Here is a 42686-nt window from a genome sequence, read left to right as displayed (position 1 = left end):
AAAACGTCCTCATAAACTTTTTGTCTAGTGTCCTATTTGCTATTGCAATCAACCACAAAAAAGGATATTGTAGACAGTGTCGACCAAGTAGAAGCGGAAGGAAAGTGATTTTATGGGAACCATTCGTCTGGGCAAACACCTCAGCCTCGATCAATTTATGGACATTGTTCGCCGCCATGCCAAGGTGGAATTCTCAGCGGCTTATCGAAACAGGGTCAATGCATCCCGGGCCTTGGTGGAAAAATGGGTTGATGAAGAAAAAGTCATGTACGGAGTGACAACCGGCTTTGGTGCCCTTTGCACCAAAGCCATCGATAAGAAAGAGACGGCCCAGCTCCAGACCAATATCATCCTTTCCCATTCGACATCTGTGGGGGCGCCTCTTTCAGAAGAAGTGGTGCGGGGTACGCTGCTCATGATGCTCCAGAACTTGGGTCAGGGCTATAGCGGTGTGCGCCTGTGCGTCTTGGAGCAGGTCCGGCAGTGTCTCAATCTCGGAGTGGTCCCTTGGGCCCCGGGGGAAGGAAGTGTCGGCTATTTAAGCCCTGAGGCCCATATGGCCCTTGTCCTTACAGGGAGAGGGAAGGCGTGGGCAGACGGTGAGCTTTTATCTGGTGCGGATGCACTTAAGAAAGTCGGACTTGCTCCTGTTGAGCTATCAAGCAAGGAAGGTCTTGCACTCGTGTCGGGAACGACGTCACCGACCGCAATGGCAGCCATCGCTCTTTACGATTTTCTTAAGGCGGCCCGAACGGCCGATGTGATTGGCGCCATGAGTGTAGAAGCTCTTGAGGGCGTCATGAATGCTTTTGATGAGCGGGTCATGTCTGTGCGCCCCCACAAGGATCAGGGAAAAACAGCGGAAAACGTCAGGAATTTCCTTGCTGATTCTGATATCATCAAGAACGCGGCAGGAAAAAGGGTGCAGGATGCCCTTTCTCTGCGCTGCATTCCCCAGCTTCACGGAGCGGTCAAAAAAACATTGAATGATGCCCTTATAAGTATTGAAACGGAAATCAATTCCTGTTGTGACAATCCTATCATTTGGCCTGGGAAGAAGGACGCTGACGTCATTTCAGCCTGCAATCCGGATTCTTCCTACGTCGGGCTCGCTATGGATTCATCCGTCATTGCCGCTACCATGCTGGCAAAGATGTCGGAGCGGCGAAACAATCGTCTGATTGATGGCAGCCTTTCAGGTCATCCATGGTTCCTGATCAAAAATCCGGGCCTTAATTCCGGCCTTATGATTCCCCAATATACCCAGGCCGGTCTCCTCAACGAAATGCGTATCCTGTCAACACCGGCAAGCATTGACAATACGCCGACCTGCGGCAATCAAGAAGATTACGTGGCTATGGGGTATAACGCAACCAAAAAAGCGCTTATTGCAGCAGAAAAACTCGAATATATCCTTGCCATTGAACTCCTTTCCGTTTATGAGGCCCAGTCCTTTGTTCAGCCTGGTGTCAAACGGGGGAAAGCGTCTGCTGCGATTTTGACGGAAATTGGCAAGAAAGTACCCGTTATGGAAAATGATATGTTTCTTTATCCCCATATCGAGTGGCTGCGGGAGATGATCCACGAAGGCCGGATCATCGACTGGGCAGAAAAAAGGATGGGAAAGAAACTGAACTGAGACAGGGGGCACCTGTTGATACGGGACCGCAAAGAAATGATGCATTCGTTTCTTTGCGGTCCTATTTTTGTGTGACTTTCCAGGAACATATAAAAAGCAGGGAGAAAGAGAAAGTTTGCATTCTTTTTATTCGTTTATTGGTAAAATTTTTCATCTAGATGGAAAAAGAGCATCATTACTCATGACACGCATGAGCAGTCAGAGAGGGAACCGCTAAATAAGGGAATAAAAATAGACTTAAAAAAAATAAAAGAAAATAAACCTGGAAATGAAATAATAAATGGCTTCTTTATTATTCGATATGGTACAAATAAAAATATGTTTTATAATTTTTAAATTCGAATTTTGACGCATTAAAAAAAGCAACTAATCCAAAATGAAAAACTGTATACAGAATGCATATATAAAAGTAAAAATGGCTCTGTGAGCCTTTTTCAACAGCAAAAGCGCTTTAGCATAGTATATCGTTGTCTTTCGTCAAAAAAATTCGGGTTTTTACGGAAAAGAAAAATAACTGACAATAAAATTTTTTTTGACGTTTTTTTGTCAGGTCCTGACTAGAATGAAAATGTAAATTAAAAGGAAGTTGAGCAGGCAGCTTCCCGATGATTTGATTGGTACGGAAAACCCAAAATGAAAAGGAGTTGAGGATTACATGGATATTTTGACCAACCCAATTGTCATATCTGTTGTTGTCATGTCGGCCCTCTGCTTGATGAAAATGAACGTGCTGCTGGCCATCCTGATTTCTGGTGTCGTTGCCGGATTGACGGGCGGCATGGATCTTCCCAAGACATTCAGCACCCTCATTGCTGGGATGGGTGGGAACTCGGAAACGGCCTTGAGCTACATCCTGCTGGGAATCTTGGCTGTTGCCATTGGCCGCTCCGGTTTGGCTGATATTGCAGCCCGCAAGATTGCAAAGGCTGTCGGCACAAAGAAGATCCTGTTCTGCTTCACCATTGCGTTCTTTGCCTGCTTCTCACAGAACCTGATCCCTGTTCATATTGCTTTCATCCCTATTTTGATTCCGCCCCTGCTGCACGTTATGAACAAAATGAAACTGGACCGCCGTGCCGTTGCCTGTGCACTGACCTTCGGCCTGAAAGCTCCGTATGTTTCCCTGCCTGTTGGGTTTGGCCTGCTTTTCATGACCATCATCAAGGATCAGATGGTAGCCAATAAAGTGGATGTAGGGATTGGGGATATTTCTTCCGTCATGTGGATCGGCGGTGCTTCCATGCTCGTAGGTCTTATCTTGGCCGTTATGCTCTATGGTACGAGAGACCGTGAATATGAAGACCTGCCTATTGCTGGTGCCAATGAAATTTCCGACGAAGAGGTCAAGATGACGGCTGATTGCTGGAAGGCCCTTGCTGCTGCCGTCGTTGCCTTTGTTGCCCAGCTTCATTTCGAATCCCTGCCGATTGGTGCTTCCTGCGGTCTTCTTGTCATGATCCTTACGGGTGCCATCAAATGGAAAGAAATCGACAAGTACGTTGATGGCGGCGTTGCCATGATGGGCTTCATCGCTTTCGTTATGCTCGTAGCTGCTGGCTATGCCCAGGTCCTTCGTGAAACCCACTCTGTGGAATCCCTTGTCAATGCGACGACGGCTATTATCAACACCAAGCTGAGCGGTGCCATCGTCATGCTCCTTGTTGGCCTGCTTATCACCATGGGAATTGGGACTTCCTTTGGGACCATCCCGGTTGTCGCCTCCATTTACATTCCTATGGGCTACAAACTTGGTTTCTCGACTGGTTCCATCATCCTGCTCATCGGTATTGCTGCCGCTTTGGGTGATGCTGGTTCCCCGGCTTCTGACTCTACCTTGGGTCCGACGTCAGGTCTGAATGCAGATGGTCAGCACAACCATATTTGGGACACCTGTGTACCTACCTTTATCTTCTACGATGTTACCCTGCTGATTGGCGGCGTCATCGGCGCCATGATTCTCGGGTAAGGCTTTATCTGGTCGGCTGCCCCCTTCCCTGCAAAGAGGCAGCCGATTCCTTTGGAAATTCCATCTTTTGTAATGCTGGATTCATACATTCCATAAACCATGTGCTTATTTTATAAGGAGGATGACGAACAATGCTGTTGAAAGATGTAAAGAACATTAAAGAAGTAGTCCTGACCGGAAATGACCTTTCCCTCGAAGAATTGGTGGCCGTCAGCCGCTACGACGCCAAGATCAAGGTCGATCCCGACGCCATTGACCGCATCAAGGCCTCCCGTGCCCTTATCGATGATATCGTAGATAATGAAAGGGTTGTTTACGGGGTAACGACCGGCTTTGGTTCCCTTTGCCGCGTTTCCATTTCCAAGGAAGACTGCAGCCAACTCCAGGAAAACCTTATCCGCACCCATTCCTGCGGTTATGGTAATCCTCTGTCCCGCGAAGTGACCCGCGCTGCCATGCTGATTCGCGCCAATGCCTTGGTCAAAGGGTATTCCGGTATCCGTTTGGAAACCCTGAATGTCCTTGTCGATATGATCAACAAGGGTGTTCATCCCTATATTCCTGAAAAAGGTTCCCTTGGGGCTTCCGGTGACCTTGCACCGCTGGCTCACATGGTTCTCCCGATGCTTGGACTGGGTGATGCTGAATATCAGGGCAAACTGATGAGCGGCAAGGAAGCCATGGACCGTGCTGGGATCCCGACCATCCGCCTTGTTGCCAAGGAAGGCCTGGCCCTCATCAATGGGACTCCAATCCTGACTGCCATGGGGACCTTCGCCCTTTGGGATGGGATGCTCCTTCTCAAACAGAGCGATATCGCCGCTGCCCTTACGATGGAAGCCAACCGCGGCATCATTGATGCCTTTGACGAACGGCTCCATACAATCCGTCCACATCGCGGCCAGCTTGATACGGCCTACAATATCCGCAGCCTCCTGAAGAATTCCACTTACGTTACCCACCAGGGTGAACTGAAGGTCCAGGATCCGTACTCCCTCCGCTGCGTACCGCAGATTCACGGCGCCAGCAAGGATGCCCTGGGTTTTGTCAAAGAAAAGGTTGATATCGAAATCAACTCCGCTACGGATAACCCCATTGTCCTGCCTGATGGCGCAGTCATCTCCGGTGGCAACTTCCATGGCGAACCGATGGCTCTGCCCTTTGACTTCCTCGGTATTGGTCTTTCGGAAATTGCCAACGTTTCGGAACGTCGTTTGGAACGGACCATCAACAACTCCCTCAGTGGGTTCCCGTCCTTCCTTGTTGCTCATCCGGGCCTGAACTCCGGCTTCATGATCACCCAATATGCAGCCGCTGCTCTTGTCAGTGAAAACAAGGTCCTCGCTCATCCGGCATCGGTCGACTCCATTCCGAGCTGCGAAAACCAGGAAGATCTTGTTTCCATGGGCGCTGCGGCAGCCCGCAAAGCGGGAGAAATCTGCTTCAACGTCCGCCGCGTCATTGCAACGGAAATCCTCGCCGCCTGCCAGGCTATTGACCTGCGTGCTGGTGAAGGCTTCAAACTGGGAGATGGTACGCAGGCTGCCTACGATACGGTTCGTAAGACCAATGCCTTCATCGCTTATGATAAGGATATTGAAATGTTCAAGGAACTCGAAAAGATTACGGACGTCGTCAAACGCGGCGACATCCTTGAAGCCGTTGAAGATAAGGCAGATCTCAAGTTCTTCTGATCCATACTTTGATCCGGAGTTACCGGTTACACAAGAGCAGCGGCCTCGGGCGGCTGCTCTTGTTCATAAGATGGGAAAGGGCTTGCTTTTTGGACGGTTTTTCTGACGGTGAAGCGTTTTTCCGTCAAAAAACAGTCGGAAAAATTTTTAAAATGATTTCTCCTGTGCGCCCAAATTCGACGTTTTTTAGATGATAAATCGATAGAATAAGGGCGTAATCGAGATGGGGGAAAGCCCCGTTTATCAGGATATCGTGTGAAAGAAGGAGTGGTTACGACATGAAAAATGCTGATATCGCAAAGGCTATGACAATCAAACTGGAATTCCCGAATGGACTTCCTCCGAAGAAACCTTTCCAAGAAGGTATCCGCAGAGCCCCTGACCGCGGCTTCCGCCTCAGCCCTGCCCAGACCGAACTGGCACTGAAAAATGCCCTGCGCTACATTCCTGAAGAATATCACGATGAACTCATTCCTGAGTTCCTCGAAGAACTGACGACCCGCGGCCGTATCTATGGCTATCGTTTCCGCCCGGAAGGCCGCATCTACGGCAAGCCCATTGATGAATACAAAGGAAAATGCACGGAAGGCAAAGCTTTTCAGGTCATGATTGATAACAACTTGGACTTTGAAGTTGCCCTCTATCCGTACGAACTGGTCACCTATGGAGAAACGGGTTCCGTCTGCCATGACTGGATGCAGTATCTTCTGATCAAACGCTATTTGGAAGAAATGACACAGGATCAGACCCTTGTCATGGAATCCGGTCATCCCCTGGGCCTCTTCCGCTCCAAACCGGAAGCTCCGCGTGTCATCATTTCCAACGGTATCATGGTTGGCGAGTATGATAACCTCCATGATTGGGAAATCGCTGAAGAAATGGGCGTTGCCAACTATGGCCAGATGACTGCTGGCGGCTGGATGTATATTGGACCTCAAGGGATTGTCCATGGGACCTTCAATACGATCCTCAACGCAGGCCGTATGAAACTGGGAATCCCTGAAGATGGGGACCTGGGCGGCAAACTTTTTGTTACGAGCGGCTTGGGCGGTATGAGTGGCGCTCAGGGCAAAGCGGCTATCATCGCTAACTGTGCAGCCATCATTGCTGAAGTTGATGCATCCCGTATCAAGACCCGTCTTGATCAGGGTTGGATTACGGGAGTTTCTGACTCCATTCCGGAAGTCATCAAATTGGCTCAGGATGCAATGGCCAAAAAGGAAGGCAAAGCCTATGCTTATCATGGGAACATCGTCGATCTTCTCGAATATATCGCTGACCATGATGTCCATGTTGACCTTGTGTCCGATCAGACCAGCTGCCACAACGTATATGACGGCGGGTACTGCCCGCAGGGCCTGACTTTTGAAGAACGTACGAAGATGCTTGCCGAAGATCCCAAGCATTTCCGTGAACTTGTTGATAAGACCCTCCATGCCCATTACAATGCACTGAAACGCATCACCAGCAAGGGAATCTATTTCTTTGACTATGGCAACTCCTTCATGAAAGCTGTCTTTGATTCCGGTGTAACGGAAATCTCCAAGAACGGCGTTGATGATAAGGACGGCTTCATTTGGCCGAGCTATGTCGAAGATATCATGGGACCGCAGCTCTTTGACTACGGTTATGGCCCGTTCCGTTGGGTCTGCCTAAGCGGCAAGCCGGAAGACCTGCATAAGACCGATATGGCTGCCATGAGCTGCATCGATCCGAACCGTCGCTATCAGGATCGCGACAACTACATCTGGATCCGTGACGCTGAAAAGAACAAGATGGTCGTTGGTACCCAGGCCCGTATCCTTTATCAGGATGAAATCGGCCGTGTCAATATTGCCCTCAAGTTCAACGAACTGGTCCGCAAAGGTGAAATCGGCCCTGTCATGATGGGTCGTGACCATCATGACGTATCCGGTACGGACTCCCCGTTCCGTGAAACGAGCAACATCAAAGATGGCTCCAACGTCATGGCTGATATGGCCGTCCAAACCTATGCTGGTAACGCGGCCCGCGGCATGAGCCTTGTTGCCCTTCACAATGGCGGCGGCGTCGGGATCGGCAAAGCCATCAATGGCGGCTTCGGCCTTGTTCTTGACGGCAGCCACAGAGTTGATGAAATCATTCGCAGCGCACTGAGCTGGGATGTTATGAGTGGGGTTGCCCGTCGCAGCTGGGCCCGCAACGAACATGCCATGGAAACAGCTGTTGAATTCAACGGTACCCGCGCTGGAATTGGGCATCTGACGATTCCTTACTTGGCCGATGATAAAAAAGTCAAGGAGGCTGTTGCCAAGGTATATCCGACGGCCCATGTAATCAAAGATTAAGTTTTCCCTCAATTCCTCTTCAACTTCATTATTTTGGTCGGGAGATTGCCGCCTTAAGACGGCAATCTCTTTGACGATATGATGGGGGAATCTTCTCCCCCTGAAAAAGGAGCCCACTATGACGAAAAAAGTATTGATTCGCAATGCCTCCCAAATTGTGACGCCCCAAGGCCACTCGGCCCGCTTTGGCAAGGCGATGGGTGATGTCAAGGTCTATGAAAATGTTTCCATCTTTATCGAGGATGGAATCATCAAAGGAATTGGTGATCCCGCTCAATGGGAAAAGGAAGTTCCCCAGGAAAACCAGATCGATGCTGCCCATAAAGCGGTTCTGCCGGGATTTGTTGATTCTCATACCCACCTTGTCTTTGGTGGATACCGTCCCGATGAATTTCTCTGGCGTATGGGCGGCATGAGCTACATGGACATCATGAACCGCGGCGGCGGAATCATTAACACCATGAAGGCAACTCGGGAAGCGTCGGAAGCGGAACTTGCCGACCATGCCATGGATCATCTCAAGAAGATGCTGGCCATGGGAGTGACGACGGTCGAAGCCAAAAGCGGTTATGGGCAGGACTACGACACAGAAATCAAGCAGCTTCATGTGACGCAGAAGCTGAATGCCTCCCAGCCGATTGAGTTGGTTTCCACCTTCCTTGGGGCCCATGCAGTCCCGCCTGAATATAAAGGGCGCAGCGAAGCTTTTCTGGATTTCCTTTTAAAGGAAGTCATGCCCGTTGTCAAAAAGGAAAATCTTGCCGAATTTTGTGATATTTTCTGTGAAGAAGGGGTTTTCTCCGTTGAGGAAAGCCGTCAGTACCTTAAGAAAGCGCGGGAAATGGGCTTCAAGCTCAAGATTCACGCAGATGAGATTGTATCCCTTGGTGGTTCGGAACTTGCTGGTGAACTTAAGGCCACGAGTGCGGACCATCTCCTTCATGCGTCCGATGCTGGCATCAAGGCCATGGCCGAAAATGGTGTCGTTTCGACTCTTTTGCCGACGACCGCGTTCTGCCTGCGTGAACCTTTTGCCCGGGCTCGGGAGATGATTGATGCGGGGTGTGCCGTGGCACTTGCAACGGATTTCAACCCGGGAAGCGGCTTCACCTTCTCCGTGCCGCTCATGATTGGCCTGGCTGTGATCTATATGCATATGACGGCCGAGGAAGCCATTACGGCCCTTACTTTGAACGGGGCTGCTGCCGTAGGGCGGGCTGACCGGATTGGGTCCATTGAAATCGGTAAACAGGCAGATCTGACGATTCTTCAATATCCTTCCTACAAGTTTCTCCCCTATCATACCGGCGTCAACATTGTAGAAAAAGTCATCAAGAAAGGTGAGCTGGTTCATACAGCTTCCGTATAATCAAAGAAGGCTCCTGCTTTTGAGTGGGAGCCTCCTTTTTGTTTTTTTTGCGCAGTGCAATGATTTTGCATGCTATTTTCTAAAATGTAAGGAAAAGCCCCGATCATTCGTTCTGTTAATTGCGGAAACGGTAGGAAATAAGCCAACATTACGGCTGGATTTCTTTGTCATATCGGCGTTTTTATATTATAATGGAGGAGACTTTTAGTAGTGACATCTGATGCGGATACGTGCCAGATGATTGGAGGGAAAGGGATCATGGCGCATACTCTTGAGGCGCGTTTTTTAGGCGCACCAGTAATCAAAAAAGATGGGCAGGAAGTCTTTTTTCCGTACAATAAAGTGAATGCCCTCGTATATTATATCCTCGTCAAAGGAACGGTCATGCGTGATGAACTGAGTGGGATCCTCTGGGGGGATAAATCCGATGCCATTGCTAGGAAAAATCTTCGCAATGCCATTTATGAAACCAAGAAGCTCTTGGGACCCAATGTCTTTGTCTCTCCACGGAAGGCGATTATCAAGGTTAATCCGGACATTGATTTCAAGGTGGATGTTACGGAATTTGAAAGGGATCCGGGCAATCAGCTGGACCTTTATCAAGGAAGTTTCCTCCAAGGCTTTTATGTGAAGGATTCCCCGGAATATGAATCCTGGTATCTTACGGAACGGGACCGTCTTGAAGGCCTTTATCTGGACGTCCTTTTTCAAAAGCTCAAGGAAGCTGTTGCCATTGGCAACATGGCCAAAGTTACGCGTTACGGCCGGCAGCTTATTACCCACAATCCTTATGATGAAAGCATCTATATTCTCCTGCTGCGTACCTATTGTGAACAGGGCAATATGCGGCAGGCGTTGGAGCTTTACGATGAGATGAAAAAACTCTTCCGTGAAGAACTCCAGAGCAGCGTACCGCCGGAAATCGAAACCATGATGAAGGAGGCTTCTGCAAAGGAAGCCAAGGGACATTCTGCCTTGAGCAGCTTGGGCCCGAATGTTTTGGGGCGGGAAAAGGAAACCCAGCTGCTCCGGAACCAACTGGACCGCTTCGTGAGGGTGGGGGAAAACACGGCCATATTCCTTTATGGCAATGCGGGCAGCGGCAAGACACTTGTGAAAGATGCGTCCTTGGATCAGCTGCCTCCGGAATTTGCCGTCGTCCAGACCAATTGCTTCCAACCGGAACGCAATATTCTCCTGCGCCCGTGGATAAGCATCCTTGACGCGCTGCGCAGCCTGATCCAAAAGGAACATATCCGGGTTTCCACAATCGATCCCAACCGGGTCTACAAACTTTTCCCACAGTTTGACGTGATGGATGGACATGAATCAGGTCTTGGCGAAATCAAGGAAATGCTGAAATTTGATGCCATCTTCCATACCCTTTATTCCCTTTTGGAAGAAGTGGCGGCGGCAAGACCGTTCGTGATTGTTTTTGAGGACCTGCAGTGGATGGATCCTTTCAGTCTGTCGCTCCTGACCAGCCTGATCCTCCATCAAAAATCCCATCGCTTCCTCTTTTTCCTCACGGCTCGCAGCAGTGAAGACAAGGACTTTCAGCAATTCGTGTCAACGGTTTCCATGTATGAAAAAGTGCACCGTGTAGAGCTTTTGCCCTTGACAAAGGACACGGTCAAGGCTGTCAGTGAAGCCTACCAACCGGGTGTTCCTCTCACGGACGAGATCATCAGCCAGCTCCTTGCAGATTCAGAAGGTAATCTTTTTCTTCTCAAGGAATACCTCATGGCCTTGAAAACGACGGGGAGCCTAGACAATCTGACGGAAAATGTTCGGACCATTTTCCGCAATGGCTGTGCTGCCCTGTCTGATGAAGAACGCAAGATTCTTGACTTCATCGCTCTTTTCTACGACGGCGCGCCGCTGGCCATGATTTCGGAATATATGCACCTTAACAATCTCCAGGTCCTGGAAAGTTTGGAAGTCCTTGAAAAAACGGGCTTCATCAAAGCCATTCCCCAACAGCCAGAAGTGCTCTACGAAATCATTCAGCAGAAACTGGCAAGCTATGTCAAACAGCAGATTTCACCGGAAAAATGGCGCATCCTGCATAGCTACGTGGCCGGCCTTTGGGAAAAACGACTCACTCATTCCACACAGGATATCCGGATCTATCGCCATCTGGAATATCATTACAAGGAGTCGGGGAATTGGTGGAACATGGGGCGCTATAAACTCAAGACCCTTATGTATTACCTCAATTTCAGCAATGAACTGTTTCCCGTCCTTGACCTGACTGGCGGTGTGGAAGAAAGCCGGAATGAAAGTTTCTTTTTGGAACTGCACCTGGATGAACTGGTGAGTGAGGTCGATGAGATGATGCACACCATCCATCGGACCTATGGGGAAACAGGTGAGGTCAAGGACCTTGATATGACCTACCTGCACCTTATGGGCCGTCATTATATCCGGACCGGTGAATATGAAAAGGGGGTCCGGAACATCCTGAGCCTTGTGGAGATTGCTTCCGAGGTGCGAAACCTTGATTATCTCCTTATGGGCTACAAGCAGATGATTTATTACGACATCCAGATTGGCAATACGGAAGAGATGAAGAACTATCTGGAACTTGCCCTCAATGTAGCCGATGAGTGCAACTATCATAAGGAAATGGGCATCCTCCTTCGTCTCAAAGGTCTTAACATGATCATGCAGGGGAATTTCTCTGAGGCGGAACGGCTTCTCAAGGAATCCATTTCCACTTTCATGGTGACCCAGAGCGTCCAGCGGCGGTATGCCCTGAACATTGCCGGTGCCTATAATTATTTGGGGGAAATCCGGCGCGGCATGGGCCGTTATCAAGAAGCCCTCGACTATTATGACAAGGCCATGGAATACGCGAGGGACCAGGATGCCTACAGCTCTTGGGTTGTCTTTTCCTGCAATGCCGGTGTGGTTTGTTATGCTATGGGCCGTTATGAGCAGGCTGAAAAGTATTTTCGAAAGGCCTATGAACTCTTCCCCCGTTATAATTTCTGCTGGCGCCATTCCATTGTGGAATCCTACTTGGCACTGCTTGCCATGCGCAAGGAGCAGGAAAAGGAGGCTATGGGCTTCCTTGATGATGCCGTGCAGAAACTCAGTAAGATGAATAATCCCCGGGAGGCGGGCTATGTCTATATGGCGATTGCCCTGATCAAACATCAACACCCCCAACGTTCCATCAGTATCCATTACCCGGGAAGTATGTCCAGTTATGCGACCAAAGCGCTGCAGGCCCTTGACCCCCATCGGGACGCTTGGGAACGGCAGCAGCTGGAAAGCCTGTTTTGTATTACCCGACGTTCCTAACGCGAGTTGATTGATCACCAAGAGGAGGAAAAAACATGATTACTTTGAAACAAGCAGTGGAAGTCCTGGATGCCCAAGTGGCCTGTGGGGAAAATCTCCTGAACCGGGAAGTGAAGATGGCCTGCGGCAGTGATATGATGAGTGATGTCCTGGCCTATGCCAAGAACAAGGCTGTACTCTTGACGGGACTGCTCAATATCCAAGTTGTCCGTACGGCTGATGTCAGTGATATTGCCGCCATAATCTTCGTTCGTGACAAGCATCCTGAAAGTGATGTCCTCATGGCCGCCAAGAGAAAGGATATTCCCGTCCTTTACACGAAGTGCACCATGTTCGAGGCCTGCGGACGCCTCTACAGTCTGGGGCTGCGGGGCTGCACTGCGAAGGATGCGGAGAGCCGCTGACGTGGAAAAGGAATATCCTGTTGTAAAAGGTGACTTCGAGCGGGCCGGTGCGGCGTCGATTTCCATCAAGGAAATGCTCCAGCAGCTGGGACTCTCGCCAGAACTTATTCGACGTATTGCCATTGGAACCTACGAAGGGGAAATCAATTGTTTGATCCATGGCGGCGGGGGCAAGGTCCTTGCGGATTTTTCACCTAAAGCTATTATTGTAAGGGTCATCGACCATGGTCCGGGGATTCCGGATGTGCAGAAGGCCATGCAGGAAGGCTGGTCCACGGCTTCGGAGGAAATCCGTGCCAAGGGATTTGGGGCCGGCATGGGCCTTCCCAATATGAAGAAAGTATCCGATGCGTTTGAAATCCAGACAAAGGTAGGGGAAGGAACTACGGTCATCATGACCTTCCTTTGTCAGTAACAAGAAAGAAGGTGACCCTCTGTGGATCGTTCCTATTTGAATTCCGTTCGTGTCGAAGAGGACCGTTGCACCGGGTGTCTCCTCTGTGTCAAGAAATGCCTTGTCCAGGCCATCCGGGTCCGGGATGGCAAAGCGGTCATCATTTCCGACCGCTGCATTGACTGCGGGGAATGTATCCGCTGCTGTCCAACCCGGGCCATTGCCGCTTTGGTGGAACCTTTGGAGGAGCTGAAAAGCTACAAGGTCAATATTGCCCTGGCTACGCCGTCTTTCTATGCCCAGTTTGACGGGACCATTTCAGCATCCATTCTTTGGCAGGGCCTCAAGGAAATTGGGTTTGACAGTGTTTTTGATGTGCCCCTTGCCGGGGACTATATCAGTGAGGAAATCGAAGCTTATCTTGCTTCCTACAAGGGACCTTATCCGGTGATTTCCTCGGCCTGTCCTGCTGTGCTGCGCCTGATCCAAACAAAATATCCGGAACTTATCTGTCACGTTGTGCCAGCCCTAGCGCCGGCTGAAGCAGCCGCCATCTATGTACGGCGGGAAACCATGAAGCGCCTGAATCTGGCGCCGGAGGATGTCGGTATATGGTTCCTATCTCCTTGTCCTGCCAAGGGCACGAACATCCATCAGTCGGTGGATGTAGCCCATACGGCCGTAACCGGTTCCTTTACACTGGCCTCTCTTTATGGACCCCTTTCCGTTGTCATCAGTGAGATCCGGAAAGAAAAGAATGAACTGCCCCAAGCCCTCGTGGGGACCAGCTATGAACTGCTTTGGGGAACCGAGCGGGGAGAACTGATTTCTACGGGATGCCGGCATGGGCTTAGTGTGAGCGGACCGGAAGACGTGGATGAGGTCCTAAAGCAGATTACGTTGGGGAGTCTCACCGACGTTGAATACGTCAGCTGTTATATATGTGACGGAGGCTGTGTCGGCGGGCCCAGTGTGGCCGTCAATAAATTTGTCGGGACAAAGAACCTTGAAAGACGGGCCATGTTGCGTCATGAACGGGAGTGGGAGGACCGCAGGGAAGCGATGCAGGCCGCCCGCATTTGTGAAAATTTTCCAAGTTCCAAGAACTACATCAAGTCCCTCCAGGCCAAACCGGCTCCGCCCCTTGATCCTGATTTTGGAACAGCCATGGAAAAGATGGAGCGGCTGACGGCCCTTGCGGAACGGCTCCCTGGCCTTGACTGCGGGGCCTGCGGAGCACCCACATGCCGCATCTTTGCCGAGGATGTCATTCGGGGCTTTGCCAAGGAAGAAGACTGCATCATCCGGTCGCGTCGATCCCGAAAGAAATGACGGATGCGGCGTCAACTCATATTGAAGGCAAAACCGAGAAAACTTATAGGCTGAAGGGAAAGAAAATGAGAGCCTATGCGGGGTAAAAGAACATATGAAAAAAATGCGCTTTCCCTTTGCTTGCAAGTTGTCAGAAATCTTGTTATCATCTACAATGCAGTGTCTCGAACGGAAACGGAGACGGGCCTTTCTTGGATATATAAGAAAAATCCCATGGGGGGGCAAGCTTTTTCCTATAGGCTATTTGGTGAAAACAACTAGTCAGGTTTTGCAATTTATGTTACAATGACTCTGTTTTAAATATTTAGTAAATTAATGAAATTTTAGATTTTCGATACAGATCCATAAGGGGGTATCGCATTTGACTACTAGAGAAAAAATTGATGATATGCTGCAGCGCTACGAAACAATAGAAGCTGGCGGCGGTGCCAAAAGGGTTGCCAAACAGCACGATTCCGGCAAGATGACGGCCCGGGAACGCATCACTTCCTTTTTGGACCAAGGCAGTTTTGTAGAGCTTGATAAATTTGTGGAGCATCGTTGCTCCAATTTCGGCCAGGAAAAGAAATATTTGCCCGGTGATGGGGTTGTAACTGGTTATGGTACGGTCAATGGCCGTACAGTCTTTGTCTTTGCACAGGACTTTACCGTTGAAGGCGGCAGCTTGGGCGAGATGCATGCCAATAAGATTGCCAAGGTTCAGGCCATGGCCTTAAAAACGGGCGCGCCCATCATCGGAATGGCTGATTCCGGTGGGGCCCGTATCCAGGAAGCTACGGATGCCCTTGCTGGCTTTGGGAAGATGTTCAAGCAGAACACCCTTTCTTCCGGGGTTATCCCGCAGATTTCGGCCATCATGGGTCCTTGCGCCGGCGGTGCTGTTTACAGTCCGGCCCTGACAGACTTCATCTACATGGTGAAGAAGAGCTCGAAAATGTTCATTACCGGTCCGGAAGTCGTCAAATCCGTAACGGGTGAGGATGTTGGCCAGGAAGACCTAGGCGGAACTTTCACGCACAGCACCCGTTCCGGCGTGGCTGATTTTGCGGCGGAAAACGATGCGGACTGCTTGGAACAGATTCGGTATCTTCTAAGCTTCCTGCCTTCGAACAACCGAGAAAAGCCGCCGGTCTATGATACGGGTGACAGTGCGTTCCGCATGGATGAATCGCTTAATACCATCATTCCTGATGGGTCCCATATGCCGTACGACATGTACAAGATCATCCGCAGTATCGTCGATAACGGTGAATACGTGGAACCGCATCGTATGTATGCTCGCAACATCATTACCTGTCTGGCCCGTTTGGACGGAAGTACGGTCGGCATCATTGCCAACCAGCCGCGCATCATGGCTGGCTGTCTTGATATCAATGCCTCCGATAAGGCGGCTCGCTTCATTCGTTTCTGCGATTCCTTCGGGATTCCCCTCATCAACATTGTTGATGTACCGGGCTTCCTGCCGGGAACGGACCAAGAATACGGCGGCATCATCCGTCACGGGGCCAAGATGCTTTATGCTTACTGTGAAGCCACGGTTCCCAAGATTACCCTTGTAACCCGCAAAGCTTATGGCGGGGCCTACCTTGCCATGTGCGCCCAGGATCTTGGCGCCGACCACGTCATTGCTTGGCCGACCGCTGAGATTGCCGTTATGGGTCCTCAGGGAGCTGCTAAGATTATTTTCCGTCATGAGGAAGATGTCGAAGCAAAGACCGAGGAATACATTGAGAATTTTGCAACACCTTACTATGCGGCTAAACACGGGATGGTCGAAATGGTCATCGAACCGAAGACGACCCGCCCGACCTTGATCAAAGCGCTGCGTATGTTAAAATCCAAGCAGGAAGACCGGCCAAAGAAAAAACACGGTAATATTCCTCTGTGATTTTGATATAAACCATTACCTACGAAAAGGAAAGTGAGGTGACATTCATGACAGAGAATCCTTGGCTCATTGCGGTCATCAACATGACCATTGTATTTGGTGTGTTGATCGTCCTTGGAATCCTGATGAAAGTGATTTACTGGATCGATCCGACAAAAAAAAAGAACGCGCAGCCTAAGAAAGCTGCCGTCCCAGTAAAACCGGCTTCCAATGCCGCTCAAAAGCGCCAAGAGGAAGAAAAGGTAGCTGCCATCGCAGCTGTCCTGGCTATGATCCAGGATGAGGATGACGCAGTTGCCGCAGCACTCATGGCCGCCATTGCCGAACACAAACGGAAAATGGAACCGATGGCGCTGCCTCATCACTACTTTTGATGAATAGAAGAGGGACTATTCACCAATCATTCGCCATTAGGCAAACAGTTCAGTTACATTTTTAAGGAGGGTTTTCTCATGAAAAAATTCAATGTCAACGTTAACGGTACGGTTTATTCTGTAGAAGTTGAAGAAGTCGGCGGCACCGTCGCTGCTGCTCCTGTTGCTCCTGCTGCTCCTGCTGCTGCTCCGGCTCCGGCTGCTGCTCCTGTTGCTGCTCCGGCTCCTGCTGCCGCTCCGGCTGCTGCTCCTGCTGCTGCTCCTGCTCCGGCTCCTAAGAAAGAAGCTGCCGCTGCTCCTGCCGGCTCCATTACGGTTGAAGCTCCGATGCCTGGCAAGGTCCTGTCCGTCAACGTCAAAGCTGGCGATAAAGTTGAAGCTGGCGATGTCCTCTTGATCCTTGAAGCCATGAAGATGCAGAATGAAATCATGGCTCCGGAAGATGGTACTGTATCCGATGTTCGCGTCAGCGCTGGTGATACGGTTGCCACTGGCGACGTGATGGTTGTTCTCTAATCTCACGCCACCTATATCAAAGGAGGACGTTTAGATTATGGATGCTTTTCTGGTAGCTCTGAAATCTGTCCTGACGGACAGCGGTTTCATGGCTTTTACAGCGGGCAATGCCATTATGATCCTGGTTGGGTGCATCCTGCTTTACCTGGCCATTGTCAAGGGCTTTGAACCGTTGCTGCTTACCCCGATTGCTTTCGGGTGTCTTTTGGCGAATATCCCCAGAACCGGGTTTGAAACCGATCCTGGCGTTATGCAGCTGATCCTGGCTGGTATCAAGTATGAAGTCTTCCCACCGCTCATTTTTATGGGTGTTGGGGCCATGACGGACTTTGGTCCGCTGCTTGCTAACCCGAAGACCCTGCTTCTTGGTGCTGCTGCCCAGGCCGGCGTATTCGTAGCTCTTCTTGGCGCCATGCTTCTTGGCTTTAACGTAAGGGAAGCTGCTGCAATCGGCATCATTGGCGGTGCTGATGGCCCGACTTCCATTTACCTTGCTTCCAAGATGGCTCCGCATCTGCTGGGTGCCATTGCTGTAGCTGCGTATTCTTATATGTCCCTTGTACCGCTCATTCAGCCGCCTATCATGAAGCTGTTTACGAGCAAGGAAGACCGCAAAATCAAAATGGCTCAGCTCCGTACGGTTTCCCACTTTGAAAAAGTGGTATTCCCTATTGTCTGCACCATTTTTATCTCCTTACTGCTTCCTTCCGTATGCTCCCTGATTGGGATGCTCATGCTGGGTAACCTCTTCACCGAGGCAGGCTGCTTGGGCCGTCTGTCCGACACGGCTCAAAATGCCCTCATGAACATCGTGACCATCATGCTGGCAACGGGGACTGGCCTTACGATGAAGGCCGAAAGCTTCCTGACGACGCAAACAATCCTGATCATTTTCTTGGGCCTCGTCGCTTTTGCCGGTGGTACCGCTACTGGTGTCATCTTCGGCAAATTAATGTGCATCCTGGACCATGGCAAGACCAATCCGCTGATTGGCAGTGCCGGTGTTTCCGCTGTCCCCATGGCAGCCCGTGTCTCTCAGGTTGTCGGTCAGAAAGCCAATCCGTCCAACTTCCTGCTCATGCATGCCATGGGCCCGAACGTAGCCGGTGTTATTGGTACGGCTGTTGCAGCTGGTACCATGCTGGCCATGATTGGCGCGGCCAAATAACTTTGTGCATGACGCACATTTCTCTGTCATTCAAAAAAGGCTTGCTGCAGATTTCTGCAGCAGCCTTTTTTTTATGCCCAAGGGGCATCCTTTCCTATGGGAAAAGGTATGAAAACGAGGGATTTTTTGATATAATATAGAATGTTTATCGTGGAAGGGAACCCATTGCTTCCTATAAGTAATTTTTATAAAGGAGAACCCCCATTGATCGAGGAAATGAAAGAATTCTCCGGTATCGGTGAAACCCGCCGGACTCTGCAGTATGTCACCTTTTTTGTCATTGCTCTTTTCTGGGTCTATGAAGGGTACCGTACTTTTGCATTATATCGCTTCAGCCTCATGGGATGGGGCTTTAATGTTTTGTTCCTTCTGCTTTATCTGTGGCGGACCGCCTTTTCCTATACTTATACCTTGACGCCCAGTCATTTCATCATCATCATGTACGGTTTAGGGATTGAACGGCGTCTTTCCATTTCCCTTAAAGACATGGAAAGCTTCAGCAACCATTATAAGAAAAGTTTCTTTAGGAAAACGAAGATTGGCAGCTATACCCATCGGTACTCTTCCCTTGATCCCAATCCCCAGCGCATCCTGGTCTATCGGAAGGGAAAGAAGCTTTGCGGCCTGCTCTTTAAGTGTTCAGACCGCATGATTGCCGAGCTAGCTCGTCGTTACCCCAGTCAGTTCCTTGATTTCGGAGCATAAGGAGGCCTTGATGGAGCGTTATATTGGAATTGTGACAGCAGTCAGTGGACAGCGAGCCAAGGTCCGTATTGAACGGGGACTCAAAAAGGGTGAAAAGCCGCGCATCCTTGACTGCTGGAATACATGTGAAGCGAAAAACGGGACCTATGTGGAAGTGGAAGAACAGACCCTTGATGAGCGGCAAGGCAAATGGATCGTTCGCGGGATTCCCTTACTGACCCTTCTTGCCGGAGCTGTTTTTGGCCGTGCCGTATCCCGCTATCTGCCGTTTGACCTTGGCGTGACCATATTCATCGGCGCTGTTGTCTGGGGGCTTTTGGGCTTTCAGTACGCCCGGACCTTCAAACGGGATGTCACAAGCCGACGCGGTAAGCAATGGGCCATTACAGGATACTATACGGAAGGCATGCTTCCGGAAGAAAGGGTGGAGAGCTGATATGACTTTTGGTTCCAAGGATCGGTTCTGGTTCTTTCTGTTTCTTGCGGCCGGTGCCATCATCGGCGGTCTTTTAGGGAACTTCCTTGAAGCATCTCAATTTTTTGGGGCTGGTACGGCCTTTTTGATTCATAAGTATCAGGTCCTTAATATTCCTCCTGTCGATGTGGATCTTTATATTGCCAAGATTACCTTTGGCTTTACTTTTTCTCCCAATCTTGTAGCCATCATCGGCATGATCTTGGCCCTTGTGATTTTTCAGCATCTATAAGGAGGCTGTCATGCAGGTTATTTTGGCATCAAAGTCCCCTCGGCGCAAGGAACTTCTTATGCAGGTTGGCATGGACCCCCTTGTCATGGACAGCCAGGTGGAGGAAGTGACGGAAGCTCTTTCCCCAGAGGCCCTGGTTCGTGAAAATGCCGCCCGTAAAGGACGGAAAGTTGCGGCTGCGGCAGCCCCCGATGCCCTTGTCATTGCGGCTGACACGGTTGTTGTTGATGAGCGTGGCATCCTTGGAAAACCGAAGGACAGGGAGGATGCTGTGCGCATGCTGCAGCGTCTTTCTGGCAGGACCCATATGGTCCATACGGGCCTTTATATGAGTCTGGACGGTAAGGAACATCTTTCCGTGACGACAACGCAAGTTACGTTTTGCCCCCTTACGGACGGGCTCATTCATCGCTATATTGAAACGGGAGAACCAATGGATAAGGCTGGGGCCTATGGAATCCAAGGGGCGGCCGCCCTTTTCATTCCTCACATTGAAGGCTCCTACAGCAATGTTGTTGGTCTTCCTCTTTCCACTCTTTTTACAGCACTCGACGAACTGGATGTGAAACTAGATGACACAACACTGCTCCATGCACGAAATCGTTCGCGAAGAACGGCCTCGGGAACGGCTTAAGGAAAAAGGGGCCAAGGCCCTTAGCGTAACGGAACTATTGACCATTCTCATTGGGTCGGGAACGCGCGGTGCATCGGCCCTTGAAATCGCTTCACTGTTGACCAGCCGGGAGATGGATCTCGATCAATTGGCCCGCGTAACAAGGATTGAGGAACTCACCCATGTGAAGGGCCTTGGCCCGGCTCGGGCTTCGGTCATCGTCGCTGCCCTTGAATTGGGCCGGCGCCTTGCGGAAAAAACAAGTCGCCAAGGGGCCCGGATCAGATGTCCCAGCGATGCAGCCCGCATTGTTATGGAGCGTCTTCGCTACGAAGTAAAGGAACATGTCCTGACCCTTCTGCTTTCTGCCAAGGGAAAAGTCCTGGGAATCGAAGAGGTCTTTGTCGGCAGTGCCAGTCAGGCAACGGTGCATCCACGGGAAATCTTCGAGACTGCCCTTCATCATCATGCATCCGCCTTGATCCTGGTCCATAATCATCCTTCCGGGGACCCAACGCCCAGCCATCCGGATATCCGTCTGACAGAGCGCCTGGCTCAAGTAGGGAGCTTGATGGATATTCCGCTGGCGGACCATATCATTATTGGTGATGGGATCTACTATAGTTTTAAAGATGCGGATAAGTTATAAAGAAAGAGGGATCATGCGTGTTTGATTTGTTCGGCTCCCTATCTTCCACCATGGGCGTGGACCTGGGAACAGCCAATACCTTGATTTATACAAAAGAAAAGGGCATCATTGTCCGGGAACCATCATTGGTGGCGCGCCATAAAAAAACGGGCAGGATCCTGGCTGTTGGCAGCGAAGCCAAACAGATGGAAGGCCGGACACCGGACTTTCTTGAAACCCTCCGTCCTCTGCGGGATGGGGTCATTGCTGATTTTGATGTAGCTGCCGCGATGCTGCGCATCTTTCTCAAAAAAGCACTTCGCGGTCGTAAGTTTGTCCAGCCCACGCTTGTCGTAAGTGTTCCCTGCGGTGTCACAGCCGTGGAGCGCAGGGCTGTCATCGATGCTGCAACCCAAGCCGGCGCGCGGGATACGTATCTTATTGAAGAACCCCTTGCGGCTGCCTTGGGAGCTGATATGCCTGTCCGGGAAGCGGCGGGAAACATGGTGGTGGACTTAGGCGGCGGTACGACGGAAGTGGCGGTCATTTCCATGGGAAAGATTGTTCTTTCCCGGACGCTTCGGTTGGGCGGCGATGCCCTTGATGAATCCTTGGTCCAGTATATCAGGAGACAGTACAATCTCATGATCAGTCCCGTTATGGCTGAGCGGATGAAAATGGAAATTGGTTCCCTTGCGGAAAGTACCCAGCCCCAGACCATGGAAATCCGGGGAAGAGACCTGCTTACAGGCCTTCCCAAACCGCTTTCAATAAATCAGAATCAACTTCTGCCGGCCCTTTACGAGCCCCTTCGGGAGATCATCGATGTGGTGAAGACCACTCTTGAAATGACCCCGCCGGAACTTGCCAGCGATATCATGGACCGGGGCATTGTCCTGACGGGCGGCGGAGCTCTTTTGCGCAATATCGATCGGGTTATGGCACGCGATACGGGCATGCCCGTACGGATTGCCTCCGATGCCCCTCTTTGTGTTGTCCTCGGTACAGGCAGGGCTGCACGCAACTTTAATTCATTCCGGCGGAAGAACCATCCTGCCAAGAGTCATAAATAAGGAAGAGTAGAAGCATGATGCAGGAAAGAAAAATCAGGCTGGCCATTTTTATGGTTATTGGCCTTCTCGTGGGCGGAATTATCCTTGATGCCCTCTCACGTTTTACGATGGTCAATTCGGCCATTGCCACCCTTGTAAGACCCATTAATTTCATAGTCGGTGGGGCCGTTTCCGGCGCCCGCAGCGTATCGGATTTCTTTACGTCGAAGGAGACGCTGCAGAAGGAAAATGCGGCACTTAAGACGGAGAACGACGACCTGCGTCAGAACAATGTGGAGCTTATTGCCATGAAGGCTGAGAATGAACGGCTCAGCAAACTTCTGAAGTTTAAGGAGCTCCATCCTAAATACGAACTCATGCCGGCTAAGGTCATCAGCCGGGATATTGGAGATTTCAAGGATGTGATTCTCATTGATAAAGGCAGTGATGAGGGGCTGCGCCTTAATATGCCCGTCGTCAATGCTTCTGGGATCATTGGCATCATCGATTCGGTCTATCCCCATATGTCCAAGGTCCTTTTGATTACGAGTTCCCGGAGCAGCTTGGGTGGGCTCAATCTGCGCGGTGATTCCCGGGCAGCCGGGATTGTAAACGGTGTTGCCGGCCCCGATCTATCCCTTGAAATGCGTAACCTTGCCCGGAACGCGGATGTGCTCCCTGGTGACACGATTGTTTCGAGCGGCTACACTGGCTATCATCCAGAGGGACTTGTCATTGGAACCGTCGAAGATGTTCAGATGGATCCGGGCGGCCTGACCAAAACGGCCTCGATCATTCCCTCTGTGGACTATACCCATCTGGAGGAAGCCCTTGTCATAACAAACTATGCCGGTTTTGCCGACTTTCTCCGCGAAGAGGGAAAAGATCCCAATAAGACTATTAAAGGAGGAGCCGGCCGATGAACACCTTCTTGTGGATCTTTCTCAATCTTCTTCTCTTTTCCTTGAAAACACATTGGTTCCTCCTTTTTACCACCTATGATTCTCCTGATTTTCTTCTGCTTCTGCTTATCCTCTATGCCCTTGATCAAGGAGGCCGCAAAGGGGCCCTGTATGGAATTGGTATGGGGCTTTTCCTCGATGTGGTCTCTTTTGGCTATTTTGGCTATCATTTAGTGACGCGCGCTTTGGTGGGCGCTTTTATTGGCAGCAACCGCATGAACGTTTTTGCTGACCGGATGCCCACTTATATGGTCCTAACCGCGCTTGTGACGCTCCTTCTTGGTGTGGTGCGGGGACTGTTTCTCTGCATCATGCTCCATCGCTGGATGCCTTTTGTTTCTTTTGCGCTTTGGACACTGCGTTCCATTGGCTGGAACCTTGTCATGGCCCCTATTGTTTGGATCATCTACCAAAAGGTCAAGGAGCGCCTCCTGCGCCGCCATTCCTATTATTATCATCTGTAACGAGTGAGGAAGGATACCATCGTGCTGAATAAAAAATATGCGTATCGCTTGGAATTCATGCTCGTCGCTTCTGCCCTCATCGTCTTTTTCCTGATTGGCCGCATGTTCTATCTGCAGATTATCAAGGGCAGTTACTACAGCCGGCAAGCCGAGGGCAACCGGACCCGCTACACGCGGATCCTTGCGCCGCGGGGCATAATCTATGACTGTAATGGGGAAGAACTGGCGAATAATCAGCCAGGCTTCATGGTTTCCTTGGCACGCCGCAACACGGGCTACCGAGACGAAACCATCGAGCGTCTATCGGATCTTGTCCACATTCCTGTAGACAAAATCAAGGAGACCATCAATCTCCATGGCGGATCGGCAGAACCCATCCGTATCGTGCGCAACGCACCGCCCGATGTGGTAGCCAAGGTGGAAGAAAACCTGCGCTACCTGCCTGATGTCATGATCGAGGTCCAGCCTGTCCGGACCTATCCTAATAAGGAACTGGCTGTCCATGCCTTGGGATATGTGGGTGAAGTCAGTGAATATGAAATCGAACAGGGAGTTTATGAAAACCTCAAAGCAGGTGACATCATTGGTAAATTTGGTCTGGAAAGCTATTATGATAAGTACCTGCGCGGTACGGACGGCAGTTATCGCGAGGAAGTCGACGTCAATGGACGCGTCATCCAGGTCATGGACAAAGTAGAACCAAAGCCCGGTCAGGGACTGGTCCTTACCATCGATGCCAAGCTCCAGCGAATCACGGAAGCTGCCGTGGACCGGCAGCTCAAGGCCATTGGGGCTCGCGGTGCCGCCGTCGTGGTCCTTGATCCCAATAACGGGGAAATCAAGGCTCTTGTTTCCCGACCTGGTTTTGATCCCAATTGGTTTGTAAACGGTATCAGTGAAAAGAACTGGAACTATATCAATACGGATCCGTTCCATCCCATGACGGATAAAGCCATTGCTGGTGAATATCCGCCGGGATCGACTTTTAAGATTGTTACGGGTTCGGCGGCTCTTGAAGAAAAGAAAGTCACGCCTGATGAACTCATCTTTGACTCCGGCCGGCACTGGCTTGTCGATATGCGCAATGCCGGCGGTGAAGCCTTAGGGTGGATCAATTTCAAACGGGCCCTTTCCGCTTCGGATAACGTCTATTTCTATGAAATGGGCAATCGCCTCGGTATCGATCTGCTCGACCAATATGCCGAAAAGTTCGGCTTTGGGAAGAAAACCGGGATTGACCTTTATGGGGAGGCTTCGGGCCTTATCGCAACCCCGGCTTACAAGAAAAAGGTTTTTGAAGACGAATGGTACTTGGGCGATACGTTCAATACAGCCATTGGTCAGGGCTTTACCTTGGCGACACCCATGCAGGTTGCAGAAATGCTTGCGGCTGTGGCGACCGATGGAAAGCGCTACAAACCCCATCTTGTGAGCAAAATCATCAATGACGACGGCAGTGTGGCCGAACGCTTTGAACCGCAGGAAGAAGGAAGCCTGCCAGTTTCCCAGGAAACCTTGGACCTTATCCAGGACGGTCTTCGGGCAGTAACGGAAGAAGGGGGGACGGCATCGGCCCTAAAATCCCTTCCTGTTGATGTGGCCGGTAAGACCGGGACGGCAGAAAACCCCCATGGCAGGGATCATGGATGGTTCATTGCCTATGCCCCGGCCAAGAACCCCAGCCTTGTTGTCGTCTGCGTCGTGGAGCAGGGCAGTTACGGGTCGGTTTCAGCCGCTCCAATTGTTCAGTCCATCTTAGAATATGCCTTTACGACACCGGGTGTCAAAAAGCCCGGCAGCGGGTCTTCGAAAGATAAATCGACCCCGAAGAAGAAAGGGTAAGTGAGGAGAAAGCATGCGTCATTCCTTTAAAAAGTATTTTCGGAACGTGGATAAGGTTCTTTTTGTGAGCGTCATGCTGCTCATTGCCATTGGTCTTGTTCTGATTGCCAGTGCCACCCATGCCAATATTCCCGGTCCCCATCGCTACCGCTTTGTTTTTCGGCAGGCCCTTTTTGTCATCGTGAACCTCATTTTGGGCGGTTACCTGATGCGTTTTGATTACCGCATCTTAAAACATGTTGCCAAACCCCTGTATATTTTTAATCTGGTTATGCTGGTTGCCGTTATGGCTGTTGGGAAAAGTGCGTTGGGTGCACAGCGCTGGCTCCAATTGGGGCCTATCAGCATTCAGCCCAGTGAGTTTTCCAAAGCCATCATGATTGTCTGCCTGTCCTCTTTTGTAGAGCAGCGGCTGCCGACGTTGACGGACTTTCGCAGCTGGATTCCTGTTTTTCTCTATGTCTTTGTTCCTTTTCTCCTGGTCATGCGTCAGCCTGACCTAGGAACAAGCCTGGTCTTTCTGGCGATTCTCTTAGGGACGATGATCATCTGCGGCTTCAGGATTCGTTATTTTCTCATCATGAGCGGGTTGGGCCTTGCTTCAGCGCCTCTTATCTGGCACATGCTTCATGAATACCAGAAAAACCGGATCCGCGTCTTCCTCAATCCCGGCCTTGAACCATACGGGAGCGGTTACCATGTCATCCAGTCCATGATTGCGATTGGTTCCGGTCTTTTTTTTGGCCGTGGCCTTTTTAATGGAACCCAGAGCCAGCTTAACTTTCTTCCTGAAAACCATACGGATTTTATTTTTGCCGTGGCCGGCGAAGAGTTCGGGTTTGTTGGGGTAACCCTGATCTTGATCCTCTACTTGATCGTCATTGTCCGGGGCATCACGATTGCCCTTCACGCAAGCGATGATTTTGGAACCCTGCTTGCTGTTGGGATTGTTTCCATGTTCACCTTCCATATCCTGGTCAATGTGGGCATGACGAGCAATGTCATGCCAGTAACAGGGGTTCCGTTGCCCTTTATGAGTTATGGTGTCAGTTCCCTTACGACCAATATGCTCATGGTGGCTCTTTTAATGAATATCCATGCTCATCCCAAGACCTTGAGATTTTAGTAAGGAGGCCCTATGCACAAAGATTTACCGATTGATATCCTCAGTGCTGTCGAAAAACCAGCCCGTTATACGGGGATGGAATTTGGCAGCATCGTCAAACCAGAAAGCGAGGTCGAGGTTTCCTTTGCCCTCGCTTTTCCTGATACCTATGAGATTGGCATGAGTTACCTTGGGTTCAAGATTCTTTATGCCATTCTCAACAAACAACCCTATATCCAAGCTGAACGGGTCTTTGCGCCCTGGGTGGATATGGAAGACAAGATGCGGGAGCGCGGGATTGCCTTGGAAAGCCTTGAAACGAGCCGCCGTCTTGATGACTTTGATCTCGTTGGATTTACCCTCCTTTATGAAATGAGCTATTCCAATATCCTGAATATGATGGATCTGGGAGGGGTTCCCATTTGGACCAAGGATCGCGGTCTTGATGATCCCTTCGTCTGTGCTGGCGGTCCCTGTGTCTTTAACAGTGAACCGCTGGCTGATTTCTTGGATTTTTGCATGCTTGGCGACGGGGAACGCATCATTGTGGAAGTCTCCGATGCCTACCGGGTCTGGAAATTGGAAGGAAAACCAGGGGGACGGAAGGAATTCCTGCGCCGTGTGGCTGGGATCCAGGGCGTATATGTACCGAGTTTCTACACCGTGACCTATGATGATGATGGGACCATCAAGGCTGTGACGCCTAATGAACCGGGCGTGCCGGCAACGGTCTATAAGCGGGTAGAACCGGATATCAACGATCTTGATTTTCCGACCCATCCGATTGTTCCTTATGGAGACACGGTCCATGACCGGATTATGCTGGAACTTTTCCGCGGCTGTTCCCGCGGCTGTCGATTCTGTAATGCGGGCATCATTTATCGCCCGGTTCGGGAACGAACCCCGGAGAACGTCAAGAAACTGGCCCGCGAATTGGTTCCGGCGACGGGATACAACGAAATGAGCATGTTCTCCTTAAGTACGGCGGACTACTCGCAATTGGACCCCTTGGTACGGGATCTTTTGGAAGAATTCAAGGATGATAAGGTGAGCGTTTCCCTGCCGAGCCTGCGCATTGACAGTTTTTCCGTAAAACTGGCACAGGAAGTCCAGGCCGTTCGCAAGAGCGGACTGACCTTTGCTCCTGAAGCCGGCAGCCAGCGCATGCGCGATGTAATCAATAAAGGGGTTACGGAAGAAAACCTCATGGATGCGGTGAGCGCCGCTTTTGAAAATGGCTGGTCCCAGGTAAAGCTTTATTTCATGATTGGTCTGCCGACAGAAACCGATGAGGACATTCTTGCGATTGCTCATCTTGCCAGGGCCGTGAAGTGGCAGTACAAAAAGATTACGGGCCGCTTTGGGGCCCGCATTACAGTAAGCGTATCCAACTTTGTCCCTAAGCCTTATACGCCTTTTGCTTGGGTGGGGCAGGATACAAAAGCGGAATTTGACCGAAAGCATATGCTCCTTAAGGAAGTCTTCGACACGATGAAAAATGTCAATTTCCAGTACCATGATTCCCTCACAAGTCTCATGGAAGGCGTCCTTGCCCGGGGAGACCGCCGTCTTTCCAAAGCCATCTACCTGGCTTTTCGGGATGGGGCCCGTTTTGATAGCTGGTCCGAACATTTTTCCTTTGACCGCTGGAAAAAAGCCATTGAAGGAGCTGGACTTGATATGGCCTTCTACAACAATCGCCCCCGCGGGAAAAATGAGAAGTTTCCTTGGGAGCACACGAGCTGCGGCGTTTCCCGCGACTTCCTGTGGAAAGAATATGAACGGGCCCAGGAAGCTGCTTTGACCCCTGACTGTCGGCGCGGCGCCTGCACGGGCTGTCAGGTCTGTCAGCAGCTGGGGGTCAAAATCATTGATTGGAAGGGGAAGGAAGCATGAAACTACGGCTGCAGATTACAAAAGAATCCGGGATCCGGTTCATTTCCCATCTGGAATATTTGAAGACCTTGGAGAAAGCCATTCGTCGGGCCCGGATTCCTGTTGCCTATTCCCAAGGCTTCAATCCTCATATGAAGTTTTCCTTAGCTTCTGCCCTGAGTGTTGGGGTGACGAGTAAGGCTGAGTTTCTGGAACTTTATCTGCGGGAGCTCGTCCCCCTAAAGGACCTCGTTGATGCCCTTTCCCGTAATCTCCCCATGGGTATCCATATCGTACGTGCCGATCTGGCAGATGACAAGGCACCGAAACTCATGGCTTCGGTTGCTGGAACAACTTATTTGGTGAAGGTTCCCTGTGCGGCAGATCCTTTCGAAGGACTCCAGCGCTACGAAAGGGCGGAAAAGGCCCTTTATATGAAAACCCACGGCAAAGGCAAAGGGAGCCCACGCATCGTAAATGCCAAAGCCTTCGTCCCCCATGTCCAGGCTTCTTATGAAGGGAACATGCTGACGCTCCGATTTGACTGCCTGGTTTCCCAAGAAGGCAGTATGAAGGCCTCTGAGCTTTTGAAGGTTCTTCACGATGACTTCGGCCTTTCCCTTGATCTTGACAAAGCTGATATTGCCCGTCTTGACCTCTATGCAGCAGGCCCCCATGGAGAAAAACGGCCGCTTCTTCAGGCCGGTGGCATGACGCTGGAAAGCGGCACCCTATGACAGCCATCTTTGTCAGTGTCAAACCGGAGGAGACCCGCATGGGCCTGGTTTTTGACAGCAAGCTCCGTGACTTTGCCGTTGAGCGCCGCGGGGAGGGAAACCTTGTTGGCAATATTTACCGAGGCCGTGTATCAAATGTTGTCCCCGGTATCCAGGCTGCCTTTATCGATCTTAATGTGGGGAAAAATGGGTTCCTGACGCTTCATAAACAGGATCACCTGACGGAAGGTCAGATGCTCCTTGTCCAGGTCATTAAGGACTGTCGGGGAACCAAAGGGCCGGGCGTCACGAGGAACGTGACCCTGCCGGGCCGTTACATCGTCCTTGAACCTTTTGGCAGCCGCATTTCCCTGTCTCGGAAGATTACCTGCAAATCCCTCCGCACCCGTCTGCGGGCGCTCGTCCAAAAAAGTCTTCCCGAGGGGATGGGGGTTGTCATCCGAACCGCAGCGGCTAAGGCAGCCGACGAGGAAATTGAAAATGACCTGCGTCAGCTCCTTGCCAGTTGGCAGATCCTTTTGCGCCGAAGCAAGGTGGGGCGGGGACCGCAGCTGCTTTATCGGGAACTTGACCTGTCAATTCGTATGATCCGGGACTATGTAACAAAAGATGTGCGGAAAATCATTGTCGATGACGAAGCGACCTATCACACGGTGGAAGAGCTCCTTCAAGATATGGGCCTTACAGAAATTCGGACCGAATGGTATCAGGAAAAGGAAGACCTCTTTACTCATTATGGACTCAATGAGGAAATTGCCAGCATTTCTGACCGGGTGGTTCCCCTGCCTGGCGGCGGTTCCCTTGTCTTTGACTACACGGAGGCCATGACGGTCATTGATGTCAACAGCGGTCACTATTCAACTGGCAGTGACCGAGAGGAGACAAGCCTTGCCACGAACCGTGAAGCGGCTTTGGAGATTGCCCGTCAGTTACGGCTGAGGGATATCGGCGGCATCATCGTTGCTGATTTCATTGATATGGACCGCAAGGAGGAACAGGAGGAAATCCTGGACCTCTTGCGCCGGGAATTTGCCATGGACCGTATGAAGCCCCGTGTCATGGGCATGACAGCCTTGAATCTTGTGGAGATGACGCGGATGAAGGCGCGGCGCAACCTCTTTGGTACCGTCTATACGACTTGTCCCATGTGTCAGGGAAGCGGCCGTGTGGAATCGCCGGAAACGGTCTATGTAGAAATCCGGCGCCGGCTGCGCAGCCTTTATCTCGACCATGCCATGGCCCACAGTTTGGCCCTTTCTGTTCACCCTCTGGTAGAGGAATGGCTTCGCCTTCATGGGATGAAAGACATGGAACAGGAATTTGGCGCCAAGATCCGCTTGGTTTCCAATCCTTCGTTGGCCGTGGGTGTTTTTACCCTCCTCAATGCCCCTGATGGGGATTAAGTCATGAAAGGAGGCCCCTTGATGGCGCCCCTATTTCCTTCTTATGTCATAACGGTCTTGGAACTGTTTCAAAAACATGGATTTGAAGCCTATGTTGTTGGCGGAGCAGTGCGCGATCTGCTTTGCGGAAAGCACCCCCATGATTATGATATCGTCACGAGTGCCCGACCGGAAGAAACCCGCCGCCTTTGCAAAGGGGCGGGTCTTTCTGTCGTGGAAAATCGGGGAGAAAATTTTGGTGTCCTGGTCCTTCTTGTAGAAGGGCGCGCTGTTGAAGTTGCTGCCTACCGCAAGGAAACTTATGGAACGGACGCGCACCGCCCGAACGGTGTTGCGTACTGCCAGACCCTGGAAGAAGACCTGGCCCGCAGGGACTTTACGGTCAATGCCATGGCGATGGACCTTGCGGGGAACTTGACCGATCCCTATGGCGGTCGGCATGACCTTGAACATCATGTCCTGCGCGTGGTTGGATCCCCTTCGGCCCGTTTTGCCGAAGATGCCCTGCGCATGTTTCGGGCCTGCCGTTTTGTCGCACAGCTCGGCTTTGTTCCTGAAGCTGGTATCCTCCCGGCAATCAAGGCGGAAGCCCTGCGCGTAAAAGGCCTTTCTCTTTTCCGGGTCAAAACGGAACTGCACAAACTTCTTATGGCACCCTACGCTGGTCGGGGCATGGACCTCATGGTCCAAAGCGGTCTTGCAGGGATGCCGTGCCGAATCAAAAAAGAGGGGAACTATGAAAGCGTCCCTATTTTGCCAGAGCTTCTCGATCTTGTGGGTGTCCCCCAAAATCCCCGCTTCCATCCCTTTGATGTATGGGGCCATATCTGGCATGCCTTAAATCACAGTGACGGTTCCCTGACCCTGGGCTGGGCCATCCTGCTTCACGATGTGGGAAAAGGAAGGGAGGGCGTCAGGGGCATCCGCCCCGATGGCATGCCCAGTGACCATGGACATGACAAAGTGGGAAAAGTCATGGCTGAAGGCATCCTCCGCCGTCTGGGGGAAAGCGAGGACCTAGTGAAGCGTGTGGCTTTTCTCGTAGGAAACCATATGCATTTTGGTCCTAGTCGGTTCCTGCCGGATGCGGCACTTTGGCGCTGGCTTCGGAAGGAAGCCCGCAGCGGGACCTTCCGCCGTACCAAGGACCTGCAGGAAGCTTTTCGGGAACTGGGGAATCTTTGCCTTGCCGATATGGCAGCCACAACGGCTTCTGCAGAAAGTCAAGCGCTGGCACGCCATTTTGCGAATCAGCTTTTTCGAATGGCCGGTGCCATGCCTGTCCATACAGCAGATCTTGCCATAAGCGGACGCGACCTCATCGCTGCGGGAATCCCGCAAAAGGTCCTTAAAAGACTGCTGCCCCTGCTTCTTTCCCGTGTCCAGGACCGGAGTCTTTCCAATACTTCCGAAGTGCTCCAAAGGGCGGCAGCCATCTGGTGGGAAAAGGAAAAAGGAAAGGGTCACTATCCCCATACTTCTGCTTAAAAATATAACTACATTTTGATTGCATACGGGATACCCCCTTGAAAACAGGGACCCGTTTTTTTTCATATGTAACATTTTTTTGGCTGTTTTCGTGAAAAAACGGAAAAAGCATGATTATTGTTATGGGGCCAATTTAGAAAAAAGCTAGGAAAAATGGGCTTTTTTAGTTTTTCAATAAAAAAAATTGTCCGAATTCATATAAAATTGTTAAAAAACGCATAAATCCTTGAAATTGAATTTAAAAAAATAGTTATTTGTGTTATAATCGCTTTGTACTATGAAGAGTGATACCAATCGGAACCTGAATCGAGAATGTTCAAAGGGGGATGGATGATTTAGAGGACGATGGTTCCGGATCTTCAGCATGCTTAGCCAAAGTATGGAAATTAAAAGGAGGTTTTTGCTTTGAGTAAAGTAATGACGTTAAAAGACGCTATTGCAAAGTATGTCCACAGTGGTGACCATCTTGCACTGGGTGGTTTTACGACCGACCGTAAACCGTATGCCGCCGTCTATGAAATCCTGAGACAGGGAATCACGGACCTGACCGGACTTTCCGGTGCTGCCGGCGGTGACTGGGATATGCTCATTGGCTGCGGCCGTGTCAAGGCATATATCAACTGCTACACGGCTAACTCTGGCGTAACGAATGTTTCCAGACGCTTCCGCAAATGGTTCGAAGCAGGCAAACTTACCATGGAAGATTATTCCCAGGATGTAATCTACATGATGTGGCATGCCGCTGCCCTTGGCCTTCCGTTCCTTCCGGTTTCCCTGATGCAGGGTTCCAGCCTTGAAACCGAATGGGGCATCAGCAAGGAAGTCCGCAAGACCCTTGACAAGGTTCCCGATGACAAATTCGTCGAAATCAAGAACCCGTTCAACGACAAGCAGCGCGTCCTTGCCATTCCTGTTCCTCAGATCGATGTAGCCATCATCCATGCTCAGCAGGCCTCTCCGGATGGTACGGTCCGTATCTGGGGCGGTAAGTTCCAGGATGTCGATATTGCTATGGCAGCTAAGCACACCATCGTTACGTGCGAAGAAATCATCAGCAATGAAGAAATCCGCCGCGACCCGACCCAAAACGACATCCCCTGCATGTGCGTAGATGCTGTTGTCTTGGCTCCTTATGGCGCTCATCCGTCTCAGTGCTTCGGCCTGTATGACTATGATAATCCGTTCCTGAAGGTCTATGATGTTGTTTCCAAGACCCAGGAAGATTTCGATGCATTCTGCAAGGAATGGGTCTTCGACCTGAAAGATCACGATGAATACCTGAACAAACTGGGTGCAACCCGCCTCATCAACCTGAAGGTTGTTCCTGGTCTTGGGTATCATGTTGATATGACGAAGGAGGGCTAATTAGGATGGCTGATTACACGAATTACACCAATAAAGAAATGCAGGCAGTTACCATTGCCAAGCAGATTAAAAATGGTCAAGTCGTAACCGTTGGGACCGGGCTCCCCCTGATCGGTGCCAGCGTTGCTAAGAGGGTCTATGCTCCGGACTGCCACATCATCGTAGAAAGTGGTCTCATGGACTGCTCCCCTGTTGAAGTACCTCGTTCCGTTGGTGACCTGAGATTCATGGCCCACTGCGGCACCATTTGGCCCAACGTTCGTTTCGTTGGCTTTGAAATCAACGAATACCTCCATAAGGAAAACCGTCTCATCGCTTTCATCGGCGGTGCGCAGATCGACCCCTATGGGAACGTAAACTCCACCTCTATTGGTGACTATCATCATCCGAAGACCCGTTTCACCGGTTCTGGCGGTGCAAACGGCATTGCAACCTACTCCAATACGATCATCATGATGCAGCATGAAAAACGCAGATTCATGGATAAGATCGACTATGTGACCAGCCCGGGCTGGATTGATGGCCCTGGCGGACGTGAAAGACTGGGCCTTCCCGGCGAAGTAGGTCCTCAAATGGTTGTTACCGACCGCGGGATCCTCAAATTCGACGAAAAGACCAAGAGAATGTACCTGGCTGGATATTATCCGACCTCTTCCCCCGAAGATGTCATCGAAAATACGGGCTTTGAAATCGATGTTTCCCGTGCTGTTGAATTGGAAGCTCCGGAACCGTCCGTTATCAAATTGATCCGTGAAGAAATTGACCCGGGCCAAGCCTTCATCAAAGTGCCTGTGCCGGAAGCCAAATAAGAGATAAGTAGGAGGAACGAAAAACATGGGTTTTTACTCTATGCCCCGTTATTTTGAACATATGCCGCAAGTCGGCAAAGCGATGAAGAAAGCGAATCCGGAAAACGAAGCCCAGCTGAAAGCTATCGAAGCCGAGATCCACGAACTCATCAAGGCTGCCCAGTCTGCCGGCCGCAGTGATGAATCCCTGAATGAATCCGGTCAGCTGACTGCACTGCAGCGCGTTGAAAAACTGGTTGAACCGGGCACCTTCAGACCGCTCAACACCCTGTACAATCCTGAAGGCAACAAGAACGGTTCCGTCAGCATTGTCAAGGGCTTGGGCCGCATCAACGGCAAGTGGGCTGTCATCGTTGCTTCTGATAACAAGAAGCTTGCTGGTGCTTGGGTACCGGGTCAGGCTGAATGCCTGCTCCGTGCTTCTGACACGGCAAAGACCTTGCGCATCCCCCTTGTCTATGTCCTCAACTGCTCGGGCGTTAAGTTCGACGAACAGGAAAAGGTTTATCCGAACCGCCGTGGCGGTGGTACGCCTTTCTTCCGTAATGCTGAACTGAACCAACTTGGTATTCCTGTTATCGTAGGCATTTACGGGACGAACCCTGCTGGCGGCGGCTACCACTCCATCAGTCCGACCATCCTCATTGCCCATGAAAAGGCCAATATGGCTGTCGGTGGCGCCGGGATCCTTGGCGGTATGAGCCCGAAAGGCTACATCGACATGGAAGGCGCTGAACAGATTGCTGAATCTGTTGCGAAAAGCGGCAAGACCGAACCCCCGGGAGCGGTTGATATCCATTACACTGAAACGGGCTTCTTCCGTGAAGTCTATGCTTCCGAAGAAGGCGTTCTCGAAGGAATCAAAAAGTACATTGGCATGCTGCCGAGCTACAATCCGGAATTCTTCCGCGTTGACGATCCGAAAGCACCGGCTCTGCCTCTGGATGATCTCTACTCCTTGGTTCCGCTGAACGATAAGAGAGCCTATGATATGTATAACGTCATTGGACGGCTCTTTGATAACAGCGAATTCAGCGAATACAAGAAGGGCTATGGTCCTGAAATGATTACCGGTATGGCAAAGGTCAACGGCCTCGTGGTCGGTGTTGTTGCCAACTTTATGGGCCTGTTGATGAACTATCCTGAATACAAGACCGGTGCTGTTGGTATGGGCGGCAAGCTCTATCGGCAGGGTCTCATCAAGATGAACGAATTCGTGACGCTCTGCTCGAGAGACCGTCTGCCTATCGTCTGGATCCAGGATACGTCCGGTATCGACGTCGGCAACGACGCTGAAAAAGCCGAACTGCTTGGCTTGGGTCAATCCTTGATCTATTCCATCCAGAACTCCAATATTCCACAATTCGAAATTACTCTGAGAAAAGGTTCTGCAGCTGCCCACTATGTACTGGGCGGGCCTCAGGGCAACGATACGAACGCATTCTCCATTGGCACGGCTGCTACGGAAATCTATGTCATGAACGGCGAAACCGCTGCTGTGGCTATGTATTCCAGACGTCTTGCCAAAGATAAGAAAGCCGGCAAGGATCTGCAGCCGACCATCGATAAGATGAATGCCCTGATTGAAGCCTTCCATACGAAATCTCGTCCAAAGGTCTGCGCTGAACTCGGCCTTGTTGATGAAATCGTTGATTTCTCGAACCTTCGTGGCTATGTAGAAGCCTTCGCCGAAGCTGCTTATCAGAATCCGAAATCTGTCTGCCCGTTCCATCAAATGCTGCTGCCTAGAGCCATCAGAGAGTTCGATACCTTCACGAAGAAATAATTTCCTTAGGAGGAACTTTACTGAATGAGTATCTATACCCTCGGAATTGATATTGGTTCCACTGCATCAAAATGCATCATCCTCAAGGATGGCAAAGACATTGTCGCCAAGTCCCTCGTGGACGTTGGGGCTGGCACGACCGGCCCGGCCCGTGCCATTTCCGAAGTCCTTGAGAGTGCCAACATGAAAAGAGAGGATCTGGCCTTTACCCTGGCAACGGGGTATGGCCGGAATTCCTTGGAAGGCATTGCCGATAAGCAGATGAGTGAACTTTCCTGCCATGCCATGGGGGCCCATTTCCTTTGGCCCAATGTCCACACGGTCATTGATATTGGCGGACAGGATGCCAAGGTCATCCATATTGAGAATGGTGCGATGACCAACTTCCAGATGAACGATAAATGTGCCGCAGGTACGGGACGTTTCCTTGATGTTATGGCCCGTGTCCTCGAAGTCAAGGTCAGTGATCTTGCTCCGCTGGGGGCGCAGTCCACGAAACGTGTGCCTATCAGTTCAACCTGTACGGTCTTTGCGGAATCGGAAGTCATCAGCCAGCTGTCGAAAGGAACCAATAAAATCGACATCATTGCCGGTATCCATCGTTCCGTTGCCAGCCGTGTCATTGGTCTTGTCAACCGCGTCGGAGTTTCTCCAGACGTAGCCATGACCGGTGGGGTTGCGCAAAACTACGGCATTGTCCAAGCATTGGAGGAAGGTCTTGGTGTAGAAATCAAGACATCCCCCTTGGCCCAGTACAATGGGGCCCTGGGAGCGGCACTCTATGCATATCGGAAGGCGAGCAAGTAAGCGCTCAACTTGATGAAAAGAAGGAAGGATCATTATGGCAAAAACTGTAAGTCCTGGCGTCCAGGCATTAAGAGACGTAGTTGAAAAAGTTTATCGTGAACTGAGAGAAGCCAAAGAAGCCGGCGAACCTGTAGGCTGGTCGTCTTCCAAGTTCCCCTGCGAACTGGCTGAATCCTTTGGACTGCATGTCGGCTACCCTGAAAACCAGGCTGCCGGTATTGCAGCCAACCGTGATGGCGAAGTTATGTGCCAGGCTGCTGAAGACCTGGGCTATGATAACGATATCTGCGGCTATTCCCGCATTTCCCTGGCCTATGCTGCTGGTTACCGCGGTGCCAACAAAATGGACAAAGATGGCAACTATGTCATCAATCCGAACAGCGGCAAACCCCTGAAAGATGCCAATGGCAATAAAGTCCTTGATGAAAACGGCAAGCCGGTCAAGGATCCGAAGACCCTGAAACCGTATGCAACGACGGATAATATCTATGAAATCGCTGCCCTTCCTGATGGGGAAGAAAAGACCCGCCGTCAGAATGCGCTTCATAAATATCGTCAGATGACCATGCCGATGCCGGACTTCGTCCTGTGCTGCAACAACATCTGCAACTGCATGACCAAATGGTATGAAGACATTGCTCGCCGTCATAATATTCCTCTCATCATGATCGACGTTCCTTACAACGAATTCGACCATGTCAACGAAGCCAACGTCAAATATATCCGCAGCCAGCTTGATACGGCAATCCGTCAAATGGAAGAAATTTCCGGCAAAAAATTTGACGAAGATAAGTTTGAACAGTGCTGCCAGAACGCCAACCGTACGGCTAAAGCTTGGCTGAAGGTTTGCGATTACCTCCAGTATAAACCGTCCCCGTTCAACGGCTTTGACCTTTTCAACCACATGGCTGACGTTGTAACGGCCCGTGGCCGTGTTGAAGCAGCTGAAGCTTTTGAACTGCTCGCCAGCGAACTGGAAGAGCATGTCAAGAACGGCACGACGACCGCTCCTTTCAAGGAACAGCATCGTATCATGTTCGAAGGCATTCCTTGCTGGCCGAAACTGCCTGACCTCTTCAAACCGCTCAAGGCTAACGGTCTCAACATCACGGGCGTTGTTTACGCACCGGCCTTTGGCTTTGTCTACAATAACCTGGATGAACTCGTCAAGGCTTACTGCAAGGCTCCGAACTCCGTTTCCATTGAACAAGGTGTTGCTTGGCGTGAAGGCCTGATCCGCGACAACAAAGTCGACGGTGTTCTGGTTCACTATAACCGCTCCTGCAAACCTTGGAGTGGGTACATGCCTGAAATGCAGCGCCGCTTCACGAAGGATCTGGGCATCCCGACCGCCGGCTTTGACGGTGACCAGGCTGACCCGAGAAACTTCAACGCTGCTCAGTATGAAACGCGTGTACAGGGCTTGGTCGAAGCCATGGAAGCAAATGACGCAAAGAAGGGGAATTGACAATGGCTATCAGTGAACTGATTGAAGAATTCAAAAAAGTATCTGCCAGCCCGAAGACCATGTTGGCCAAATACAAGGGCCAAGGCAAGAAAGTAATTGGCTGCCTGCCTTACTATGTTCCGGAGGAACTCGTCTATGCTGCTGGTATGGTTCCGATGGGAATCTGGGGCAGCAATGGCAAACAGCAGATTCGTTCAAAAGAATACTGCGCTACCTTCTACTGCACGATTGCTCAGCAGTCCCTGGAAATGCTGCTTGATGGGACCCTTGACGACATCGACGGGATCATTACGCCGGTTCTGTGCGATACTCTGCGTCCGATGAGCCAAAACTTCAAGGTCGCCATGAAGGACAAGATGCCGGTCATCTTCTTGGCCCATCCTCAGGTTCGTCAGAATGCTGCCGGCAAGCAGTTCACCTATGACGCATACAATGAAGTCAAAGGCCATTTGGAAGAAATCTGCGGCCATGAAATCACAAACGATGCCATCCTTGATGCCATCAAAGTGTATAATCGCAGCCGTAAGGCCCGCCGCGAATTCTGCAAGCTGACGAACGCCCATCCTGACCTGATCCCTGCTTCTGTTCGTGCAGCCGTTCTGCGTGCAGCTTACTTCATGCTGAAGGATGAATATTCGGACAAACTGGAAGCCCTCAACAAAGAACTGGCCGCTGCTCCTGTTGGCAAGTTCGATGGCCATAAGGTTGTCGTTTCCGGAATTATCTACAATATGCCTGGCATCCTGAAAGCCCTTGATGACAACAAACTCGCCATTGCTGCTGATGACTGTGCTTATGAAAGCCGCAGCTTCGCTGTGGATGCTCCGGAAGACCTGGATAATGGCCTGCAGGCACTGGCTGTCCAGTTCTCCAAACAGGGCAACGATGTTCTCCTCTACGATCCTTCCTACCAGGAAGATACGAGAAATGAACATGTCTGCAGCCTTGTGAAGGAAAGCGGTGCTGAAGGCGTCATTGTCTTCATGATGCAGTTCTGCGATCCTGAGGAAATGGAATATCCTGACCTGAAGAAGGCGCTGGATCGTCACCACATTCCTCATATCAAAGTTGGCGTCGATCAAATGACCCGTGACTTTGGTCAAGCTACGACGGCTCTCGAAGCATTTGCTGAAAGCCTCTGATGATTGCAAAAAGGCTGTCCCTTTGGGGGCAGCCTTTTTCATATGGGGATGTTTCTGGCTGCTTTTATCAAGAGGTAATAATTATTACAAACATTACTAACGGATAAAGGAAGGAAAAAAATTCTCATGATATTTCAGTGGATTTTTCTCCTCTTTGTCTATTAATCGTGTTTAAAAAGTGTAATCCTGTTTCCTCCTGCCATTCTATGATGAGAATGGCATGTTAGCGTGACTTTGTGAAGCAAAATCTTCTCATTGGAAAATTGTCCAGTCCTTTCTTTTTATGCTCAATCGTAACCTCTGTCCATGACAAATGTGCAAACTAGGTGTTGTGTAGTAGCCGTGAAAAATTACCCAAATAGCACTATATGTTGATATTTTTCTTGCGCTCCGACCCAATATGGTGTATTCTATATGCGTAATCGCTCTGGGCGGATTCGCTTTTTATTCCACCGCTTTTTTAAGGAAAGGGAGCGGATGCTTTTATGTTTGGTCAGCAAAGGGCACGTTAGGACAGCGTGTTCTTTCACCTTCTATAAGAGAAAAATCAAGAAAGGATGAGTGCGATGGGAATGCAAGTCATAAAGCGGGATGGGTCAACTGTATCCTTTGATCGGCATAAGATCGTGGTTGCCATTCAAAAGGCCAATAAAGCAGTGGAGGAGGGAGAACGACTTCCGGAATCTGATATTGATACCATCGCCTCCTTCGTAGAAGGAAAGAAAAGGAAACGCTTCCTTGTGGAAGATATCCAGGATATGGTCGAAAAGCAGATCATGAACCGCGGCCGTTACGAACTGGCCAAAGCCTACATTATTTATCGCTACAACCGGGCCCTTGTCCGTAAAGCCAATACGACGGATGAATCCATCCTGTCTCTGATCAGCAACAAGAACAAGGATGTCATGGAAGAAAATTCCAACAAGAACGCCGTTATGGTTTCCACCCAGCGTGACCTTATTGCCGGAGAAGTATCCCGTGATTTGACGCGCCGGATTGTGCTGCCGGAAAAGATTTCCCGTGCTCATGATGAAGGTATCCTTCACTTTCATGATTCGGACTATTTTATCCAGCCCATGTTCAATTGCTGCCTTATCAATATTGGGGATATGCTGGATAATGGAACGGTCATGCATGGCAAACTCATTGAAAGCCCAAAGAGCTTCCAAGTTGCCTGCACGGTCATGACCCAGATCATTGCGTCTGTCGCGTCTGCCCAATATGGCGGACAGTCCGTTGATATTTCCCACCTGGGCAAATATCTCCGCCGCAGCCGGGATAAGTTCCGTAAACGCCTTGTGGAATCCACCCAAGGTTCACTGAGTGAAAAGGAACTCAACGAAATCCTCGATGCCCGCATGAAGGAAGAACTGGCAAGCGGTGTCCAGACAATCCAGTACCAGATCAATACCTTGATGACGACTAATGGACAGTCTCCTTTCGTAACCCTTTTCCTTCATTTGGATCCCAAGGACGAGTACATTGAAGAAAATGCTCAAATCATCGAGGAAATCCTCAAGCAACGTTTGGAAGGCATCAAGAATGAAGCCGGTGTCTACGTTACTCCGGCCTTCCCGAAACTGGTTTATGTCCTTGATGAAAATAACTGCCTCAAGGGTGGTAAGTATGATTACTTGACTGAGCTTGCTGTACGCTGCTCCATTAAACGGATGTATCCGGACTATATTTCGGCCAAGAAGATGCGCGAAAACTATGAAGGCAATGTCTTTTCCCCCATGGGATGCCGAAGCTTCCTCGTACCTTGGAAGGATAAGGATGGACACTATAAATTTGAAGGCCGCTTCAATCAAGGGGTTGTTTCCATCAACCTGCCCCAGATTGGCATCATTGCCAAGGGCGATGAGGATAAGTTCTGGAAACTCCTTGACGAACGCTTGGAACTCTGCCGTGAAGCACTTATGGTCCGTCATAATGCCCTCAAGGGGATTCGCAGCGATGTCAGCCCAATCCATTGGCAAAACGGGGCCATTGCCCGTCTAAAGAAGGGCGAAACCATTGATAAGCTCTTGGAAAATGGCTACTCCACGCTGTCGTTGGGGTATATCGGCCTTTATGAATGCACGGTGGCCATGAAGGGATGCAGCCACACGACACCGGAAGGCGAGGAATTTGCTATGCGTGTCATGAAGCACCTCAACGCGGCCTGCAAGAAGTGGCGTGCTGAATCGGGACTGGGATTCTCTCTGTATGGAACCCCGGCTGAATCCCTGTGCTACCGGTTTGCCCGCATCGACAAGGAACGCTTCGGCACTATCAAGGATATTACGGACAAAGGATACTATACCAATTCCTATCATGTTGATGTCCGTGAACATATCGATGCTTTCAGCAAATTCAAGTTCGAAAATCAGTTCCAGCCCATTTCTACAGGAGGCTGCATCTCCTATGTCGAGATTCCTAATATGAAGAAGAATCCGACAGCTGTGGAAGACCTTGTTCGCTTTATTTACGACAATATCCAGTATGCCGAATTTAACACAAAGTCCGACTACTGCCAGGTCTGCGGATTTGACGGAGAAATCAAGGTCAATGACAACTTGGAATGGGAATGCCCCCAATGTCATAATAAGGACCAGAGTAAGATGAATGTTGTGCGCCGGACCTGTGGCTATTTGGGCGAAAACTTCTGGAACGTCGGGAAAACGAAGGAAATCAAGTCCCGCGTCCTTCATCTGTAAGGGGGCCGCACCGTGAATTATGCCGCTATCAAAAAAACAGATGTCGCCAATGGACCGGGTGTCCGTGTCTCCCTTTTCGTAAGCGGCTGTACCCATCACTGTAAAGGCTGTTTCAATGAGGAAGCTTGGGATTTTTCTTATGGCAAGCCTTTTGACCAACATGCCGTCAAGGAAATCATGGAAGCCTTGGAACCTGACTATATCAGGGGCTTCTCCCTTTTGGGTGGGGAGCCCTTTGAACCGGAAAATCAAGCGGTTCTTGTTGGCGTCCTGCGCCATGTGCGTGAGCACTATCCTCAAAAGACCATTTGGTGCTACAGCGGCTATCTCTTTGATGAAGATATGCTGAAAGGGCGCTTGGGTGACCCATCCATTACGATGGAAATGCTGGGCTATTTGGACGTTCTTGTTGACGGGGAATTCGTCCTTTCTGAAAAGGACCTCAACCTGCGCTTCAAGGGCAGCAGGAACCAGCGAATCATTGATGTACCCCGCTCTCTCAAGGAAAAGAGGATTATCCTTTGGGACGGTGCGGAATTTGCCTAAGGCAAAACAGACCGTGAAGAGATGCTCCCTCTTCGCGGTCTTTTTTCTGGTTCTTTGTCAAATGTTGGGGTGCCCCACAACTAAATCGCCTTTTAGGAACTCG

At 50.6% G+C, this 42686-nt stretch carries 35 protein-coding genes; all 35 read left to right on the top strand.

The window, feature by feature from the left end; genetic code table 11:
* Positions 1-112 precede the first annotated feature (112 nt).
* Positions 113-1639: a histidine ammonia-lyase gene (hutH, locus tag QZQ08_RS04685; protein WP_296328620.1), complete on the top strand. Its 1527-nt coding sequence runs from the start codon at positions 113-115 to the stop codon at positions 1637-1639.
* Between the two features lie 655 nt (positions 1640-2294).
* Positions 2295-3605: a Na+/H+ antiporter family protein gene (locus tag QZQ08_RS04680; RefSeq protein ID WP_296328618.1), complete on the top strand. Its 1311-nt coding sequence runs from the start codon at positions 2295-2297 to the stop codon at positions 3603-3605.
* A gap of 131 nt (positions 3606-3736) precedes the next feature.
* Positions 3737-5299, top strand: a complete 1563-nt coding sequence (gene hutH, locus QZQ08_RS04675) for a histidine ammonia-lyase (RefSeq protein WP_014128085.1) — start codon at positions 3737-3739, stop codon at positions 5297-5299.
* Between the two features lie 278 nt (positions 5300-5577).
* Positions 5578-7626 carry a urocanate hydratase gene (locus QZQ08_RS04670; RefSeq protein WP_009016136.1) on the top strand — a complete coding sequence of 683 codons (2049 nt, stop codon included), beginning with the start codon at positions 5578-5580 and terminating at the stop codon, positions 7624-7626.
* Positions 7627-7744: 118 nt separating this feature from the next.
* Positions 7745-8995, top strand: coding sequence for an imidazolonepropionase (gene hutI, locus QZQ08_RS04665; protein ID WP_296328613.1), 1251 nt, complete (start codon positions 7745-7747; stop codon positions 8993-8995).
* A 258-nt stretch (positions 8996-9253) separates the two neighbouring features.
* Positions 9254-12304: a tetratricopeptide repeat protein gene (locus tag QZQ08_RS04660; RefSeq protein WP_296328611.1), complete on the top strand. Its 3051-nt coding sequence runs from the start codon at positions 9254-9256 to the stop codon at positions 12302-12304.
* A 35-nt stretch (positions 12305-12339) separates the two neighbouring features.
* Complete coding sequence (locus QZQ08_RS04655) at positions 12340-12708, top strand: DRTGG domain-containing protein (RefSeq protein WP_296328608.1); 369 nt, start codon at positions 12340-12342, stop codon at positions 12706-12708.
* Complete coding sequence (locus tag QZQ08_RS04650) at positions 12692-13123, top strand: ATP-binding protein (RefSeq protein ID WP_366140883.1); 432 nt, start codon at positions 12692-12694, stop codon at positions 13121-13123. Before QZQ08_RS04655 ends, QZQ08_RS04650 begins: the two co-directional genes overlap by 17 nt.
* Before the next feature lie 21 nt (positions 13124-13144).
* Positions 13145-14434, top strand: coding sequence for a [Fe-Fe] hydrogenase large subunit C-terminal domain-containing protein (locus QZQ08_RS04645; RefSeq protein ID WP_296328601.1), 1290 nt, complete (start codon positions 13145-13147; stop codon positions 14432-14434).
* 388 nt (positions 14435-14822) lie between these two features.
* Complete coding sequence (locus QZQ08_RS04640; protein ID WP_366140884.1) at positions 14823-16322, top strand: carboxyl transferase domain-containing protein; 1500 nt, start codon at positions 14823-14825, stop codon at positions 16320-16322.
* A gap of 47 nt (positions 16323-16369) precedes the next feature.
* Positions 16370-16696 carry a sodium ion-translocating glutaconyl-CoA decarboxylase subunit delta gene (gene gcdD, locus QZQ08_RS04635; protein WP_296328595.1) on the top strand — a complete coding sequence of 109 codons (327 nt, stop codon included), beginning with the start codon at positions 16370-16372 and terminating at the stop codon, positions 16694-16696.
* Between the two features lie 78 nt (positions 16697-16774).
* Positions 16775-17212, top strand: coding sequence for a sodium ion-translocating glutaconyl-CoA decarboxylase subunit gamma (gcdC, locus tag QZQ08_RS04630; RefSeq protein ID WP_296328592.1), 438 nt, complete (start codon positions 16775-16777; stop codon positions 17210-17212).
* A 37-nt stretch (positions 17213-17249) separates the two neighbouring features.
* On the top strand, positions 17250-18380 hold the full coding sequence (gene gcdB / locus QZQ08_RS04625) for a sodium ion-translocating glutaconyl-CoA decarboxylase subunit beta (protein ID WP_296328588.1): 1131 nt from the start codon (positions 17250-17252) through the stop codon (positions 18378-18380).
* 216 nt (positions 18381-18596) lie between these two features.
* A complete protein-coding gene (locus QZQ08_RS04620) occupies positions 18597-19085 on the top strand; it encodes a hypothetical protein (protein ID WP_296328585.1) in 489 nt (162 codons plus the stop codon).
* A 10-nt stretch (positions 19086-19095) separates the two neighbouring features.
* Positions 19096-19521: a SoxR reducing system RseC family protein gene (locus QZQ08_RS04615; RefSeq protein ID WP_296328582.1), complete on the top strand. Its 426-nt coding sequence runs from the start codon at positions 19096-19098 to the stop codon at positions 19519-19521.
* A 1-nt stretch (position 19522) separates the two neighbouring features.
* Positions 19523-19792 (top strand): DUF4321 domain-containing protein, encoded by a 270-nt coding sequence (locus tag QZQ08_RS04610; protein WP_009016082.1) that lies wholly within the window; start codon positions 19523-19525, stop codon positions 19790-19792.
* Between the two features lie 10 nt (positions 19793-19802).
* Positions 19803-20426, top strand: coding sequence for a nucleoside triphosphate pyrophosphatase (locus QZQ08_RS04605; RefSeq protein ID WP_296328576.1), 624 nt, complete (start codon positions 19803-19805; stop codon positions 20424-20426).
* Positions 20365-21054 carry a DNA repair protein RadC gene (radC, locus tag QZQ08_RS04600; RefSeq protein WP_296328573.1) on the top strand — a complete coding sequence of 230 codons (690 nt, stop codon included), beginning with the start codon at positions 20365-20367 and terminating at the stop codon, positions 21052-21054. The genes QZQ08_RS04605 and radC overlap by 62 nt, the downstream gene beginning before the upstream one ends.
* Positions 21055-21071: 17 nt before the next feature.
* Complete coding sequence (locus QZQ08_RS04595) at positions 21072-22106, top strand: rod shape-determining protein (RefSeq protein ID WP_296328571.1); 1035 nt, start codon at positions 21072-21074, stop codon at positions 22104-22106.
* Between the two features lie 14 nt (positions 22107-22120).
* Positions 22121-23008, top strand: a complete 888-nt coding sequence (mreC, locus tag QZQ08_RS04590; RefSeq protein WP_296328568.1) for a rod shape-determining protein MreC — start codon at positions 22121-22123, stop codon at positions 23006-23008.
* Positions 23005-23511, top strand: a complete 507-nt coding sequence (gene mreD / locus QZQ08_RS04585) for a rod shape-determining protein MreD (RefSeq protein ID WP_296328564.1) — start codon at positions 23005-23007, stop codon at positions 23509-23511. The genes mreC and mreD overlap by 4 nt, the downstream gene beginning before the upstream one ends.
* A 21-nt stretch (positions 23512-23532) precedes the next feature.
* On the top strand, positions 23533-25353 hold the full coding sequence (mrdA, locus tag QZQ08_RS04580) for a penicillin-binding protein 2 (protein ID WP_296328561.1): 1821 nt from the start codon (positions 23533-23535) through the stop codon (positions 25351-25353).
* A 13-nt stretch (positions 25354-25366) separates the two neighbouring features.
* Positions 25367-26479 carry a rod shape-determining protein RodA gene (gene rodA, locus QZQ08_RS04575; protein ID WP_296328559.1) on the top strand — a complete coding sequence of 371 codons (1113 nt, stop codon included), beginning with the start codon at positions 25367-25369 and terminating at the stop codon, positions 26477-26479.
* A 12-nt stretch (positions 26480-26491) separates the two neighbouring features.
* Positions 26492-28354, top strand: a complete 1863-nt coding sequence (locus QZQ08_RS04570; protein ID WP_296328557.1) for a TIGR03960 family B12-binding radical SAM protein — start codon at positions 26492-26494, stop codon at positions 28352-28354.
* Complete coding sequence (locus tag QZQ08_RS04565; protein WP_296328554.1) at positions 28351-29070, top strand: TIGR03936 family radical SAM-associated protein; 720 nt, start codon at positions 28351-28353, stop codon at positions 29068-29070. Before QZQ08_RS04570 ends, QZQ08_RS04565 begins: the two co-directional genes overlap by 4 nt.
* A complete protein-coding gene (locus QZQ08_RS04560; RefSeq protein ID WP_296328551.1) occupies positions 29067-30473 on the top strand; it encodes an Rne/Rng family ribonuclease in 1407 nt (468 codons plus the stop codon). The genes QZQ08_RS04565 and QZQ08_RS04560 overlap by 4 nt, the downstream gene beginning before the upstream one ends.
* Positions 30474-30494: 21 nt before the next feature.
* Positions 30495-31961, top strand: coding sequence for a CCA tRNA nucleotidyltransferase (locus QZQ08_RS04555; RefSeq protein ID WP_296328548.1), 1467 nt, complete (start codon positions 30495-30497; stop codon positions 31959-31961).
* A 405-nt stretch (positions 31962-32366) separates the two neighbouring features.
* Positions 32367-33326 carry a glutaconate CoA-transferase subunit A gene (gctA, locus tag QZQ08_RS04550; protein ID WP_009016071.1) on the top strand — a complete coding sequence of 320 codons (960 nt, stop codon included), beginning with the start codon at positions 32367-32369 and terminating at the stop codon, positions 33324-33326.
* A 5-nt stretch (positions 33327-33331) separates the two neighbouring features.
* Positions 33332-34135, top strand: a complete 804-nt coding sequence (gene gctB / locus QZQ08_RS04545) for a glutaconate CoA-transferase subunit B (RefSeq protein WP_009016070.1) — start codon at positions 33332-33334, stop codon at positions 34133-34135.
* A 25-nt stretch (positions 34136-34160) separates the two neighbouring features.
* Positions 34161-35921, top strand: a complete 1761-nt coding sequence (locus tag QZQ08_RS04540) for an acyl-CoA carboxylase subunit beta (protein WP_296328543.1) — start codon at positions 34161-34163, stop codon at positions 35919-35921.
* A 24-nt stretch (positions 35922-35945) separates the two neighbouring features.
* The gene (hgdC, locus tag QZQ08_RS04535) at positions 35946-36728 is read left to right on the top strand and encodes a (R)-2-hydroxyglutaryl-CoA dehydratase activase HgdC (RefSeq protein WP_296328541.1); all 783 of its coding nucleotides are present in this window, start codon (positions 35946-35948) and stop codon (positions 36726-36728) included.
* 34 nt (positions 36729-36762) lie between these two features.
* On the top strand, positions 36763-38196 hold the full coding sequence (hgdA, locus tag QZQ08_RS04530) for a (R)-2-hydroxyglutaryl-CoA dehydratase subunit alpha (RefSeq protein ID WP_009016067.1): 1434 nt from the start codon (positions 36763-36765) through the stop codon (positions 38194-38196).
* 2 nt (positions 38197-38198) lie between these two features.
* The gene (hgdB, locus tag QZQ08_RS04525; RefSeq protein WP_014128098.1) at positions 38199-39338 is read left to right on the top strand and encodes a (R)-2-hydroxyglutaryl-CoA dehydratase subunit beta; all 1140 of its coding nucleotides are present in this window, start codon (positions 38199-38201) and stop codon (positions 39336-39338) included.
* A 572-nt stretch (positions 39339-39910) separates the two neighbouring features.
* The gene (gene nrdD, locus QZQ08_RS04520) at positions 39911-42037 is read left to right on the top strand and encodes an anaerobic ribonucleoside-triphosphate reductase (protein WP_026385659.1); all 2127 of its coding nucleotides are present in this window, start codon (positions 39911-39913) and stop codon (positions 42035-42037) included.
* Positions 42038-42049: 12 nt separating this feature from the next.
* The gene (gene nrdG / locus QZQ08_RS04515; RefSeq protein WP_009016064.1) at positions 42050-42583 is read left to right on the top strand and encodes an anaerobic ribonucleoside-triphosphate reductase activating protein; all 534 of its coding nucleotides are present in this window, start codon (positions 42050-42052) and stop codon (positions 42581-42583) included.
* Positions 42584-42686: the final 103 nt, after the last annotated feature.

This window comes from uncultured Acidaminococcus sp. (assembly GCA_900538365.1).
Classification (GTDB): Bacteria; Bacillota; Negativicutes; order Acidaminococcales; family Acidaminococcaceae; genus Acidaminococcus.
The sequence above is the reverse complement of the archived record's forward strand: the minus strand, read 5'-3'. Positions and strand labels throughout refer to the sequence as shown.

Coding starts and splice junctions, on each gene's coding strand:
- hutH (WP_296328620.1), top strand. CDS start 113: ATGGGAACCATTCGTCTGGGCAAACACCTCAGCCTCGATCAATTTATG.
- QZQ08_RS04680 (WP_296328618.1), top strand. CDS start 2,295: ATGGATATTTTGACCAACCCAATTGTCATATCTGTTGTTGTCATGTCG.
- hutH (WP_014128085.1), top strand. CDS start 3,737: ATGCTGTTGAAAGATGTAAAGAACATTAAAGAAGTAGTCCTGACCGGA.
- QZQ08_RS04670 (WP_009016136.1), top strand. CDS start 5,578: ATGAAAAATGCTGATATCGCAAAGGCTATGACAATCAAACTGGAATTC.
- hutI (WP_296328613.1), top strand. CDS start 7,745: ATGACGAAAAAAGTATTGATTCGCAATGCCTCCCAAATTGTGACGCCC.
- QZQ08_RS04660 (WP_296328611.1), top strand. CDS start 9,254: ATGGCGCATACTCTTGAGGCGCGTTTTTTAGGCGCACCAGTAATCAAA.
- QZQ08_RS04655 (WP_296328608.1), top strand. CDS start 12,340: ATGATTACTTTGAAACAAGCAGTGGAAGTCCTGGATGCCCAAGTGGCC.
- QZQ08_RS04650 (WP_366140883.1), top strand. CDS start 12,692: ATGCGGAGAGCCGCTGACGTGGAAAAGGAATATCCTGTTGTAAAAGGT.
- QZQ08_RS04640 (WP_366140884.1), top strand. CDS start 14,823: ATGCTGCAGCGCTACGAAACAATAGAAGCTGGCGGCGGTGCCAAAAGG.
- gcdD (WP_296328595.1), top strand. CDS start 16,370: ATGACAGAGAATCCTTGGCTCATTGCGGTCATCAACATGACCATTGTA.
- gcdC (WP_296328592.1), top strand. CDS start 16,775: ATGAAAAAATTCAATGTCAACGTTAACGGTACGGTTTATTCTGTAGAA.
- gcdB (WP_296328588.1), top strand. CDS start 17,250: ATGGATGCTTTTCTGGTAGCTCTGAAATCTGTCCTGACGGACAGCGGT.
- QZQ08_RS04620 (WP_296328585.1), top strand. CDS start 18,597: ATGAAAGAATTCTCCGGTATCGGTGAAACCCGCCGGACTCTGCAGTAT.
- QZQ08_RS04615 (WP_296328582.1), top strand. CDS start 19,096: ATGGAGCGTTATATTGGAATTGTGACAGCAGTCAGTGGACAGCGAGCC.
- QZQ08_RS04610 (WP_009016082.1), top strand. CDS start 19,523: ATGACTTTTGGTTCCAAGGATCGGTTCTGGTTCTTTCTGTTTCTTGCG.
- QZQ08_RS04605 (WP_296328576.1), top strand. CDS start 19,803: ATGCAGGTTATTTTGGCATCAAAGTCCCCTCGGCGCAAGGAACTTCTT.
- radC (WP_296328573.1), top strand. CDS start 20,365: ATGACACAACACTGCTCCATGCACGAAATCGTTCGCGAAGAACGGCCT.
- mreC (WP_296328568.1), top strand. CDS start 22,121: ATGATGCAGGAAAGAAAAATCAGGCTGGCCATTTTTATGGTTATTGGC.
- mreD (WP_296328564.1), top strand. CDS start 23,005: ATGAACACCTTCTTGTGGATCTTTCTCAATCTTCTTCTCTTTTCCTTG.
- rodA (WP_296328559.1), top strand. CDS start 25,367: ATGCGTCATTCCTTTAAAAAGTATTTTCGGAACGTGGATAAGGTTCTT.
- QZQ08_RS04570 (WP_296328557.1), top strand. CDS start 26,492: ATGCACAAAGATTTACCGATTGATATCCTCAGTGCTGTCGAAAAACCA.
- QZQ08_RS04565 (WP_296328554.1), top strand. CDS start 28,351: ATGAAACTACGGCTGCAGATTACAAAAGAATCCGGGATCCGGTTCATT.
- QZQ08_RS04560 (WP_296328551.1), top strand. CDS start 29,067: ATGACAGCCATCTTTGTCAGTGTCAAACCGGAGGAGACCCGCATGGGC.
- QZQ08_RS04555 (WP_296328548.1), top strand. CDS start 30,495: ATGGCGCCCCTATTTCCTTCTTATGTCATAACGGTCTTGGAACTGTTT.
- gctB (WP_009016070.1), top strand. CDS start 33,332: ATGGCTGATTACACGAATTACACCAATAAAGAAATGCAGGCAGTTACC.
- QZQ08_RS04540 (WP_296328543.1), top strand. CDS start 34,161: ATGGGTTTTTACTCTATGCCCCGTTATTTTGAACATATGCCGCAAGTC.
- hgdC (WP_296328541.1), top strand. CDS start 35,946: ATGAGTATCTATACCCTCGGAATTGATATTGGTTCCACTGCATCAAAA.
- hgdA (WP_009016067.1), top strand. CDS start 36,763: ATGGCAAAAACTGTAAGTCCTGGCGTCCAGGCATTAAGAGACGTAGTT.
- hgdB (WP_014128098.1), top strand. CDS start 38,199: ATGGCTATCAGTGAACTGATTGAAGAATTCAAAAAAGTATCTGCCAGC.
- nrdD (WP_026385659.1), top strand. CDS start 39,911: ATGCAAGTCATAAAGCGGGATGGGTCAACTGTATCCTTTGATCGGCAT.